This window comes from Sediminibacterium sp. FW305-C-269, from assembly GCF_058231045.1.
Genome location: NZ_JBIQXQ010000002.1, coordinates 634387 through 692057, shown reverse-complemented (window position 1 = coordinate 692057; position 57671 = coordinate 634387). Strand labels below are relative to the sequence as shown.

General features: G+C 46.8%; 50 protein-coding genes, 1 tRNA gene and 1 riboswitch (2 of these 52 only partly in view). Of the genes, 16 read left to right on the top strand and 35 right to left on the bottom strand.

Annotated features, from left to right (window positions below):
- Positions 1 to 254 carry the start of a Gfo/Idh/MocA family protein gene (locus tag ACH3Y6_RS08350; protein ID WP_490835143.1) on the bottom strand. 1150 nt of this gene lie to the left of the window's left edge, so the window shows 254 of its 1404 coding nt (coding positions 1-254); it begins with the start codon at positions 252 to 254; its stop codon lies beyond the left edge, outside the window.
- 5 nt (positions 255 to 259) lie between these two features.
- Positions 260 to 1111, bottom strand: coding sequence for a ThuA domain-containing protein (locus ACH3Y6_RS08345; protein ID WP_490835142.1), 852 nt, complete (start codon positions 1109 to 1111; stop codon positions 260 to 262).
- A gap of 552 nt (positions 1112 to 1663) precedes the next feature.
- Here ACH3Y6_RS08345 and ACH3Y6_RS08340 point away from each other — a divergent pair.
- The 4 genes from ACH3Y6_RS08340 (at position 1664) to ACH3Y6_RS08325 (ending at position 9212) form a co-directional block, all read left to right on the top strand.
- Positions 1664 to 4897, top strand: coding sequence for a SusC/RagA family TonB-linked outer membrane protein (locus ACH3Y6_RS08340; RefSeq protein WP_490835141.1), 3234 nt, complete (start codon positions 1664 to 1666; stop codon positions 4895 to 4897).
- Positions 4898 to 4919: 22 nt separating this feature from the next.
- Positions 4920 to 6755, top strand: coding sequence for a RagB/SusD family nutrient uptake outer membrane protein (locus ACH3Y6_RS08335; RefSeq protein WP_490835140.1), 1836 nt, complete (start codon positions 4920 to 4922; stop codon positions 6753 to 6755).
- An 83-nt stretch (positions 6756 to 6838) separates the two neighbouring features.
- The gene (locus ACH3Y6_RS08330; RefSeq protein ID WP_490835139.1) at positions 6839 to 8032 is read left to right on the top strand and encodes a glucuronyl hydrolase; all 1194 of its coding nucleotides are present in this window, start codon (positions 6839 to 6841) and stop codon (positions 8030 to 8032) included.
- Between the two features lie 169 nt (positions 8033 to 8201).
- Entirely contained in the window at positions 8202 to 9212 is a 1011-nt protein-coding gene (locus tag ACH3Y6_RS08325; RefSeq protein WP_490835138.1) for a LacI family DNA-binding transcriptional regulator, read from the top strand.
- 1 nt (position 9213) lies between these two features.
- Here the strand turns inward: ACH3Y6_RS08325 and ACH3Y6_RS08320 are convergent, their stop codons facing one another.
- The 8 genes from ACH3Y6_RS08320 to rhaT all read right to left on the bottom strand — a co-directional run bounded on the left by ACH3Y6_RS08320 (position 9214) and on the right by rhaT (position 19422).
- On the bottom strand, positions 9214 to 10629 hold the full coding sequence (locus tag ACH3Y6_RS08320) for a glycoside hydrolase family 30 protein (RefSeq protein WP_490835137.1): 1416 nt from the start codon (positions 10627 to 10629) through the stop codon (positions 9214 to 9216).
- Positions 10630 to 10658: 29 nt separating this feature from the next.
- Positions 10659 to 12050, bottom strand: a complete 1392-nt coding sequence (locus ACH3Y6_RS08315) for a Gfo/Idh/MocA family protein (protein WP_490835136.1) — start codon at positions 12048 to 12050, stop codon at positions 10659 to 10661.
- 87 nt (positions 12051 to 12137) lie between these two features.
- Complete coding sequence (locus tag ACH3Y6_RS08310; RefSeq protein WP_490835135.1) at positions 12138 to 13004, bottom strand: hypothetical protein; 867 nt, start codon at positions 13002 to 13004, stop codon at positions 12138 to 12140.
- A 117-nt stretch (positions 13005 to 13121) separates the two neighbouring features.
- Entirely contained in the window at positions 13122 to 14483 is a 1362-nt protein-coding gene (locus ACH3Y6_RS08305; protein WP_490835134.1) for an FGGY-family carbohydrate kinase, read from the bottom strand.
- Between the two features lie 30 nt (positions 14484 to 14513).
- Positions 14514 to 15788 (bottom strand): sugar isomerase, encoded by a 1275-nt coding sequence (locus ACH3Y6_RS08300; RefSeq protein ID WP_490835133.1) that lies wholly within the window; start codon positions 15786 to 15788, stop codon positions 14514 to 14516.
- A gap of 21 nt (positions 15789 to 15809) precedes the next feature.
- Complete coding sequence (gene rhaM / locus ACH3Y6_RS08295) at positions 15810 to 16124, bottom strand: L-rhamnose mutarotase (protein WP_490835132.1); 315 nt, start codon at positions 16122 to 16124, stop codon at positions 15810 to 15812.
- 65 nt (positions 16125 to 16189) lie between these two features.
- Entirely contained in the window at positions 16190 to 18307 is a 2118-nt protein-coding gene (locus tag ACH3Y6_RS08290) for a bifunctional aldolase/short-chain dehydrogenase (RefSeq protein WP_490835131.1), read from the bottom strand.
- Between the two features lie 29 nt (positions 18308 to 18336).
- Positions 18337 to 19422, bottom strand: coding sequence for an L-rhamnose/proton symporter RhaT (rhaT, locus tag ACH3Y6_RS08285; protein WP_490835130.1), 1086 nt, complete (start codon positions 19420 to 19422; stop codon positions 18337 to 18339).
- Between the two features lie 87 nt (positions 19423 to 19509).
- Between rhaT and ACH3Y6_RS08280 the strand changes: the two genes are divergently transcribed.
- Positions 19510 to 20628: a GntR family transcriptional regulator gene (locus ACH3Y6_RS08280; protein ID WP_490835129.1), complete on the top strand. Its 1119-nt coding sequence runs from the start codon at positions 19510 to 19512 to the stop codon at positions 20626 to 20628.
- A 113-nt stretch (positions 20629 to 20741) separates the two neighbouring features.
- Here ACH3Y6_RS08280 and ACH3Y6_RS08275 read toward each other — a convergent pair whose 3' ends face one another.
- On the bottom strand, positions 20742 to 20972 hold the full coding sequence (locus ACH3Y6_RS08275; RefSeq protein WP_490835128.1) for a hypothetical protein: 231 nt from the start codon (positions 20970 to 20972) through the stop codon (positions 20742 to 20744).
- A gap of 91 nt (positions 20973 to 21063) precedes the next feature.
- On the bottom strand, positions 21064 to 22650 hold the full coding sequence (locus ACH3Y6_RS08270; RefSeq protein WP_490835127.1) for a S41 family peptidase: 1587 nt from the start codon (positions 22648 to 22650) through the stop codon (positions 21064 to 21066).
- A 182-nt stretch (positions 22651 to 22832) separates the two neighbouring features.
- Here ACH3Y6_RS08270 and ACH3Y6_RS08265 point away from each other — a divergent pair, with 182 nt between their 5' ends.
- From ACH3Y6_RS08265 to ACH3Y6_RS08255, 3 genes are read left to right on the top strand one after another with little or no spacing between them, the layout of a single operon-like run.
- On the top strand, positions 22833 to 23672 hold the full coding sequence (locus ACH3Y6_RS08265; protein ID WP_490835126.1) for an N-acetylglucosamine kinase: 840 nt from the start codon (positions 22833 to 22835) through the stop codon (positions 23670 to 23672).
- A gap of 9 nt (positions 23673 to 23681) precedes the next feature.
- On the top strand, positions 23682 to 24506 hold the full coding sequence (murQ, locus tag ACH3Y6_RS08260; protein WP_490835125.1) for an N-acetylmuramic acid 6-phosphate etherase: 825 nt from the start codon (positions 23682 to 23684) through the stop codon (positions 24504 to 24506).
- Positions 24507 to 24514: 8 nt separating this feature from the next.
- Positions 24515 to 25081, top strand: coding sequence for a hypothetical protein (locus tag ACH3Y6_RS08255; protein WP_490835124.1), 567 nt, complete (start codon positions 24515 to 24517; stop codon positions 25079 to 25081).
- Between the two features lie 91 nt (positions 25082 to 25172).
- Here ACH3Y6_RS08255 and ACH3Y6_RS08250 read toward each other — a convergent pair whose 3' ends face one another.
- On the bottom strand, positions 25173 to 25778 hold the full coding sequence (locus ACH3Y6_RS08250) for a TMEM175 family protein (RefSeq protein WP_490835123.1): 606 nt from the start codon (positions 25776 to 25778) through the stop codon (positions 25173 to 25175).
- Positions 25779 to 25938: 160 nt separating this feature from the next.
- Here ACH3Y6_RS08250 and ACH3Y6_RS08245 point away from each other — a divergent pair, with 160 nt between their 5' ends.
- Positions 25939 to 26097, top strand: coding sequence for a hypothetical protein (locus tag ACH3Y6_RS08245; protein ID WP_490835122.1), 159 nt, complete (start codon positions 25939 to 25941; stop codon positions 26095 to 26097).
- A 102-nt stretch (positions 26098 to 26199) separates the two neighbouring features.
- Here the strand turns inward: ACH3Y6_RS08245 and ACH3Y6_RS08240 are convergent, their stop codons facing one another.
- The 3 genes from ACH3Y6_RS08240 to ACH3Y6_RS08230 form a co-directional block, all read right to left on the bottom strand.
- Positions 26200 to 26727 (bottom strand): ORF6N domain-containing protein, encoded by a 528-nt coding sequence (locus tag ACH3Y6_RS08240; RefSeq protein ID WP_490835121.1) that lies wholly within the window; start codon positions 26725 to 26727, stop codon positions 26200 to 26202.
- 73 nt (positions 26728 to 26800) lie between these two features.
- On the bottom strand, positions 26801 to 28477 hold the full coding sequence (gene hutU, locus ACH3Y6_RS08235; protein ID WP_490835120.1) for a urocanate hydratase: 1677 nt from the start codon (positions 28475 to 28477) through the stop codon (positions 26801 to 26803).
- An 88-nt stretch (positions 28478 to 28565) separates the two neighbouring features.
- Complete coding sequence (locus ACH3Y6_RS08230) at positions 28566 to 28877, bottom strand: tetratricopeptide repeat protein (protein ID WP_490835119.1); 312 nt, start codon at positions 28875 to 28877, stop codon at positions 28566 to 28568.
- A 168-nt stretch (positions 28878 to 29045) separates the two neighbouring features.
- Between ACH3Y6_RS08230 and ACH3Y6_RS08225 the strand changes: the two genes are divergently transcribed.
- On the top strand, positions 29046 to 29789 hold the full coding sequence (locus tag ACH3Y6_RS08225) for an electron transfer flavoprotein subunit beta/FixA family protein (protein ID WP_490835118.1): 744 nt from the start codon (positions 29046 to 29048) through the stop codon (positions 29787 to 29789).
- A gap of 132 nt (positions 29790 to 29921) precedes the next feature.
- Positions 29922 to 30887 carry an electron transfer flavoprotein subunit alpha/FixB family protein gene (locus ACH3Y6_RS08220; RefSeq protein WP_490835117.1) on the top strand — a complete coding sequence of 322 codons (966 nt, stop codon included), beginning with the start codon at positions 29922 to 29924 and terminating at the stop codon, positions 30885 to 30887.
- Between the two features lie 125 nt (positions 30888 to 31012).
- Here the strand turns inward: ACH3Y6_RS08220 and ACH3Y6_RS08215 are convergent, their stop codons facing one another.
- Together ACH3Y6_RS08215 and ACH3Y6_RS08210 are read right to left on the bottom strand one after the other, a co-directional pair.
- A complete protein-coding gene (locus ACH3Y6_RS08215) occupies positions 31013 to 31345 on the bottom strand; it encodes a cupin domain-containing protein (RefSeq protein WP_490835116.1) in 333 nt (110 codons plus the stop codon).
- Positions 31346 to 31433: 88 nt separating this feature from the next.
- Entirely contained in the window at positions 31434 to 32003 is a 570-nt protein-coding gene (locus tag ACH3Y6_RS08210; protein ID WP_490835115.1) for a YceI family protein, read from the bottom strand.
- Positions 32004 to 32130: 127 nt separating this feature from the next.
- On the opposite strand from ACH3Y6_RS08210, the gene sucC reads away from it, so the two are divergent.
- Positions 32131 to 33342 carry an ADP-forming succinate--CoA ligase subunit beta gene (gene sucC, locus ACH3Y6_RS08205; RefSeq protein ID WP_490835114.1) on the top strand — a complete coding sequence of 404 codons (1212 nt, stop codon included), beginning with the start codon at positions 32131 to 32133 and terminating at the stop codon, positions 33340 to 33342.
- A 53-nt stretch (positions 33343 to 33395) separates the two neighbouring features.
- On the opposite strand, the gene ACH3Y6_RS08200 is transcribed toward sucC, so the two are convergent.
- From ACH3Y6_RS08200 to ACH3Y6_RS08175, 6 genes are read right to left on the bottom strand one after another with little or no spacing between them, the layout of a single operon-like run.
- Positions 33396 to 35855 (bottom strand): TonB-dependent receptor, encoded by a 2460-nt coding sequence (locus ACH3Y6_RS08200; protein ID WP_490835113.1) that lies wholly within the window; start codon positions 35853 to 35855, stop codon positions 33396 to 33398.
- Between the two features lie 22 nt (positions 35856 to 35877).
- On the bottom strand, positions 35878 to 36270 hold the full coding sequence (locus ACH3Y6_RS08195; protein ID WP_490835112.1) for a Dabb family protein: 393 nt from the start codon (positions 36268 to 36270) through the stop codon (positions 35878 to 35880).
- A gap of 46 nt (positions 36271 to 36316) precedes the next feature.
- On the bottom strand, positions 36317 to 36949 hold the full coding sequence (locus ACH3Y6_RS08190) for a SprT-like domain-containing protein (protein ID WP_490835111.1): 633 nt from the start codon (positions 36947 to 36949) through the stop codon (positions 36317 to 36319).
- Entirely contained in the window at positions 36949 to 37338 is a 390-nt protein-coding gene (locus ACH3Y6_RS08185; RefSeq protein WP_490835110.1) for a hypothetical protein, read from the bottom strand. The genes ACH3Y6_RS08190 and ACH3Y6_RS08185 overlap by 1 nt, the downstream gene beginning before the upstream one ends.
- A 1-nt stretch (position 37339) precedes the next feature.
- Positions 37340 to 37555: a hypothetical protein gene (locus ACH3Y6_RS08180; RefSeq protein ID WP_490835109.1), complete on the bottom strand. Its 216-nt coding sequence runs from the start codon at positions 37553 to 37555 to the stop codon at positions 37340 to 37342.
- Between the two features lie 9 nt (positions 37556 to 37564).
- Positions 37565 to 37960, bottom strand: coding sequence for a hypothetical protein (locus ACH3Y6_RS08175; protein ID WP_490835108.1), 396 nt, complete (start codon positions 37958 to 37960; stop codon positions 37565 to 37567).
- Positions 37961 to 38044: 84 nt separating this feature from the next.
- On the opposite strand from ACH3Y6_RS08175, the gene porW reads away from it, so the two are divergent.
- Both porW and ACH3Y6_RS08165 read left to right on the top strand, forming a co-directional pair.
- Positions 38045 to 41107 carry a type IX secretion system periplasmic lipoprotein PorW/SprE gene (gene porW / locus ACH3Y6_RS08170; protein ID WP_490835107.1) on the top strand — a complete coding sequence of 1021 codons (3063 nt, stop codon included), beginning with the start codon at positions 38045 to 38047 and terminating at the stop codon, positions 41105 to 41107.
- Positions 41108 to 41181: 74 nt separating this feature from the next.
- Positions 41182 to 43629 carry a transglycosylase domain-containing protein gene (locus ACH3Y6_RS08165; protein WP_490835106.1) on the top strand — a complete coding sequence of 816 codons (2448 nt, stop codon included), beginning with the start codon at positions 41182 to 41184 and terminating at the stop codon, positions 43627 to 43629.
- 12 nt (positions 43630 to 43641) lie between these two features.
- Here the strand turns inward: ACH3Y6_RS08165 and porQ are convergent, their stop codons facing one another.
- From porQ to ACH3Y6_RS08130, 7 genes are all read right to left on the bottom strand, one after another.
- Positions 43642 to 44670, bottom strand: coding sequence for a type IX secretion system protein PorQ (gene porQ, locus ACH3Y6_RS08160; protein WP_490835105.1), 1029 nt, complete (start codon positions 44668 to 44670; stop codon positions 43642 to 43644).
- Between the two features lie 160 nt (positions 44671 to 44830).
- On the bottom strand, positions 44831 to 47239 hold the full coding sequence (gene lon, locus ACH3Y6_RS08155; protein ID WP_490835104.1) for an endopeptidase La: 2409 nt from the start codon (positions 47237 to 47239) through the stop codon (positions 44831 to 44833).
- Positions 47240 to 47432: 193 nt separating this feature from the next.
- Positions 47433 to 47690, bottom strand: a complete 258-nt coding sequence (locus ACH3Y6_RS08150; protein WP_490835103.1) for a hypothetical protein — start codon at positions 47688 to 47690, stop codon at positions 47433 to 47435.
- Positions 47691 to 47697: 7 nt separating this feature from the next.
- Positions 47698 to 49011, bottom strand: coding sequence for a ribosome biogenesis GTPase Der (gene der, locus ACH3Y6_RS08145; protein ID WP_490835102.1), 1314 nt, complete (start codon positions 49009 to 49011; stop codon positions 47698 to 47700).
- A gap of 68 nt (positions 49012 to 49079) precedes the next feature.
- Positions 49080 to 49952, bottom strand: coding sequence for a GTPase Era (gene era / locus ACH3Y6_RS08140; RefSeq protein WP_490835101.1), 873 nt, complete (start codon positions 49950 to 49952; stop codon positions 49080 to 49082).
- A 259-nt stretch (positions 49953 to 50211) separates the two neighbouring features.
- A tRNA-Met gene (locus ACH3Y6_RS08135) sits at positions 50212 to 50283 on the bottom strand.
- Between the two features lie 54 nt (positions 50284 to 50337).
- Positions 50338 to 51069 carry a head GIN domain-containing protein gene (locus ACH3Y6_RS08130; protein WP_490835100.1) on the bottom strand — a complete coding sequence of 244 codons (732 nt, stop codon included), beginning with the start codon at positions 51067 to 51069 and terminating at the stop codon, positions 50338 to 50340.
- A gap of 82 nt (positions 51070 to 51151) precedes the next feature.
- Positions 51152 to 51266: riboswitch (TPP riboswitch) on the top strand.
- Positions 51267 to 51322: 56 nt separating this feature from the next.
- Here ACH3Y6_RS08130 and ACH3Y6_RS08125 point away from each other — a divergent pair.
- Positions 51323 to 53704: a TonB-dependent receptor gene (locus ACH3Y6_RS08125; RefSeq protein WP_490835099.1), complete on the top strand. Its 2382-nt coding sequence runs from the start codon at positions 51323 to 51325 to the stop codon at positions 53702 to 53704.
- A gap of 77 nt (positions 53705 to 53781) precedes the next feature.
- Here the strand turns inward: ACH3Y6_RS08125 and ACH3Y6_RS08120 are convergent, their stop codons facing one another.
- The 4 genes from ACH3Y6_RS08120 to ACH3Y6_RS08105 all read right to left on the bottom strand — a co-directional run bounded on the left by ACH3Y6_RS08120 (position 53782) and on the right by ACH3Y6_RS08105 (position 56655).
- On the bottom strand, positions 53782 to 54090 hold the full coding sequence (locus ACH3Y6_RS08120) for a rhodanese-like domain-containing protein (RefSeq protein WP_490835098.1): 309 nt from the start codon (positions 54088 to 54090) through the stop codon (positions 53782 to 53784).
- Between the two features lie 32 nt (positions 54091 to 54122).
- Positions 54123 to 54950 (bottom strand): PASTA domain-containing protein, encoded by an 828-nt coding sequence (locus ACH3Y6_RS08115; RefSeq protein WP_490835097.1) that lies wholly within the window; start codon positions 54948 to 54950, stop codon positions 54123 to 54125.
- A gap of 92 nt (positions 54951 to 55042) precedes the next feature.
- Positions 55043 to 56023 (bottom strand): D-alanine--D-alanine ligase, encoded by a 981-nt coding sequence (locus ACH3Y6_RS08110; protein WP_490835096.1) that lies wholly within the window; start codon positions 56021 to 56023, stop codon positions 55043 to 55045.
- 284 nt (positions 56024 to 56307) lie between these two features.
- Positions 56308 to 56655, bottom strand: a complete 348-nt coding sequence (locus ACH3Y6_RS08105; RefSeq protein WP_490835095.1) for a 4Fe-4S dicluster domain-containing protein — start codon at positions 56653 to 56655, stop codon at positions 56308 to 56310.
- 60 nt (positions 56656 to 56715) lie between these two features.
- On the opposite strand from ACH3Y6_RS08105, the gene ACH3Y6_RS08100 reads away from it, so the two are divergent.
- On the top strand, positions 56716 to 57671 hold the 5' portion of the coding sequence (locus ACH3Y6_RS08100; protein WP_490835094.1) for an acyl-CoA reductase. The gene runs 49 nt beyond the window's last position; 956 of the gene's 1005 nt are visible here — the first part of the coding sequence; it begins with the start codon at positions 56716 to 56718; its stop codon lies off the right edge, out of view.

Sequence of the window (57671 nt, the reverse complement as noted above, 5' to 3'; positions counted from 1 at the left end):
CGTTTACTGTCTACATCACAGACCGCCATGATCCTGGCATGGTCATATTTCAACGTTTCTGCCATATCATGATCGCGCGAGATCCTTCCCACGCCAATGGCTGCAATGTTCAGTTTATTACTCGGTGCATTTTTCCCGAACACAGAAGCGGGAACAATGGTAGGAAATCCGGTCATGGCTAGAGATGTGGCAACACCGCCTTTAAAAGTTGTTTTGACAAAATCCCTGCGGTTAAATGGTTTCTTCTGTGTCATGTTATTTAGTTTTTTAAAGGGTCATCTTTTGAAATAGCGTATGCTTTGGAATAATCGAGTCCTTTGTATTGTGAAGCAATATACCGGATACCCTGCAGGAGATGATTCCTGTAAACAGGATCCTGGTAGCTTTCCTTGCTATGCCCCAGTGTGGTAACCCAGATATTGCCCCCTTCGAATGACTGGTACCATACGGCCGGATAATAATCAGCAAAAGAACCTTTGTTCTTCACGATCAGGTCTGCCTGATCCGGTTGCAGGGAAGCCAGTTCATGCACCATCAGTACTTTCATTCCGGGATACAACTCCTTGCCGAAATAACATTCATCTTCCCTGTCCCAGACAGCAGGCACCTCTTTCATGGACGGATGTGAGGGATCGATAGTCTTTAAACGGAATTTCTGAAATTTAGCATGCCAGGAGAAAGTTTCACCAAGCATCTGTTTAAACCATCTCCAGTTACGTTCCGTTCCGGTAACAGAATGAACACCCACAAAACCGCCGCCGGCTTCTATATACCTTCTGAATGCCACCCTTTGCTCATCCGTATCAAACACATCATTATTAGTGCTGGTAAAAATAAGCAGGTGGTACTTCTTCAGGTTGCCTTCCGTGAATACAGCAGCATCATCCGAAACCTCCACAGTAAAACCGTTTGCAGCTCCAAGTTCCTTTACACAGGCAACAGCTGAAGAAATATTGTCATGCACATAACCTTTTCCATTCTTAGTATATACCAATACACGGCTGTTTTTCAACTTCCCGTCAGCCGCATGGATCAGCTGAACGGCTGTTATCAGCAAAATACTCAGTAAAATAAAATGGGGCACCCCCCTGAAACAATTTTTCTGATACATACTTTATGGTTTTGAACGATTGATAGATAGAAAGTTAGCCATCGGCTATTCCATTATATTGAATATCTTTTTTATTTTATTGAAAAGGAATCCACATAAAATAAAATGGATTCGTATCCCATACCGGCCACTACTATAATTTTTCCGTGCAGCAATAGTATTATTCAGTCCTGAAATAATAAGAACATCTATCCTTTTTTTACGACAAAAAAGCTGCTTCAGAATATATTCTAATATCCATAAAACCTTTTGTATCAAAGGGTTTTCAGCAATTGCCGAATTAGGCTTCCGTAATACATACAGATATAATGGCGAGGCCTGCATAAACAATCGTTCAACATTTTATAGACGAATAAATTTACTGTTAACTGAAGCGGAAGATTCGCTATTTCTACGAAAACCTTTTCGTAGAAATAGTCTCAGAAAATGATTCCGAAAAGACGACGCTTCGAAAACTATTTTAATTTAACATAGTATTAATGGTTGCAAAAAACGGGATCGATTGCCCGGCATATCGTTACTACGTATTCATCAAAACCAACACTTGCTATTATGAAGAAACAACTGAATGCTCTCCGAGCAGTTCTATCAGCGCGCATACGCTTATTGGTATGCTTACTGATTTTACTGGGATCCTTCTCAGTAACGGCAAATGCCGGGAAAGCAGGTAACACAACTGCTGCCCTTACACCACCTCCTACAAATGTTTCCGGAAAAGTGACCGATGCAAAAAATGCTCCCTTAGAGGGCGTGAGTGTTACGATTAAAGGAACCAGGCGCGGAGCTACTACCAATGCACAGGGAACTTTTACACTGAACAACGTTCCCGAGAATGCAACACTTGTGTTCAGTTACACTGGCTTCAGTACAAAAGAAGTAGCAGTGAAAGGGAACAATACAATCAATGTATCCCTTGCTGAACAGGTATCAGGGCTGAACGATGTAGTGGTAGTGGGCTATGGTACCCGTACCAAAAAGGACCTGACAGGATCTGTTGTACAGGTAAAAGCCACACAGTTCGAAAATGAAAATCCCCGTTCTGTACAGGATCTTTTGCGGGGAAATGCCCCCGGACTGGATGTGGGATTTGATGCCAGTACCAAAGGGGCCAATTCCAGTTTACAGGTAAGGGGAAAGGGTACACTGACAGCCAGTTCCGATCCACTGATCGTACTGGATGGTGTGATCTACCCTGGAACTTTGGCGGATGTTAACCCGAATGACATTGCCACGATTGATATCCTGAAAGATGCCAGCTCTGCCGCAGTATTTGGTGCCAGATCTGCCAATGGCGTCATTTTGATCTCAACCAAAAGAGGAAAGATCGGCAAACCGGTGATTTCTGTAAATAGCAACATAGGCATGAACAAACTGGTTAACCAGCCTCATCTGCTGAACGGAGAAGAATTTTTACAATTCCGTGCCGCAGCCGAATGGGCCAAAACCAATTTCGATTCTACCTCTAAACCCGGAATAAAATATAAGTTCACCGACCCCACCAAATTACCTGCAGATTTTACAGTGGCACAATGGCTGGCACTGGATGGTTCAACCGGTTTGAACCCGATGGATGTATGGTTGTCGCGCAACGAATTCAAACCCATTGAACAGGCCAATATCAAAGCAGGTAAACCACTCGACTGGGAAAGCCTTATTTATAACCGGAAAGCTTTACAACACGACCATACGGTAAGTATTGCACAGCGAAGAGAAGATTATAATTATTATTTTTCGTTAGGCTATCTTACCAATGAAGGTTTAACTGTGGGCGATACATATAAGACCTTCCGTACACGTTTTAATCTGGAAGCAAAAGTTGCTGAGTTCTTAACCGCTGGTATCAATTTTCAATATTCGAACCGGGATGAAAGTAGCGTTCCCGTTAGGTTTGGTGATATTGCATCCAGTACTCCCTGGGGATCTTTTTATCAGGCCGATGGTGTAACCATCAGGCAGAGTGCCAATGACGATCCTGGCTCAAATACACATCCGTTTCTTGACCAGGCCTACATTAAGCGACTATATAAATACGATGATTTCTTTGCCTCCTTTTTTGCCAAAGGAAAATTACCTTGGGGTTTTTCTTACCAGGTAAACTTTTCGCCGAGGTACGACGTTTTACGGGAGTACCAGCATACATCAGCTTTAAAACCCGATGTTGCGGCCAGAAAAGGTATTGCGAACCGCAGAAACCAGACTATTTATTCCTGGCAGCTGGATAATATTATCCGTTGGAACAAACAATTTGGCAAACACAATGTAGAAGCCACTTTCCTGTTCAACGCCGAAAAATTCCAATCATGGAACACCAATATTCAGGTAGAAAATTTTGCACCCAACGATAACCTTGGATTCAATGCCATTCAATCAGGAACCTTACCTCCTATCGTTTCAAGCGATGACCAGTATGAAACAGGTGATGCGTTGATGGGCCGTATTAACTACAATTACAACCAACGTTATTTTTTAACAGTGACTGCCAGACGTGACGGATACTCCGCCTTTGGTCAACAAAACCCCAGGGCCACTTTTCCTTCTGCAGCCCTTTCCTGGGTACTTAGCGAAGAACGTTTCATGAAGCGTTTTGAGAGATGGCTGGATTATGCAAAACTCAGGTTATCCTACGGAGAAAACGGAAACAGGCAGATTGGCCGTTACGCAGCGCTGTCTAACCTGACTTCAGGCACCTACAATTTTGTGACTTCAGGTGGAACGGTTTATAACACTTCTTATATCTCTGCCACTAACCTATCAAACCCTAACCTGAAATGGGAAAGAAACAGTTCTTTCAATTTTGGATTGGACTATTCTATTCTGAATGGAAAAGTTAGCGGATCCATAGATCTGTACAAACGTACCACCAAAGACCTGCTGGTGAACCGCTCACTGCCAACGGTTACCGGTTTCAGTTCTGTGCTGGCTAATCTGGGTGAAGTACAAAATACAGGTATCGAGTTCACTGTTAACACTGTGAACATGCAAAAGAAGAATTTTACCTGGAATACCAGCTTTTCTATCTGGACAAACAAAAACAAGATCATTCATCTCTACGGTGCAACACCTGACTACGATGCAAGCGGCAAGGAGATTGGCAGATCAGAAAAAGACGATATAAACAACGGCTGGTACATAGGCCACTCCATCACAGATGTATATGATTACCCAACGATGGGAGTTTGGCAGACAGCTGATGCAGCGCTGGCAAAATCATATGGTTTCACTCCTGGTGATTTCAGGCTGGTGGATGGGAACGGTGATGGCAAATACAGTATTGCCGACAAACAGTTTGTGGGTAATACCGCTCCTAAATTTTCCTGGAATATGAGAAACGAATTCAAGATCTACAAGAACTTCGATTTCTCTTTTACCCTGTACGCAAAAATGGGCCAGATAACCCGGTTTAACGAAGCCACCAACGGTGAAAGGAACCAGGGACTGGTATTCTACGATCGTGTAAACTTCTACGAAACACCTTACTGGACCCCTTCAAACCCTTCCAACGAATGGGGTAAGCTGTACGGTCAAAGAGGCGGTGGCATTACCTGGAATCACTATAAAAAATCGTCCTTTATCAGGTTAAGCAATATTAGCCTGGCTTATACGATTCCATCGGCCATTACCAGGAAATGGAAAATAGATGCATGCAAAGTGTATGTAAACATTGTCAATGCAGGCGTATTTTCTAAATGGGATTATTTTGATCCGGAATACCATGGTTCAAACGGAACCACCAACATCTCTCCAACACCAATGACTTATAATTTTGGTTTAAACCTGACATTATAAGATAACGCATAAAAAAAAGTACATGAAAAATCTACATAAAACACTAAGACTGTCAGCTATTATCGCTGTAGCTACCATGCTCTTAGCGGGTTGTAAAAAGAGCTGGCTGGAGCCCAAACCCTTATCCATTTATTCGCCAGAAAATACGCTGATTGATGCTGTCGGATTTAATGCCGCATTAAACGGCTGCGCCAGAAACCTGCGTGATGAATGGTATGGTGATGGAGCACCCATCATCACAGAAACCATTTTTTCGGAAATAGCTGTAGATGGTACGGATGATAAAACCGGCCCTGCACAGAATATGGACCTTCAGATCAAACCGGATGCACAGTTAAATCACGTGGATTTTAACCGGATCGGTTGGTACTGGAACCAGGAATGGATCGGTGTTCGTTTAGCCAACACGATTATATCCAGGTTACCCGCAGCCGCAGCTATCCCGGATGCCACTAAAAACATCATCCTTGGAAAAGCTTATTTCTACAGAGCCTATAACTATTACAGGCTAACCAACCAATTCGGAGATGTGCCTTGTCCTTTGAAAGAACTTACCAGCGCAAAAACAGATTTCGCTTCAGTGAAAAGGGAAGTTATTCTGCAACGAATGAAAACAGATCTGGATTTTGCCGTTCAGTATGTACCCTGGACAGCAGATAAGGGCGACGTGAACAAAGGTGCCGTATATCACCTGCTGGCCAAGATCAACCTCTCTTTAGGTTTATTCGACGAAGCCATTACAGCTGCCAGTGCTGTTATCAACAATGGCACCTATAAATTAATGACCAACCGTTTTGGTGTGGATGCAGCCATCGCCAGCAAAAACGTAACCTGGGATCTCCACCGCCCGGAAAATAAAGCCGCTGCCAACAACACAGAGGTATTATTCCTGGTTACAGAACGGATGGGTGTTCCGAACAATTTCTCCGGCGGTATTCAATCTATGCGGCAGGCTGTACCTGGTATTTCTATTGCCGGTATCCGTACCCCAAATGGAGGTACCGGTGTATCGCCCCTTGCCAATATCGAGATCGATAATATGCAATGGTATGGCCGGGGTATCGGTCGCTGCCGTTCTTCCTCCTACCACTATAATGATATCTGGGATGACGTTAATGATCTCAGGCACGATTCTACATCGGGCAACTGGATGTATATGGAAAACCTTCGATACAGTAACCCCGCTTTGAAAGGTGTGGATCCATATTACGGCCAAAGACTTCGTTTGTACAGCGCCAGCGGAACGCTATTGTGTTCAGACACTTTACGTCAATGGTATCCATGGCCCCATTACAAATTATACATACCGGATACAGAGAACACCCCCATGAGAGGAGGTCACACAGACTGGTACGTAATGCGTTTGGCAGAAACTTACCTGATACGTGCAGAAGCGTATGTCTGGAAAGGACAGAACGATCTGGCTATGGCAGATATCAACACGGTAAGAACCAGAGCTAAATGTGCGCCTTACACTAACGCCGCTAACATCAATATCGGAACCGTATTAGATGAAAGGGCCAGAGAACTGTATTACGAGGAAGGTCGAAAAACTGAGTTAACCCGTATTGCATACCTGTTTGCCAAAACCGGTAAAGCCTATAATGGTAAAACCTACACACTCACCAATTTCTCAACTTCCAATTTCATGATTGACAGGATACTGGAAAAAAATATCTTCTACAAAAAGAACTTTATCACCATTCACCAGGATATGATGAAAATAAGCCCCTACCACGTGTTATGGCCTATTCCGCAGTCAGCCATCGACGGCAACTCGGATGGCCGGATTAACCAGAACATTGGTTATACCGGCGCCGAAAAGAATGTGGCGGCCCTGGACAAAATTCCTGAATAGTAACCCAATCAGTTGTCTAAATAGAATGCCACACTTCAAGGTGTGGCATTCTATTTTAATAAGAACCACTCATCTATCTACTTATGTTCATACACAGAAAAATAAGAATCGTACTGTTACTGGTGAGTCTCTGCGGAGAACTGGCCGCTCAAAAAGCGGTCCTGTTGCCCCTGATCGATTCAGCCCTGAAAAAAGCAGTGTTGCAATACAAATATCTGGGCACCCAGTTAGCTCCGGATGTATTACCCAAAACCTATTACCCACTTACCAAAAAATTTGAGACCAGTGGATCCAGGTGGTGGACCAGCGGATTTTATCCTGGGTCTTTATTATATCTTTATGAATATTCGCACGATACTGCTTTGCTCAAAGAAGAAAAAAGGATAGAAAAAATCATCGAAAAAGAGCAGTTCAACAAAGGCACACACGACCTGGGTTTCATGATGTACTGCAGTTTTGGTAACGCTAACCGCCTGAACCCGTCCAAAGAATATGAAGAGATACTGATGAACAGTGCCCGATCCTTGTCAACACGTTTTAATGCAACAGCCGGCGTGATCAAATCATGGGATCATGGTGCCTGGAAATACCCAGTCATTATCGATAATATGATGAACCTGGAATTGCTGTTCTGGGCCACTAAGTTCAGCGGTGATTCTTCTTTTTACAAGATCGCCGTAACACATGCCAATACTACACTCAAAAATCATTACCGTGCAGACAACAGTTCCTGGCACGTGGTTGATTATGATATTACCGACGGTCACGTAATATCAAAAAAAACACACCAGGGTTATGCAGACAGCTCTGCCTGGGCACGAGGGCAGGCATGGGGGCTTTATGGTTATGTGGTTATGTATAGGTGTACCAGGGACCCCAAATACCTGGTACATGCCCAAAAAATTGCCCGGTTCATTACCACACACCCTTCAATGCCGGAAGATAAGATACCGTACTGGGACTATCATTCCCCGGAAATACCGGCTACCTACAGAGATGCCTCAGCAGCAGCCATCACCGCTTCCGCCCTGTTGGAATTAAGCAAGTACACTACTGCTACCCAAAGCAATGCATATATCAATTTTGCAGAAAAAGTTCTCCGGTCACTTGGTTCACCTACTTATACTGCAGTTTATGGGGAGAACGGAGGTTTTATTCTGAAACACAGTACCGGTCATTTACCCGGAAATTCCGAAGTGGACGTGCCGCTTACATATGCGGATTATTATTATATAGAAGCCCTGCTCAGGTACAAAGCCATGCAACAGAAAAAATAAGGTCTCTTCGAAGAGATTTCACCAGGTGCCGGTTTAGCCGGCACTTGGTTTTTAGTAAAATATTACGCAAATGAAAGGCATTTTTACGAAAACGTTTTCTGCCATTTTCGTAAAATTTGTATATTAGATGGTTGTCTTACTGCAATACACACAACCGATCTAACGCCATATGAGCAGTATTAACCTAAAACGGCTTTCAGAAGAACTGGGGTTATCCATCTCCTCCGTATCGAAAGCATTACGCGATAGTTACGAGATCAGTGCTGAAACAAAGAAACGCGTAATGGAGATGGCCGAAAAGCTGAACTATCAGCCCAATCCCTTTGCCAGCAGCCTGCGCAGAAAAAAGAGCCTTACTGTTGCCGTAGTAATCCCCGAGATCGCCAATAACTATTTTGCCCTTGCCATCAACGGTATACAAACGGTTGCGCAGCAAAAAGGGTACCATGTGCTAACCTACCTGACCCACGAAAATGCCAAAGACCAGGAGTCTACCATCAAGCACCTGCAGGGTGGTCGTGTAGACGGCGTTCTGATCTCTCTTTGCAGCGATACTTCTACAGGGAACCAGCTTTCCGAATTACAGAATGCTGGTTTCCCCGTTGTATTCTTTGACCGTGTTCCGGATGCACCCGGTTGCCCCACTGTTACTACGGATGATTTTGATGGCGGTTTTAAAGCTACCGAACAGCTTATTACTTCTGGCTGTAAAAAAATCGCTTATTTACGGGTGAGCGGTTATTTGTCCACAACGGTGAACCGGATGAATGGCTATCTGGCTGCTTTACAGAAGTATGGAATCCCACAGGATCCTAAAATGATCGTTGAATGCAGTAACGATGATGATGCCAATCAGGAACTGATCAAAAAAGTACTGAAGATGCGGGGCAGGCCGGATGCGATCCTTTCATCAGTAGAGAAACTCGCCATTTCCACGTATTATGCCTGTACCGAGATCAACCTGAAGATCCCGAAAGACCTGAAAGTGATCAGCTTTTCCTGTCTACGTACAGCTTCTCTGTTATCCCCTTCCTTATCCACCATCACCCCTCCGGCATTCGAGATTGGCAAAGAAGCGGCTTCTTTGTTATTCCGGATGATCGAGAAAAAAGTATATGGTAACCGGATTGATAAGATCGTACTCAATAGCAGCCTGATTCAAAGAAACAGCTCACAGTAATCTACCAGGTATAAGTAACGGTTGATCCTGCCGGCACCACTACATTTGCGAACCGGTTGTTACATCGGATCGTAAAACTTCTTGCCTTATCCTGTTTATTCAGTACCACCAGCACATATTTCCCGGCCTGGGTTTTAAAAGCCACATTCGGTAGATCCTCTACCAGGTTTGACGCAATGCGAACAGAACCTGGTCTTGCAAATTTTGCTGCATGTGCAATGATGTAATAAGCGGGATTACGTTTAATCTTATCCTGTGCCTGATCGATTGTAACGGCCCCCAGACAGCTGGTGCAGCCCCCTCTATCAGTAAAGGGCCGGTAGGCCGTATCTGATGCCAGGTTCCACTCGAGAACAGTTTTACACCAGTTACGCGTGGCACCGATCACCAGGTTTTCTATGTGCCAGCTGATATCCGTCTGGTAATTACCCGGAGCTCCTACCCACTGCTCTGTGAAATACAGGTTCTTATCCGGATGCGCATCATGCACAGAAGAGATGGCATCTACGGTTCCCCCATACAGGTGAAACGCCGAACCATCAATGTATTTTTTGGCAACCGCATCGTTCAGGATAGAGATGGGATAATCCGGCCTATCGGCATTGTGGTCATAAATAATGATTTTGGTTTTGATGCCCGCTTTGGCAAAAGCCGGTCCCAGGTGATCCCGCACAAATTCCATCTGATCGGGCGCCAGCATCTGCAGACTGGGATTATTACCCGGATGCAAAGGTTCGTTCTGCACCGTAACGGCATCGATACGTATGCCCTGCTGTTTCATGGCAGTAATGTATTTGATGAAATACTGTGCATACACAGGGTACCATTCTTTCAGCAGGTTGCCACCACGGGTGTCTTTGTTGTTTTTCATCCAAATGGGTGGCGACCAGGGAGAAGCCATGATACGGATCGATGGATTGATCCGAAGGATCTCTTTCAGCACTGGGATCAGGTATTGTTTATCGTAACCCAGGTCAAATTTTTTCAGTTCCGGATCCGTTTCTCCGGCTGGAAGATCATCATAGGAAAAAACTTTTTCGTCCAGATCAGAAGCCCCCAGGCTGATACGCAGGTAACTGGTGCCGATATGTGCCTGATCGGTGGCAAACAATTCTTTCAACAATGCCGCACGCGAGGAGCTTTTCATTTTCATCAGATTCAGGGCACTGCCCCCGGTAAGTGAAAAACCGAAACCATCGATGGATTGATAACGGGTTTTGTCATCCACCATTATCTCCACGTTGCCGGGATTTGCTTTCCCGGAAAAAGTCACTGTTGAAGGTTGTCTTGTAAAAAAAACCTGCTGCGAAGGATTGGTCACCCAACTTTCAAGGATATTGTTTTGTTGAGCCGTAACATCCGTTACCAACAAAGAGGCAGCCAGGATGACCCCTGTTTTTTTAGAAAATAGGAACATGTACACAATTATTTTTAATAGATCAAAGCTTATGCTTTAGAGGACACCACTTTCATGGCAACCGGATCCCAGTGGATAGCCGTATTTTTTTCTACACTGGTGTTACAGAGTATGGCAGGGCCAGCCGCACGTAAACCAAAGGAAGCATCTTCCAGTATCGGTTGGTTGGTACGTATGGCCTCAAAGAAATTGATCATATGATCCAGCCGGCTGTCGTAACCCTTGGGTGCTTCGAATATGATCTCATCACCTTGCTTGGCTTTCTTATCTTCTGCACTGTATTTGGCATTGTATTCTGCCAGCAGGGATTCCTGCATGGCTTTCGGGAAACTCTCCAGCGAATCATAGCCGCCGATACCCGGAGCGACCGGTCTCTTAAAATGTTTGATGCTGATACTGTTCCACTTGACTTCTATCACACCTTCGGTACCGATAAAACGGTTACCGGAACCACCGCCTGCCCCATCGGCCAGGTTCACACGGGTAAAGAACTGGAAGCTGTTATGCTCAGCCGTTTTGGGATAACGCATGATACCCGAAACAATATCGTATGCATCCCTGCCATCTTTCCAGTAATTCAAAGCGCCGGCTGCATAAATGGTATCAGGTCCTTTAGAACCGGTTACGGTATGTAATGCAGTAAAATTATGAACGAAAAGATCGCCCGCCACTCCGGTGCCATACGCTTTGTAATTACGCCAATGGAAAAAACGAACGGGGTCAAACGGCACTTTCGGCGCATCTCCCAGAAACATATCCCAGTCGATGGTTTTCTGACTTGCATCCGAAGGAATGGTGTATTGCCAGGCACCATTAGCCGAATTCCGGTCCGTATACGCTTCTGCATACGCCAGATCGCCAATGACGCCTTGTTTGTAATATTTGGCTGCTTCCAGGAAGAGTAAGGAACTGGCAGACTGGCTACCAACTTCTAATACTTTACCACTGGCTTTCTGAGCGGCCACTACTGCCAGTCCCTCATCCACATGGTGCACCATGGGTTTTTCGCAGTACACATGTTTACCGGCTTTCAGTGCATCAATGGTAATATGATCATGCCAGTGATCGCAGGTGCAGACCAGTACGGCGTCGATATCCTTGCGCGAAAGAATTTCTTTGTAATTACGGGTAACAAAAATATCCTTACCCCATTTTTCACGGGCCCTGTCCAATCTGCCCTGGTATAGGTCACAAACTGACACCAGCTCCACTCCCGGCACTTTCAGCGCCGTTTCCGTATCGTAATGCCCAATAATACCTGCGCCTATCAAAGCAATGCGTACTTTATCGTTGGCGCTCACTTTAACGGAAGATAGTAATTGTTGTACTTTGGTTTGATCTGCCAGAGCAGGCAGGCCGGCTAAAAGTAAGGAACTGGATGTGCCCAGCGTGTGTAAGAATTTTCTACGGGTTGTTGCCATCGTTACAGGATTTTAATAGTAACAATGTACAACAATTCAAATTAGCAACCGCATCACATTAGCAACAGCTATCATATGAACAAAAAATTATTTTGTTTCCAAAGCAGGTTTTGCCAATTGTATCTCTTTCCAGATACGGGTAGGTTTACCCTGTTTGCCTCCTCCTCCGATGCGGGCCAGCGATCCACTGCCAATAGACAGGCCTACACCGCTACTCCTGCCAAAAGAGCCGAAGCCAAAACCGCCTCCAATAGACAATCCGCCACCTCCGCTCCTGGATACTGGCTGATCAGGTAAAGTTTCCAATACAAAACCTACGGCAATCGTAGCCCTACCGGGATTGGTCAGCATCGATTTGTTCAGGAAAGAGGCCAGCGGTATGGCTGCTTCATAAACCAGTGCACCGGCTGTATTCAACCCGATACCCAACTGGATACCTTCGGTATTGGGTTTACCATAATCAAAATTTTCCGGCGTTTTGATTCCATTAAATCCGAACAGAGAATAATCTTCCACCGATCCGATCGCTACCCGTTTGTTTTGCTGCAATTCCGGGCGGGCATTCAACAATTTATCTCCCCGCTGTATCCGGTTACCGGTGGGGAAACTGATACCCGCTGCCCCAGCTTCTTCTTTCACACCATGATGATTGATGTAAAGGGTAAGTCCGCCACGCAGGATCCGTTGTATGGTTGCTTCATTGGCGGTTGCGGCCAGAACATAGAGGTTCTCCCGGTCGTTGGACACTGTGTACGACAATCCCGTTTTCTCATCGGCAAAACTAAAGGGCTGCGTCCAGTCGTTGTCATCGCCATTGGCCTGCAGACTGTCTTTCTGCCATTGACTGTTCTGCACCAGATCCGATTGCTGTGCATTACGCGATGAACCACAGGCAGACAGAACGATCATACCACCCAGCAACAGCGAAGAAAAAAGAAGCGTGTATTTTTTCATAGCCAATACTTTACAGCTTGTATCCGCAAAGGTACAATAAGCAACATCCCCGGTCTCTAAAGTTACGTTAAGAAAAGCAGGCTTCTGCGGGAACAGGTACCATATTATATTCCCTGCTTACCGGGTAATGGTATAGTATTTCAGGTCCACCATATCTCCGGGAACGGGTTGATGATTCCATTCTTCATGAATAGCCAATGCGGCTCCCATGGCTGACGCCTGCGATACGGAAGCTGCATATACTTCCATCCGCGGGAATGCATGTGCCAGCATATGCATATACAAAGGGTTTCGGGCAAAACCACCATCCACAAATATCCGGGAGGGTGCCTGTTTGGATAATACCAGTGAAACGGAAACCTGCTGTTGCTGAATAAGATCGAATATGAGCTGGTGATAGGCTTCTTCCACTGTACGAAATGCAGCAAGATCCCTCACCACAAAAGCTGAGTGCTGCAGACCCGTCATTGTATCCTTTGCAGCCTGTGCAATGTTCAGCTTTTCATATATGGCTGGATTGAATACAAGGGACTGATAAAATTGTTCCTCCACTGCAAAATGAGCCGCAATCCTTTTTACCTCCTGCTCATGTTCGTTGCCTGCAAACACTCTGGAAGCCTTAACAGGCCTGCGGTGGTAGTCCAGGTAACAAAGACAATCCTGCTCCAGTTCTTCTTTGGTCAGAGGTTCACTGTTAAACGGGTTAAGACTGATACACCAGGTTCCGGTCGAGATCAGAATGAATGGCTCCGAAAAAGAGCGCAGGTATGGTACCAATGCTGCGGAGCTATCGTGCATGCCGATTCCTGCTTTCAGCTGTTTACCGTTCATGGCAATGGCAGCATCTGACCTGAGTACGGGTGGAAATTTATTATCAATATGTTCCTCGTATACCCATTCATGGTATTGCTTTTTGGTAAAATCCCATAAAGCCGTATGGCATCCGATACTGGTGATCTCTGCGGCGGGTTTACCGCTAATGAGATAACTGATATATTGCGGCAAGTGTAAGGAATAGGCCACTTTTTCATACCATCCGGGTCGTTGGTGTAATAAGCGGTATATCTGCAGCCCCGAATTCAGATTACCCAGTACCGGGGATGCCGTAGCCAATGAAAAAACTGTTTGACCTCCATATTTTGCATAAAACGCTTTCTGCAGTTCCGGAGGATAAGGATTCAGATAGTTGTACAAAGCACCTATAGGTTCACCTTTCTCATCTATATGAACAAAACTGGCGCCGTATGCGGATACGTTCACGGCACAGATAACGAAATCAGGAAGCAACATGGCTTCTGCCAGCATATCGTATACCCAGCCAGTGAGCGTCTGAATATCGTCGCAGGGATATCCGTCTTCATCGGTGGTCTCTGCAAAATGTACCGAACGCTCGTATACGATCCGGTACCACTCAGAGAAAAGAAAGAATTTTTTATTCGTCTTTCCGATATCGAATATGGCAATTACCGGTATAGGCATGATGATTTCCCCGGATCTTTGTTTTACAAATCAGAGACCGGTAGCCTTATGCTGCTCCCCTCTCTGTTGAATCAGTTTTTCGCGTATTTTCTGTTCACGGAACAGGGCCAATGGCGCAAGTGCCGCGCCTGAGCGGAGCCGGGCTTCTGCCACGATCGGCCTCACATCGGTACGGTATGCCTGCTGTAATATTTCCTGTGCCGTTGCCACATCATTGTTCTCCTGTGCATCCTGCAAAGCTTTGGTATCCACCAATAAAGCTTGTGTATACGCAATCATGATGGCTTCCACACTCTGCAGCAGGTCCTCCAGTGGATCTTTGATATTGTGCGATGCATCGATCATCCACCCCAGGCCCTTGGCATGATCCATGGATCTGGCATCCATTCCTTCTACCAGTTCATTGAAGATGAGAAATAACTGATATGGATCGATACTTCCTACCGTCAGGTCATCATCCCCATATTTACTATCGTTGAAGTGAAAACCACCCAGTTTTTTTTCATTCAGTAACAAAGCAACGATCTGCTGTATGTTGGCATTGGGGAGATGATGGCCCAGATCCACCAATGTATAGGCTTTGTCGCCCAGTTTATTGGCATAGAGCAGGGATTGTCCCCAGTCGCCCACCGTCATCGAGTAAAAATTCGGTTCATAGGCTTTGTATTCTACGAACATTTTCCAGTCGGGCGGTAAAGCGGCATAAATTTCCTGTAAGCCTTCCAGTGTATTTTCGAAAGCCTTCCTGAAATTGAGCTGCCCCGGAAAAGAAGAACCATCGGAAAGCCATACGGTCAATGATTGCGAACCCAGCTCTACCCCATGCCTGATCACTTCCTTATTGTGTTCGATGGCCTGTTGCCGTACAGCCCGGTTCACGTGTTGCAATGAGCCGAATTTATAGCTTAGCTTCTGCCCCGGCTGATCCTGGAAAGTATTGGAGTTCACTGCATCAAAGCGAAGATCATGTGCTGCGGCCAGTTCTTTTATCTTTTGTGCATCCGAAGGTATATCCCAGGGGATATGTAATGATATGGCGCCACTCGAACGGTTCAATGCATGCAGGAGTCCCACATCTGCGATCTTCTCTTCCAGTGTGCCGGGTTCTCCCCCACCACTGAAACGGCCGAATCGGGTACCACCCGTACCCAGGGCCCAGGATGGGATCGCGATCTGGAAATCGATCAGTTTTTGAATAATGGCATCCACTCCTGCCACTTCACCGGCAATAGAAGTGAAACGGCGGGTATGTGCAGGCAGCCTGGCTTCATTGTGCGCAGCAATCGTTTGGGCATTGATCAGCATGATCTGTTGTTTTGAGAGGTATTAAGGTAAGTAAAACACTTCACGCAGCGGGCGTGATACCGGAGAATTATCGGGATGCGTATCCATAATGTCTTTCATGTACGCCCACCATTTCTTCATGACCGGATGAGTAGGCAAAAGGTCCATCTTAGAGGGTTCCGATGCCACCATCACCCCAAAAAGCTCACCCGTAAACTCATCCAGGAAAATAGAATACCCGGCAATACCGGTTTCTTTCAGCAATTGCTGCAATTCAGGCCAGATCTCTTTATGGCGTTTTTCGTATTCCGCTTCACAGCCCTTATGCAGCTGCATTTTAAATGCGATCCTGTTCATGATGGTAATTTTAAAAAGGGTTGACAATTCTACCATCATCAACCCTTCGATTGCTTGTCTAACATCTATCGTACGAATGCCATGGCAATACCACCATCCACATTCAGCACATTACCGGTCGATTTGTTCAGCAGGCCGCCAACAAAGGCAAAACAGGCATTTGCAATATCACTGGGATTGATGATCTCGTTCAGCAAAGTTCTTTTTGCGTAAAAAGCAGGCAGCTCCTCCACTTTCACCCCATAGGCTTTTGCACGGCCCTCGGCCCAGGCGCCTGCCCATATCTTGCTATCGCTGATGACCGCATCAGGATTCACTACGTTCACTCGTATCTTGTCGCCACCCAATTCTGCTGCATTCAACCTGCTCAGGTGCAACTGTGCAGCTTTTGCAGAACCATATCCCGCATTATTGGGACCGCTTACCAGTGCATTCTTACTAACGATATTCAACACATCTCCCCCCATGCCCTGTTTGCGCATGATGGCAACCCCTTCCTGCGTAACGGCGAACTGGCCTTTTACCAGCACATCATACAGCAAGTCCCAATCTTTCTCGGTATGCTCCTCGATCGGTTTTGAGATAGAGAGTCCGGCACAATTCACAATAATGTCCACCCCGCCAAAAGCAAGCGCTGCTGTTGTATAGGCTTTTTCGATGGCTTCGCGATTGGTCACATCCAACAATACGGTAGTGCAGACATCTTTACCGAATTGTTGCAAAAAATATTCTTTGGCAGATGCCAGTCTATCTGCATCGTTATCGTTCACAACGATACAGGCGCCCTCTTCAGCAAATTTTCTGGCGATGGCTTTTCCAATACCACCAGCACTGCCTGTGACCAGTGCTACCCGCCCGGATAAAGCTTTGGGTTTGGGCATACGCTGCAGTTTGGCCTCTTCCAGTAACCAATATTCTATATTAAATGCTTCCTGATGGGGAAGTGACGTGTAACTGGAGATCGCTTCTGCTCCACGCATCACATTAATGGCGTTAATGTAAAATTCCGCAGCCACCCTTGCGGTTTGTTTGTTGGCAGCAAAAGTGAACATGCCCACTCCCGGATAAAGGATGACCACCGGGTTCGCATCGCGCATAGCCGGACTATTGGAGTGCTTGCAGTTGTTATAATATGCCGCATACATGGTTCGGTATGCGTCAAATACCGGAGCCAGTTTTTCTTTTATAGATGCTACATCATCCAAATCCGCATCCGGAGCCAGGGGCAGCACCAACGGACTGATCTTGGTTCGCAGAAAATGGTCGGGACAGGAAGTACCCATCGGTGCCAGCCTGTCAAGATCTTTAGAATTGATGAAGTCGAGCACACGTTCATCATCCGTAAAATGTCCCACCATCCGATTGCCGGAAGAACAGAATCCTCTGAGCACCGGGGCAAGGGCAGCGGCCTGCGCCTTTCTTCTGTCTCCCGGAAGCGACTGCATCTTTGCCCCTCCGAATACGTTCTTGTTTTTTGCTACCGCATCTTCAATATAGGTGGCACAGGCTTCGATCACTTCAAGTGTGTTGACATAACTTTCATACGCGGTATCACCCCAGGTGAACAATCCATGTGAACCCAGCATGATACCACGGATACCCGGATTTTCATCCAGGCAGGCTTTCAACTGCAGACCCAGATCGAAGCCGGGCCGCTGCCAGTCCACCCAGCCAATAGTTCCCTTGAATAACTCTTGTGTGATCCTTTTACCATCTTTCGCCGCAGCAATGGCAATGGCAGCATCCGGATGCAGGTGATCGATATGTTTGAAAGGGAGGAAACCATGCAAAGGCGTATCGATCGAAGGCGCTTTGGATGCAAGATCAAAAATGCAGTGATTGAAAAGCTCCACCATTTCATCTTCCTGTTCAATGCCGCGATATACATTCTTCAAACTGCGTAACCTGTTTACATATAAAGCCGCCAGTCCACTGGCTTTGAGTGTGCCCAGATCGCCACCGCTTCCTTTCACCCACATCACTTCTGTATCCTCACCCGTTAACGGGTCTTTGGCCATGGCTTTACAGGAGGTATTTCCTCCGCCATAGTTCGTCAGGCGCAGATCGGCACCCAGCAGGTTCGATCGATAGATCAATAACGCCACTTCATCTCCGGCCATGGTTGCCGCTTTGGCATCATCCCATAGATAACTTACCTGTTTAAATTCTTTTACTTTGTTCACTGTCTATATCAATTATACTGTTTCAGATATTATTTCGGTAATGAGTTCCCATAACCAACAATCATAACGGATGCCATGATGGTAAGAATACCTATGGTAATGGTTGCCTTTGTTTGTTTACTGACGCCTTTCCACTCTTTCAGCACAATGCCCCACATGTTGGCCACCAGGATGATGAAAGACATATGCAGGATCCAGGAGCTGGCCCCATTTCCCATCTTACTTTCCCCCATGCCGTAAAAAAAGAACTGGAGAAACCAGGTGGTGCCCGCCAGTGCACTGAAAAAGTAGTTCTTGAACAGCGGGGTTTCCTTGTTGGTATAATCACCGAACGACTTGTTCCTTGCGTTCAGGATCATGCTCCATATGAAATTGGTGGTGAGTCCGCCCCAAAGCACTACCACAAAGATCACATTGTTCTGGAAAAGGAAATTGCCTTCGCCCGGATGTGTGGTCTGCCAGGCGGCATTGGCCACATCGGCCATAGGTTTACCCGCTTCTATCCCGAAATTGAAAAAAGCACTGAGTATACCCGAGATAGTGGCGATGACCAGTCCTTTTACCAGGCTGAACTCACTGACCGAGGCTTTCTGCTCTTCTGCACTCAGGTTCTTTTCTTTCATCACACCCGCTTTTCCACAGATGGCGATACCAACTATACAAACCAGCACACCCAGTAACACCCATTGCCCGCCGGCATTATGCAGCATGAAACTGAGCGTCTGCGTTTCCTTTCCTTCCGTGGGAACATAATTGTAATACACAGCGGGAATCAGCGAGCCAAAGGCGGAACAGAAACCCAATATCACCGAATTACCCAGGCTCATGCCCAGGTAACGAACGCCCAATCCGTACATAAGTCCGCCAATACCCCATAACAATCCCATCAGGAAAGTTGTGCCTATGATGTGCGAAGGGGTTTCCCTGATGATATCGGTAAAACCCGGTATGGTGATCCAGGCCGCCAGTGGCGGTACGATCAGCCAGGAAAAGAGTCCTCCGACAATCCAGAAGCTTTCCCAGTTCCATCCCCTGACCTTTTTAAAGGGCATGTAAAAACTGCCCGAGGCAAAACCGCCTATAAAATGGAAAATGACACCCAGTATAATACCCATGTGCAATTGTTTTCGATATGGCTAAGCGATAGTAATTTACTATATCCAAAACTATTATTCTGCACAGTCCTGCCGTCATGTACCGTCATGCCTGCCAGACCTTTGACTTCCGGCAGGGGGTTATTCGCCAATATCCGTATGTTTGAAGAACCTTCGGGGTCAACACCGGTTGCCATGAACAAGAAAAGCGTTTTCCAGCATCTCTCCATCGATTATTACTCGGCCACACCCAAGTACCTGCAGCTGGCACATGCCATTATCAAAGCCATCGGCAATGGGAATATCCGGAAAGACGATATGCTGCCCTCGATCAATGAACTCAGTTTTGAATTTGAAATAGCCAGGGATACGGCAGAAAAGGGTTACAAATATTTAAAAACGATCGGCGTGCTGGGCTCTGTTCCGGGCAAAGGTTATTTTGTAAAAGAAACCAACCTGAAACAGCAACGGAAGATCTTCCTGCTCTTCAACAAGCTTAGCCCGCACAAGAAGATCATTTATGACGCGCTGGTGGCATCATTGGGAGAACTTTCTTCCATTGATTTCTATATCTACAACAACGATTTCGATTTTTTCAAACGGCTGATCCAGAATGCGGATAAGGACTATTCACATTATGTGATCATCCCGCATTTTGTAGAAGGTGGCGAACAGGCGCATGCAGTGATCAATAGTATCCCCAAAGACAAACTGATCCTGATGGACAAGCTGATACCCGGCATCGAAGGCAGTTATGGTGCAGTGTATGAAAATTTCGAGAAAGATATCTACGGCGCGCTGGAGCAGGCTTTGCCACAACTGGGCAAGTACCACACCCTGAAGATCATTGTTCCGTACAACACGTATCACCCGCAGGAGATCTTACAAGGTTTTACCCGCTTCTGCCTGCAATATGCATTCAACTATAAAGTGGTGCATAATATAGCCAATGAACCCATCAAAGAAGGGGAAGCCTACATCAATCTGATGGAGGATGACCTGGTGATACTGATCGAAAAGATACTTTCTACCCATATGAAACTGGGCAAACATGTAGGACTGATCTCTTACAATGAAACACCGCTGAAAAAGATCATTCTTAATGGCATTACCACTATCTCAACTGATTTTCAGATGATGGGAGAAAAAACCGCAGAACTGATACTGAAGCAGTCGGTGCAACACATAGAGATCCCTTTTTACCTCACATTGCGGAATTCCCTGTAAATGAAAAATCCCCTTTTCAGGGGAAATATCAGGAAATAGTCCATCCATTGCAGGCCGGCCCGTAAAAATACCGGCCAACCCGGGTGAACAGATTTGCATAAAAGCCGGAAGAATTATTCTTCGTCTTCTTCTTCCTTTGGCAAAGGGTTCCTGCGTGAGGGAACGATGGTTTCTTCGTCATCGCTCAGGTACACCCAGAAATCATACAGCGCATAAATATCGCCTGGTGTTTTGGGACCGCCATTCTCGTTGTTACGCTCATAAGAACCCAGTAACTCACCGGAATATTTCAATTCCTTCAGTTTTGCCTCAAATGATAATTCCTTGAACTGTTCAATAGTCATATTCCTTGTTGGTTTTGATCGTTTCGTTTTAAAACCGGGCGCAATCTAATAAGAAAAACCACAAATTCAGCAACAGCTTTTTCGCCGATACCTATTTCAGTGTTTCCAAAGCTTTCTGCACGGTTTCATCGCGGCGGTTACTGACTTCAAAATACCCTTCCGAACGCCAGATCTGCCTGGCCATCAATACCTGTATCCGCTTTAATACATCTGCTTTTCCTTTGGTACTCACACGGGAAAGATCAACCGTATCCCTCCGCGCATATCCTGCAAGGCCAGACCATTCCTTTTCACCAGGGACAAACGATTCAGCCAGTTGCGTAGCCGACTTCATTGCATCAAAATAACGCTGGTTTTGCATGTAATACTGGTATACAAAATTTCCGATGGTGCCCTTGTAGTACATTTTCAGCAGCTCGGGTTCCAGATGGGTGGTATCAAAGGGCACAAACACGTCGGGGGTAATACCGCCACCGCCATACACGGTTCTGCCGGCCGGGGTTTTATACGCTTTTCCGCTGGGTTTCGAAGTATCGCCTTTCACCACTTCCCCATTGTGAAAACGCTCCGCCAGCTCCTCTTCGTATTCAGCTTTTCCCTTACTATAGGGTTTCTGGATATTCCTTCCCAGGGGTGAATAATAGCGGGCAATGGTCAACCGCACCGCACTGCCATCGCTTAACTGGAACTGCTGCTGCACCAGTCCCTTGCCAAAAGAACGACGGCCGATGATGGTGGCCCTGTCCCAGTCCTGCAAAGCTCCCGCCAACACTTCACTGGCCGAAGCGGATCCTTCGTCTATCAACACTTCCAGCTTACCCTTTTCAAAAATGCCGTCGCGTTTACAACGGTATTCAAAACGTGGCACGTGCTCCCCAACGGTGTACACGATGAGCTTATCGCCGCTCAGAAACTCGTCTGCAATATCCGTTGCCTCCTTCATCAATCCACCGCCATTGCCCCGCAGGTCCAGGATCATCTGTTTCATGCCCTGTTTCTGCAGTTTTTCGGTGTTCTGCATAAAGGCCTCGTAAGTGCGTTCCGCAAATTTATTGATACGGATATAACCCGTTTCCGGTGCAATCATATAAGCTGCATCTACGGGCGAAACAGGTATCACATCCCTGGTGATGACCACTTCCTTGGTAACGCTGCCCCGTAAAACTTTTACTTTTACCCTGGTATCCATCGGTCCACGGAGCTGTTTACGGATATCATCCGGCTTCAGTTTTCGGCCGGCGATCACAACGGAGTCGTTTACCGTAAGGATCTTATCCCCCACTTTTATACCGGCTTTGTCAGAGGGGCCACCCTCAATGACATGCATCACATGTACCGTATCCTCCAGCATCTGAAATTCTACTCCGATACCCTGAAAATTACCCTGGAGTTCCTCGTTCACTTCTTTCAGGTGATCGGCAGGAATGTAGACTGAATGAGGGTCAAGATGCGACAATAGCTCATTCGCCGCCAGTTGGTTGATACTGTCCACGGATAGTTTATCCACATATTTTCCCTTGATCAGTTCCACCAGCTCCTGCAGGGAGGTTCTGCGGGAAAGGTTAAAAAAACGGTTGCCCAGGCTCTTCTCCCTTAACTGGTAGCCAATTGACATACCGATTACCATTACCAAGGCAAAAAGAACGGGCAGCCATACCTGCAGTTTTTTACTTCCCATATGATCGATTCTTAGGCACTTTTTAGATACAAACACAAATATCCATATTAAAATCTGAATGCCCGCAAAGGTTTGAGATTTAGGATAAATGGTATAAGATATGCCGGATTATCCCCTTAACTATTTGATTGTTGTCGTAATTTCGCAACCAGAACTTTTTAGCTCACTTTCAACACGAGAATATGCCCGTTATATTGATTGCAGACAGTGGCGCTACCAAATGCGAATGGCGGTTGGTACAGGGAGACAAAAACAAGACCATTCTCACCCAGGGCATCAGCCCTTATTTCCTGAATGCCTCTCAGATAACTGCATTACTGAACAAGGAATTGGTTCCCAAACTAAAATCAGCTGTACCCGAACGTATTCATTTTTATGGTACAGGTTTAAGCAATAAAGACAATGCAGCCACCATCAAAAAAGTATTAAAATCGCTGTTCCCTAAAGCAAGCATCGAGGTGCAGACCGATCTGCTGGCAGCAGCCCGGGCGCTTTGCGGCAGATCAAAAGGCATTGCCTGCATACTTGGTACCGGTTCCAACTCCTGTTACTACGATGGGAAAAGAATTGTAAAGAACAGTCCCGGGCTGGGTTATGTACTGGGCGATGAAGGCAGTGGCGCTTACCTTGGCAAGAAAGTGGTACAATATTATCTCTACCATACTTTCGATGAGGAACTGAAAGCCCGTTTTGAGAAACGCTTCCAGGTATCCACCATCGAGATACTTGACCATGTGTACAAACAACCGCTGGCCAACCGTTATCTCGCTTCCTTTGCCATTTTCCTGGCAGAAAACCGGGGCCATTACATGATCGAGAACATCATAGAAGATGGTTTGAACGACTTTTTTTTCACCCATTTATACAAGTACCGCGAAAGCTGGACACTACCTATTCATTTTATTGGCAGTATTGCATTTGGTTTTAGAGATGTATTGAAGGACCTTTGCGACACCTATGAACTGGAACTGGGGAAAGTGATCAAGACCCCGATGCAGGGATTAATAGCGTATCACCGTTAAACTACTGGCATGTCAGACTTTATTAAAGTAACCGAACAATCCTCCACTTACCGTCACCTGGAAAAGATGTCGATACTGGAATTATTACAAAATATCAATACAGAAGACCGCACCGTACCGGAAGCCGTTAACAAAGCCATTCCACAAATAGAGAAACTTACTGCCGCCATCAGCGATAAAATGCTGGCAGGAGGACGGCTGTTTTACATTGGTGCCGGAACCAGTGGACGTCTGGGCATAGTGGATGCCAGTGAATGTCCGCCGACTTTTGGCGTGCCTTACGGACTGGTGATCGGATTGATAGCCGGCGGCGAAAAAGCCATCACCCAGGCAGTGGAATTTGCTGAAGACAGTGTGGATGAAGGCTGGACCGACTTACAGAAACATTTTGTGAGCGATAAAGATGTAGTGGTAGGGCTTGCCGCCAGCGGTACTACACCCTATGTGATCGGTGCACTGAAAGAATGCCGTAAAAGAGGCATTATCACTGGGAGCATAAGCTGTAACCCGAATTCGCCGGTATCGGCAGAGGCCGATTTTCCGGTAGAAGTGGTGGTAGGTCCGGAATTCATCACCGGCAGTACCCGTATGAAAAGCGGCACCGCACAAAAACTGGTATTGAACATGATCTCCAGCACGGTGATGATACAGCTGGGCCGTGTAGAAGATAACAAGATGGTAAACATGCAGCTCAGCAACGTGAAACTGGTTGACCGCGGAGTGAAGATGGTGATGGATGGTTTGCAACTGAACGATTATGAAAAAGCCAAAGATCTCCTGTTAAAACACGGCAGCGTGAAAAAAGCAGTGGAAGCTGCCATGGCTGCCTCTTAGGATAGTGTATGCACGAGATCGAACCTTTTTACAACTGGCGTCACATATATACATCCGAGGAAGATCCCCGTTCGCCTTTCTTTGGCAGAAAATACAGCGAGTTCGAATTCTCTCAAACGGTCTACAACTATTATATCCACCCGCAGTGGGACGATTTTGGCAGCCGTACACTTTACCTCAAGATCATTTACGTTGATTATGAGCTCAATTTTGCCATTATCGAGATGCTGGGCGAATGGAATGATGCCATCGAGAACGATATCATGGAACTGAAAAGGGAAGTGATGGATATGCTTTACCAACAAGGCATCTACAAATACATACTCATCACCGAGAACGTACTCAACTTTCATAGCAGCGATAAAGAATATTACCAGGAATGGTACGAAGAAACCTGCGAACAAAATGGCTGGATCGTTTCATTGAATATGCCGGAAGCCACCCAACAGGATTTCAGGAAAAAGAAGCTGAACTACTATATCGAACTGATGAACCTGCCCGACTGGCGTGTTTACAAACCTTACCACCTGTTCAAGAAGATAGACAACGAACTGAGTCAGCGGCTTGGGGAATAAGTAAAAGATTTCGGTTTAATGGATCTTATTCTGAAAGTGAACAGGCTATAACAACTACCAATCCTTATCTCAGAATCCGTCTGTCCGATAATTATTGCATGCCCTGCTCATCCGGCTTGTGTTCTTCGACCAAGGATAACTCGATTCGTTGATCGGGGATCAGCCAAAGGATGGCTACCGCGGTATACAATAGCAGGCTGATCCAGCCTGCGATAAAAGCCATCGGAACTGAAGCAGCGTATATCAGCATAGAAATTTTTTCCTTTCGTTCAGCTCCTACCGAACTGCCAATGGTAGATTTTTTCCCGTGTAAACTTATCAGACTCCTGGTAAGGATATAATAAGCTACAGCTGCCATTAACAGATCAAACCCAAACAAAGCAGTTGGCAAGGGGGCAAAATGATTTTCCCCCATCCAGCCGGAAGAAAAAGGTAACAATGAAAGCCAGAAAAGCAGGTGATTGTTGGCCCACATGACTTTCCCGTTGATCTTATGTGCAGCATGCAACAGATGGTGGTGGTTGTTCCAGTAAATTCCTACGTATACAAAACTGAGTACATAACTCAGAAATACCGGAACCAGCGGTTTCAGATCTGCCCACCCGATGCCATGCGGTACTTTCATCTCAAGTACCATGATGGTAATGATGATGGCCAGTACACCATCGCTGAAAGCTTCCAGCCTGCCTTTACCCATATATTTGTTTTACTTACACTAATATACAATCTTCCTTATCCCTACAACCCAACACTTACTGTTTGGGGAAAGGTTAGCCCCAACAGTCCATTTCTAATTGTATAATCGCTGAAAACTGACTATCTTACCTGCAGATTTATTTACATAAAATCACAGGTTTATGGCATTACCAGTAAACAATAAAAACGGCGGCAAAGCCGGTAGCAAGGGCCCGAAGAGTGGTCCACAGGGTTCTAAATTCATAGCCAAGCCCAATGCGGCCAAACCGATGGGTGGCGGAAAGAAACCGATCAAAACCGGCGGATCAAGAGGAAGCTGATACCGCCAACAACTCATCCAACTGCCCACAAGCAGTCAACAGGGAATACCGGATGTGAAAACACCCCGTATTCCCTGTGTTATTTGATTTGCAGTCTGAGATTCATTTCACAAACCCGATTCGCTCCCTATCAGCCCAGCTTTTCTGCTCCGAATCAGTATCCAGAAATTTCTCAAAAGCCTCATATAGTAAGGTTATCTGTTCCTGTTGATCACCTACTTTCTTTTGAATATCAGCGACTTGCTTGGCTAAAAAAACTATCGAATACCTGTTCCTGCGAAGCAGGAAAAAACTCCGCATGATCAGGATATTCATCTGAATGGCAGGAGGACTGTTCAACACACTGGATAACATAGCCACTCCCAATTCAGTAAATACCCATGGCTGGTACCTGTCCCCGCCCCTTTTTGAGGTTTCAAATTGAAACCTCAAAGAATAGGTTTCCTCTTTATTCAGGCGAAACATGAAATCAAGGGGAAACCTGTCAATATTCCTTTTGACGGCAAGATTTAATGATTTGGTGGGCACTCCATAGAGCCTGGCCAGGTCACGGTCCAGCATTACCCGTTGTTCCCTGATCTCGTATATGAGATCCTGAATATGCATCAGTGGCTGGGCAGTAGGTAACATCCTGCAAACCTAAATACCCAGACCCAGGTTGCAATACGTATTAATACCTGAAACCCGTTAGAAATACACCCGGTCAGGATAAACGTTCAACAATGGATAGCCCGTTTTTCCGAAGTGTATCCAGCGCTATATCATACCCGGCGTCGGCATGACGAATGACACCCATGCCCGGATCGTTTCTTAATACGCGTGCCAATCTAGCAGCAGCATCTTCGGTTCCATCGGCTACGATCACCATTCCGGCATGAATGCTGTATCCCATGCCTACGCCACCACCATGGTGCAGGCTAACCCAGCTTGCACCGCCTGCGGTATTGACCAGGGCATTTAAAATGGGCCAATCAGCCACTGCGTCGCTGCCATCCAGCATGGCTTCCGTTTCACGGTTAGGAGAGGCAACAGAACCGGTATCCAGGTGGTCGCGACCGATCACGATCGGGGCTTTTACCTTACCGGTTCTCACCAGTTCATTAAAAGCAAGACCTGCTTTTTCCCTTTCGCCCTGGCCCAGCCAACAGATCCGGGCCGGCAATCCCTGGAAAGCGATACGCTCCCTGGCCATTTTCATCCAGCGTTGCAGGCTTTTATTTTCGGGAAACAGGTTCAGGATCACTTCATCCGTAACAGCAATATCCAAAGGATCGCCACTTAAAGCCGCCCAACGGAAGGGGCCTTTCCCTTCGCAGAACAAAGGGCGGATATACGCAGGCACAAAACCCGGAAAATCGAATGCATTTTCCAACCCTCTTTCCTGGGCACGGGCCCGTAAATTATTTCCATAATCAAAAGTGACCGCGCCGCGTTTTTGTAGTTCTAACATCAATTTTACATGAAGTTTCATACTGTCGTAACTCAGGTCAATGTATTTGGCAGGATCCTTTTCACGCAGCATATTGGCCGCTTCATTCGTAAGGGTATGCGGCACATAGCCGATCAATGGGTCATGGGCAGATGTCTGGTCCGTCAACACATCCACCGGTATATTTCTTTCGATCAATCGCTGCAGCAACGTGACTGCGTTACAAAGCACCCCGATGCTCAAAGCTGCTTTCCCGGCTTTTGCCGCAAGGGCGCGGTCAATGGCTTCATCAATATCCAGACATTTGATATCCAGGTATTTCGTTTCCAACCGTTTATCGATCCGCCATTCCTCCACTTCTGCTACCAGGCAAACGCCATCGCACATGGTTACAGATAAAGGTTGGGCACCACCCATCCCTCCCAATCCTGCGGTCACACTGAGGGTTCCCTTCAGCGACCCGCCAAAATGTTTATCGGCCACGGCTGCAAAAGTCTCATAGGTTCCCTGTACAATACCCTGCGAACCAATATAGATCCAGCTTCCCGCCGTCATCTGGCCGTACATCATCAATCCCTTTTTTTCCAACTCGGTAAAATGCTCCCAGGTAGCCCATTTGGGAACCAGTTGCGAATTCGACAACAATACCCTTGGCGCATCCTTATGTGTTTTCAGGATCCCCACCGGTTTACCGCTTTGGATCAACAAAGTTTCGTCGGCTTCAATATCTTTCAGGGCTTTGATGATCAGGTCCAGACTCTCAAAATTCCTCGCTGCTTTACCCCTCCCCCCATACACGATCAGATCATCCGGCCTTTCAGCCACTGCAGGATCCAGGTTATTCAATAACATGCGCAAAGCTGCTTCCTGTATCCAGCCCTTGCAATTCAATTGTGTACCAGTAGGCGTTTTGTACACAACAGGGTCATAGATTCTTGTCGGTTTATTCATGGCAATCGTTTCGTGAGAAAATCAAAATTCAAAAGTCAAAATTCAAAATAGGCTTATTTTTTACTTTTGAATTTTGACTTTTGACTTATCAATACACCAGGTCCTCATAAGCTGCCTGCAATTCGTTGTATGCATGGTTATCACCTGCTTTTTTGGCTTCTGCCATCCCTTTTTCATACCATTGAATCGCCAGGTCGGTTTCCTGCATTTTCTCCAGCAGTTTGGCCAGATGATAATACGAACCGATATAATCCGGGAATTCTGTCAATATGGCTTCAAACAATTCCCTGGCACCCTGGTCATCACCTACTTTCATGTATTCCAGCGCCAATGCATGACGCAGAAAATTGTCCCTGGGATTTGCTGCCAGGAACTCCCTGATCTTAGCGATTCTGTCCATCGGCCAAAGGTAGGAAGAGAGTCCGTAGTTTAGGGTTGCGGAAAGGAATATTGTACCGGTCATCCCAGACCCAAATAATTTCCCGAACAAAACTTTGCCACTCTCAAAACCTTCCTATATTTGCTAATAGTTGTTTATGCAACTAATTAACGGTAAATCTTTTGCGCTATGAAAATTCTTGTGTGTATCAGTAAAACACCGGACACCACTTCCAAGATCGCCTTTACGGACGGTAATAAGAAGTTTGACGAAGCCGGTGTACAGTGGATCATCAACCCCTACGACGAATGGTATTCGCTGGTGCGGGCTATCGAATTAAAAGAAAAAGACGCTGCTGTCACCATTCACCTGGTTACGGTGGGCGGAGCAGATTGCGACCCCATTATCCGGAAAGCGCTGGCGCTGGGTGGCGATGAAGCCATCCGGGTAAATGCCGACAGCACCGACAGTTATTTTATCGCTGCTCAAATAGCAGAAGTAGCCAAAAAAGGCGGTTACGACCTGATCTTCACCGGAAAAGAAGCCATCGACTACAATGGGGCTTCCATTGGCGGCATGGTGGCTGAACTGGTAGATGTCCCTTATGTTTCACTGGCGACCCTGTTTGAACTGAATGGCACCACAGCCACTATCACCCGCGAAATTGAAGGCGGTGAAGAAGTGGCCGAAGTAAGTTTACCCGTTGTGGTCAGCTGCCAGAAAGGTGTGGCAGAACAGCGCATTCCGAATATGCGTGGCATCATGGCGGCCCGCACCAAACCTTTACAGGTACTGGAACCGGTTGCAGCTGATACCCTCACCAGTGTGGTTAATTTTGAACTGCCGCCTGCTAAAGCCGGCGTAAAACTGGTTGATGCAGATAACGTGGCCGAATTGGTAAGATTATTGCACGAAGAAGCCAAAGTGATATAAATGGTACGATGTCTGTAGACCAGCCTATCAACTGTTGCAGCTTTCTTGCGTCGCACACTTGTACAGTTGGTTCTTTCAGCAGCATCAGCGCATTTCAAATCATCACATTTTCAAATTTTCAAATTGTAACACATGTCAGTTTTAATATTTGTTGATCAGACAGAAAACCATATCAAGAAAGCTTCTTACGAAGTGCTTACCTATGGTGCACAAGTAGCCAAACAAATGGGCACCACCGCAGAAGCGCTGGTGCTGGGCACGGTGAACGACGATCTGGCTTCGCTGGGTAAATATGGCATCACCAAAGTGCACCAGGTTGCCAACGAAAGCCTGAACCATGTTGACACACAACTATACGCCAAAGTAATTGCCGAAGCGGTTACGGCCAGCGGAGCCAATGTGCTTATCTCTTCGCATAACCAGACAGGTAAGGCGGTGGCTGCCCGTGTTGCGGCCCGCCTCAAAGCAGGCATTGTAACAGGAGCCTGTGCCCTGCCAGATACCAGTAACGGTTTCGTGGTGCGTAAAACCGTGTTTTCCGGAAAGGCATTTGCCAATATCAGCATCAACTCTCCTGTCAAAATCATTTCACTCAACCCAAATAGTTACCAGACCGTTGCCGGTGAGGGAACTGCGGAAGTAGCGGCGCTGAACGTGGCTGTAGACGTTTCCAAAGTAAAAATTACTGCGGTAAACAAGGTAAGCGGTGAAGTGCCACTGACTGAAGCCGATATCGTGGTAAGCGGTGGCCGTGGTTTAAAAGGGCCCGAGAACTGGGGCGTTCTGCTGGACCTGGCCAAAGAACTGCATGCCGCCACAGCCTGCAGCCGACCCGTAGGCGATGCACACTGGCGCCCGCACCATGAACACGTAGGACAAACCGGTGTACAGGTTGCCCCTAACTTATACATTGCCCTGGGTATCTCAGGCGCCATACAACACCTGGCAGGTGTGAACCGCAGTAAAGTGATCGTTGTGATCAACAAAGATCCTGAAGCGCCTTTCTTTAAAGCTGCCGATTATGGTATCGTTGGCGACCTCTTTGAAGTGGTACCCAAACTCACCGAAGAGATCCGCAAAATGAAAACCGCCTCTTAGGAATGTTGAATAGTGAACAAGGAATTTTGAATGATGAAGTAATAATGATAAAAAATCCCGTTCCTCTGGAACGGGATTTTTTATTTATCATCGCTATAATTACATTCACTCATTCACTCCCCCACTCATTCACTCATTGCCCTATAGTCCTCCCTCACCGGCATGAACACATCCAGCAACTTACAGTCTGTAATGGCCAACCCGGCGTGTTTTACATTGGACGGGATCACGATAACGGATTCCGGACCGAAGCGCAGGGGTTCTCCATTCAGCGTAAGCTGAAATTCGCCTTCCAGCACATGACATACCTGCTCATGCGGGTGCGAATGTTCGGGTAATGCGGCTCCTGCCTTCACATCAAGATAGGAGAAAGTCATATGATCTGTATGAATAAAACGGGCCGAATAACCGGATACGATCTCTTTGGGCACAATAGAAGCAAGTTCAACTTTGGGCATACAATGATTTTAGGCAGCAAGTTACGGTAAGCCGCAAATAAAAACACCAGCCGATGGCCGGTGTTTTCTCTGTATAGTTGTTGCACAATTATTTTGCGAACAGGTGGATAGCCAGTTGCACATCATTGGCTACGTTACCGGCACCATAAGTAATGCCGATCAGGGTTCTGTCGAGGCTCAGGAATGACTGGGCAAAGAAACCTTTGTCATCAGCATTACGGATCTGCGCTTTCAGTTTAACCGGAACGGTCACACCTTTTACAGTGAGGTTACCGCTAACGTCTGCATTGCTGGCATCTGTGTAGTTCACAGCAGTGATCTCATAAGTAGCTTCTGCAAATTTGGCTACATCGAAGAAATCGCCTGACTTCAGGTGACCGGTAAGTCTGTCGCCACCACCCGCATCGGTTACTTTCAGGTTGGCCAGATCAATCACGAACTTACCGCCTTTCAGTTTACCGCCATCAACGGTAACAGAACCACTTTTCAACGGAAAGAAACCGGTATGAAAATCTGATTTCTTGGTACCTACCCAGTCAACACGGCTTTTCTCAGTGTTTACGGTCAGGGTAGCATCTTGTTTAGCACTGATCGGTGCAAAAGAATAAATGCCTGCTAAAAAGGCGATGCCTGCTAAGGCGAGGGTTGCTTTTTTCATGCTGTTGTCGTTTTAATCGAGTTTTTTTTCAGTGTGGCGTAAAAATAGACAAATTAATGTTACAACAATAATAATTATCAGCAAATCTGAATCCCTGTTTCGCTTATCTTCGCAAAAATTTTCCAGCATGAACCTTCACGAATACCAGGCCAAGGAATTACTGAAAAAATACAATGTTCCCGTACAGGAGGGCATTGCCGTAGATACCGTTATGGCCGCAGAAGAGGCTTACCGCCAGATCAAAACCCAGACAGGTAACAATTTCGCCGTAATCAAGGCCCAGATCCACGCCGGTGGCCGTGGAAAAGGTAAGATCGCCGGATCGGAGCAGAGAGGCGTAGCTGTTGGTAAAAGCCTGGAAGACGTAACCAATATCGCCAAGAATATCCTCGGTGGTACCCTGGTAACCATCCAGACCGGTGCAGAAGGCAAAAAAGTGAACAAGATCCTGGTGGCCCAGGATGTATATTATCCCGGCCCCAACCCTGTTAAAGAATTCTACCTCTCGATCCTGCTCGACCGCGCCAAAGGAATGAACGTAGTGATGTACAGTACCGAAGGGGGTATGGATATTGAAGAAGTGGCACATAATACACCTGAGAAAATTTTCAAAGAGTGGGTTCACCCCGGTGGTGGCCTGCAGGGTTTCCAGGCAAGAAAGATCGCTTTTAACCTGGGACTGAGCGGTGAAGCGTTCAAAAATTGCGTCAAATTCGTGACCAACCTGTACAATGCTTATGTAGGACTGGATTGCAGCATGCTGGAGATCAATCCGCTGTTCAAGACCAGCGACGACAAGATCATTGCTGTTGACTGTAAAATGAACATCGACGACAATTCACTGATGCGTCATCCGGACATTGCCGCGCTGCGCGATGTGACAGAAGAAGATCCTACCGAAGTAGAAGCCGGACAATACAACCTGAACTTCGTTAAACTGGACGGAAACGTAGGTTGTATGGTGAACGGTGCCGGTCTGGCCATGGCCACCATGGATATGATCAAACTGAGCGGCGGTGAACCTGCCAACTTCCTGGACGTAGGTGGTTCTGCCAACGCACAGACCGTAGAAGCCGGGTTCCGGATCATCCTGAAAGATCCCAATGTTAAAGCGATCCTGATCAACATCTTTGGTGGTATCGTTCGTTGCGACCGTGTTGCGGCCGGCGTGATCGAAGCTTTCAACAAACTGGGCAATATCAATATCCCGATCATTGTCCGTTTACAGGGAACCAATGCGGTGGAAGCCAAAAAACTGATCGATGAAAGCGGCCTGAAAGTACAATCTGCTATCCAGTTAAGCGAAGCCGCTGAACTGGTGAAAAAAGCAGTTGCCTAACTTTCTTTTCGCTAAACATACAGTAACTCCGGTGGCACTTGCCACCGGAGTTTTTATTTGCGGGATAGGGTCAGTTGTTTCCGGAAACGGGCGCCCATAGCAGTGATCCCAGTTACCGTTACCGTGTAGCTGGTGGCAATATCGGCCGTATAAAAGGAGATAGTGGCTTTACCATCCGCATCTGTCAAACCATCGCCCTGCCAGAAGATCAACGAAGAGCGGGTATCTGGAATGTGGGAGTTCCTGATCTCTTTCAGGGAATAATCTCTCTGTTCAAAAGGTTCGGGAACATGAAATCCTCTTACGACAAGATTACGGATCCCATTCGCCAGGTTATTCTCTGACAGTACCATACGGGTACGGGTATTGACGATGATCACACCGTTTCCACCCCGGACCCCATAAATGGCTGCTTCCGGCCCTATCAATACTTCCATGAATTCAACCGATGAAGGGTCGATGCGATTCAACGCCAATAACACCGGGCTGGGTTCTGAACCCGGCAGCTTGTCAGAAGTATCGGAAGGGATCGGAACACCATCAACAATCAACAGCGGTTCTGTAGCAGCGCCAATGGCAAAGGAATTACCACCGGTCACGGTTACATAACCGTTTCGTAAATGAATGCCTGGTACACGGAAGATCACATTACCCAGACTATTTCCTCCCAACTTAGCAAATACTTCCGGTGGTATGATCCTGGAAAAAAGGCTCTGTCTTTTTTTTACGTCGTAACCAGGGTCTTTTTTAACCAGCCCCGTTACAGTAACATCCGTAAGCCATTCTTTTCCCCGATTTTGTATTACTGTATCCGAACGAGACTGAAGGATCATTGCTTTCCGAACCGTTTCAATCTCTTCTTTTACCAACCGATGTTTGAGCTTTTCCGGGGTAGACACCACAGGAAATACCAGGTTTGCCTCCATCACTATTTTTGACGGGAACAACCGTCCCGACAGATCGGTCACCTGCAGGTTAAACCGCGTCTGGTCATCATACGCCGTAAATGGAAAACAAAATTTTCCCTCTGCATCGGTGGTATCTGATGTGAATACCTTGGCTTTCATATCACTGAATAAGGTGACTATCTTTTGGGGTACAGGCCTGTTGCGTGCATCCCATACCGTACCGGAGATGAATAAACTGCTGTCTTCCTTATTGAGAACAGTGTCTTTGGGTGTTTCGAGAAGATCAAACCGGTACCGGTTTTTCTCTGTGAGCAGCTGCAGTTCCCATTCTTCCGGTGTCAATTCTTCTCCTGGCAGGAACATGGATCCCACACTACGATCCATGCCCTTGGGTTTCAGAAAACTGTTCGTCAGAGCCTGTGCACTATCGTTCACCGCTACCAGGTAAGAAGCTACCTGCGGTCGGTTATCCAGGTCATTCACCTGTAGCGTGATTGTTACTTTTTCTCTAGTTGCATACCGGTTTTTATCAGCGGTCAGTTGCACCTGGCTTGTATTCGGTCTTATGTAAACGGAACGTTCACTTAACAGGTTTCTGTTTTCATCAAACAATACAAAATGGGCCACATTTCCCGGGAACCGATATTCGGGTATCACCAGTTCATAAGATCCTTTTCCTACCCCGGAAAAACAAAGACTATCGCCTGAGATGCCCAGCACATAAGTAAGCTTGTCTTTCCGGAAAATCGAGTCTTCCAGTAAAACACGGAGTTTACGGATACCATTATGATCGATAACGGCCAGTTGTGCACCAAACAGATTCACCGGAGGAACTGTGTAACGCAGTTCCGGTAACCCTGGTCGCTGCAAGTGCAGTTGGTAGCGTCGCCATGTCCAGCAGAAAAATCGGAACTTACCCAGTCCCCTGTTATCTGTCTGCCAGATGGCTGCTATCGAGTCCCTGTCATCTTTCACCAGACCTTTTACTGACACCGGATTTCCTGTTAGATCGGTCGTTTTTATGGCCAGTACCGTATTAGCCCCTCCTACCATGGTTCCCCCCTCCGGAAAAAATTGAACCAGCACAGAATCGCCTGAACCAACCCTCAGTGACGATTGACTTTGACCTGTTTCGGGATGTTTATCCGGCAATAAGGAATTGATCACATACAATACCTGCACCGCCATGGGCTGTTCCCGATCATGCAGACTTAGTTTGGTATAGGCCCGCAACCAGTAATGCCCCGAACCGATAGTATCGGGTAATACAAAACTGCCGTCGGTCGCAAAATCGGCTGCATTCAATAAGAAACGGTTACGTATACTGTCGCGCTCGTCTACCAGGTCTACATACAGTATATTACTGAGCCGGGAGGGTTTGTCGGAAACAGAATGGGTCACAAATGCCTTAAAATGCACCCGCTCTCCCAAGCGGTATACCAGTCTGCTGGTCTGCAGAAAAATCTTCTCACCCGAAAAATTACGCAGGGAACGAATGTATTGTCCTGCGAGTGAGTCAAGCTGCTGCAAGACATTATGCTGTGCTCCTGCCGGGATGAACAGGAACAATGCAATACCAACAACAATGACTTTAGAGAATCGCATGGTCAAAAACTGTTGTCTTTACCTACTGGTGCTGCCAGTAATCTACAACAGTCACCTTATCAATATGTGGTCCGGCAATATCGGTGAAGGCTTTGTGTGCGGGATGCACCAGATATGCATCGCGGTCCTTCGCTGAATAGAAACTCAGCAGGAAACAATGCGTAAGTCCCTGGTTCAGTTTTTCAGGGCTGTTGTTAACACCAAACTCAAAAGCTTTGATAAGGCTGATCTTGCCAGGCAGTTCCCGAAAAGCCTGTTCTATCTTCTTCACATCGGCTTGGGTGGACTGGTCTTTGAATTTGAACAATACCACATGACGCAATATGGCTTTTTCATTTTTGGTGGAAGCTGGCTGTGCCATAAGGGATGGAACAGAAGCGAAGAGGATACAGGTCAGCAAAACGATCTTTTTCATAAGGGTTTGTTTGTTTAAATCTACAACAATCTGCCCTTACCTGGTGTCACCGGGGTTCCTGCAGCAATTTTACTTCACTAACGGCACTGAACGTGTACCGATGCCCGGTCTTCACTTCCACGCATTCAAAGCGTTTCCGGCGAACCGGTCCCTTACGGAAAATCCGGCCATTGGTGGTCTGGAACAATGCCCCTTCGGGAACATCGATCACATGTAAGACACCTTCTTTTTTTACCGGGTTGTATTTGCGTAGTACCAGCAGCAGTTCTGTTTCGCCATTAGCTGTGGCAGAAGGATTGATAAGGGATCTTTCCAAGGCTTTTTCAATATCGGGCGGGAATATTTTCTGCTGTACAAAATCGGCCAGCAAACGGCTGTAATTGGCCTTCCACTCCTTACCATGCGGTTCCACCCGTGTTTTGTGCAGCTCATAGGTAAGCAGGTGTGCCAGTTCATGCAACAACGTGATAAGAAACTCATATTTGTTCAGGTCACCGTTTACGCTGATACGGTGGTTGCTGCCCCAACCGGCATGCCGGTAATCGCCCAGTACAGACTTGCGTTGTTTGCTGATGGTGAGATGCACTTTGTAATGATGGATATAAGCTACCACCTGGTCAAAACTACCTTCCGGCAAAAAGGCCGACAGGGCCTGCATGGGATGTTCGGATACAGACATTATGCTTTGGGCTTCATCCGTAAAGCAATACGAACTTCCAGGAATGTGTATACAAAATAGAGGCCCATTCCCACAAAAATGGCATTCGTGTTCTTATGAATCCCAGCCGCAAGCAGGTAGATCAATGTGATGGTGGCCAGTCCCATCAGTTTTACAAATGAGCCCAGCATTACCCCGAATATCATGGAAGTGGGTCTGGTGCCGGCAAGGCTCCTGCGTTGAAGCGACAGGTTGATCAATGCAAAAACAAACAGGAAAAAGTTAGCTCCGAGCACCACTTCCCAACTGATCTTCCAGGTGTCCAGCTGGTCTTTCAGCAGGAAACAGGCACCACCGATCAACAGGAACACCAATAAAAAAGGTACATACCAGAATTTCATCGCTTTCATATCATGGTTTCTTAAACAAATCCCTGACCAGTTTGATCAGCATTGCTATGAGAAAAAATAAAGGTAATACCCAAACAAACACCGGGCTCTGAAAATGGACTTTTTTATCGAGCCAGTTACCGCCATAGAGGGCCAGCAGCATCACTATCATCCACTGTGTGGCCAAACCGGCATATTGCATCAATGAATCGTTGGAAGAGGATTTCTTGGCAGCCATAACCAGCGGTTAATCGGTGGAAGCCTCAGCTCCCGGTAGGGCAACCGGGATCGTATCCAGCTGTGCAGGTGAATTACCCGACAGTACTTTTTTCACTCCATCCAGGTATTGTTCTTTGTATTTCAAGGCCTGCTCCAGCGAATCGGTACGAATCTTCAGCACCTGCAAAGCCGTCCTGCTTTCGCGCGTTCCATAACCGGGAATATAATATTTGATCGGCGAAAAAGCGATCAGTGCAATGGTAAGCCCCACCAGCAACACGAAAATAGTGCTGAGGCCGATGTATACACTCAAACGGGTCAGTCGGAAAGTCACCACTTCCTCATAGGTATCATCATTCATCACCACCAGCCGATAACTGTTACGGAGGCGCTTCAGGGTATTATTGATCTCTGGATTGTTCATTTCGTAAAATCCGGTTAAAGGTAACAATCAATCTGCTTTTCACCGCCCACAATTGAGAAATAACTGTATTTTTAAACACATTTTATGTACCTGACCCAGTTAAAAACATACGAACGGATATCGGTGTGGTTGGTGGCCTCCTGTCTGACCCTGTTCTCCTTACTGCTGAGCATCCCCGGCCATAGCCAGCCAGGATTTTCTTTTGAGATAAAAAAGCCGAAAATATACGAAAGCCGTACCCTTCCCTCAGAAAAAAGCGGCAACAAGAAATTCACAGTTCCCCGGCGTTTCTATAACAACCTGGTAAGCCGTTTCAACTATTATTTCAACGCAAATCATAAGTTGAATGAGGCACTGGAGACTGCCAAAGCCAGTCACCAGGACGACTACGCTCAATTGCTTTCCTTTTACAATTACAGTCTCGACGAGACTGCCAGGCAACAGATTGATTCCATCATCTACAAATGTACGGCCGGTATCCTGCTGCACGACCTGCGCAGCGACTGGGTGGACAAGCTATACCTGCTGATGGGGAAAGCCTACCTGTACCGGAAAGATTTCGACTCGGCCACACATGTGTTCCAATATATCAACTACGCCTTTTCTCCCAAAGACAACGGATACGATATCCCAATCGGCAGTAATGCCAGCAATACCAACGGGGTATTCACCATTGCCACACGTGAAAGTAAAAGTACCTGGAAAAAGATCGCCAGCTTCCCACCCAGCAGAAATGAAAGTTTTATCTGGCAGGTACGCACCTATATTGAGCAGGACCAGCTGGCCGAGGCTGCCGGTTTACTGGAACTGATACGCACCGATCCAAATTTCCCTGAAAGACTGAAAGCAGATTTCCACGAGATGATGGCCTATCTGTTATACAAACAGGAGAATTACGAAAAGGCTGCAGACCATTTACTGCAGGCGCTTGATAATGCAAGCAGCAAACAGGAAAAGGCACGTTGGGAATACCTGGCCGGTCAGTTATACCAGCTGGCCCGTAAAGAGACCAAAGCTATCCAGCTTTTTGAGAGAGCCATACAACATACAGTTGACCCTTTACTGGAAGTCTACGGCAGGATGAATATCGTAGCCATGGCCGCAGCCACAAGAGAGAACGCCATTCAGCAAAACCTGGATGAACTGCTGAAAATGGCAAAACGCGACAGGTACGAAAACAACCGCGACATCATTTATTTCGCAGCCGCACAACTGGAACTGAAAAGAAAAAACCATCCGGCAGCAGAAAAATTATTGCTGAACAGCATCCAATACAATACCGGCAACGCCCTACAACGTGAACTCAGTTTCCTGCTGTTGGGTGATATGAATTACCCGATCAAAAAATATGCGGCTTCACACAGGTATTACGACAGTATTCAAAGTTCACTGCTCAAACCAGAAGACAAACAACGCGTGGAAGAGCGGAAACCGGCACTGAAAACCATCAGTCAGAACGATGAGATCATTGAGCGGGAGGACAGTTTACTCAGACTGGCCAACCTGGCGCCTGAAGAGAGGGAATTGTTCCTGAAAAAACTGCTGAAAAAATTACGTAAAGAACGGGGCCTGAAAGACGCAGGTACAGATAATCTTTCTTTTGGCAGCCCGTTTGCTGATCCTGCCGGTCAGCAGGCCGATATCTTTGGCAGCAGCGGATCGGAATTCTATTTCCTGAACAGCTCCTTAAAAGCAAAAGGCCTGGTGGAATTCAGATCCAGATGGGGCAACCGGCCCAACATAGACAACTGGCGCAGGCAGACCGCTGTAAACAGTTCACTCAGCACCGTAACAACATCCGTGACTGCTGAAAAAACCGGGAAAGACAGTGTCCGTAGAACGGCCGATCAGGAACTCAGCCTTTCCGCCCTCAATAAAGACATTCCGCTAACGGCTGAGCAGCAGAGCCGTTCCAACCAGGCGGTAATCAACGCATTACTGTCCAATGCACTTACTTTCCAGAACCAGCTCGAAGATTATTCTTCGGCCGTAGATAGTTACGAAGAACTGCTTCGCCGTTTCCCGGAAAGCGCCGAAGTGGAAAAAGCCCTGTTCAACCTGGCCTATTGTTACCGGAAACTGGGCAAAACAGACAAGGCAGAATCTGCCATGGTCCAGTTAAAAAAAGCTTTCCCGGGAAGTCAGTTGGTAGAACAGATGAATACCGCCCTGCTCAATGCCGATAAAAAAACAGATCCTGCACAGAAACAGTACGAAGGCATTTACAGCATGTTTCTTTCGGGCAGGTTTGAAGAAGCCAGGGAAGCCAAACTGAAAGCCGATAAACAATTCGGCAAGAATTACTGGACACCACAGTTGCTTTATATCGAGTCCATCTATTACATCAAAAGGAAAGAGGACAGTGTGGCTATTAACCGCCTGGAGAATATAGTGGGTCTGTTCGGCGCTTCACCACTGGCCGAAAAAGCCACCACCATGATAGATGTGCTGAAACGGCGGTCACAGATAGAAGCCTACCTCACCAACCTGAAACTGGACTCAACAGATAACATGGCAACCAGACCCGTTGATCTGAATGCAGCCGCGCCCATCCTGGCCAATATCAACCGCAATAAAGACACGGTAATGGCAGCACCCAAACAGCTCAATGCCGCACCCAAACAACTGGTAGACCTGAGTGATACCAAAACCATTTCTACCGCCGCAGTGATCAAAAAAGACTCTGTGAAACAGGTGTCCCCAAAAGAACTGAAAAAGATCGATTTCGGGAATGCAGTGACCGCAGCGCCTACCCTGAATAAAACCTACAGCTTTAACGCATCCGATACCCAATATGTGGTTTTGATGTTGAATAATGTGGACCCCATTTTTGTATCAGAAAGCCGCAATGCCTTTAACCGGTATAACCAGGATACCTATGCAGAAAAACGGATAGAGGTCTACAACCGGCGCATCAACAACCAGTTCAATTTCCTGATGTTCGGTCCCTTTGCCAATGCAGGGGAAGCCATTAGCTATATCGACCGTACCCGTCCGCTGGCCAAAACCAGGATCATACCCTGGCTAACCACGGATAAGTACCGTTTCAGCATGATCAGCAATGCCAATATGGACCTGTTGATCAGCACCCAGGATATTGAAGGTTATCATACCTTCATGCACCAGGTGTTCCCGGATAAATTTTAACCATACAAATGATACCGGCTCCATAACTCTTATTTAGTTTTACAGCCATAACTTATATACTCATCTTAGCAGCTATGACGAAGTCAGTAAGCATTTTCTGGAAGATTTTTTTTGGCGGGTTTGCCGGTGTTATCCTTTTCCTTCTCATGCTCAACTGGGGCTGGATAGGTGACATGCCTTCCATCGACGATATTGAAAACCCTACTGCTTCACAGGCCAGCCAGGTGTTTGCCGATGATGGCACCCCAATGGGAAAATATTATATCGAGGACCGTGTGAATGTGCTGACACGTGACATCAGCAAACATGTGGTGAATGCGCTGGTGGCCACGGAAGACAAACGGTTTTATGAACACAGCGGTATCGACGGTTTTTCGCTGATGCGGGCTTTCCTGTACCTGGGTAGCGAAGGCGGCGCCAGCACCATTACCATGCAAACCGCCAAGAACCTTTTTACCGAGAACTGGAGTACCAAGAATTTCCTGTTGCGCAGCATCCAGAAGTTGAAAGAAGTGATCATTGCCATCAAACTCGAAAAGAACTTTACCAAAGAAGAGATCATCACATTATACCTGAATACGGTTGCCTTCGGCGATAATGTGTATGGCATCCGTAACGCATCCAATACTTTTTTCCAGAAAGAACCCGACAGGGTAAGTGTGGAAGAAGCAGCCGTACTGATTGGTATGATCAATGGTCCCGGTATCTATAACCCGAGAACCAATCCCCGCCGGGCCCTGGAAAGAAGGAACCTGGTACTGAACCGGATGGTGACCAAGGGCGACCTTTCCGTGGCGGAGGCCGAGGCCCTGAAAAGGAAACCCATCGACCTGAATTACCACAAATTGAACGAAAATAACGGCCTGGGGCCCTATTTCCGGATGATTCTGGGAGAAGAAATGAAAAAATGGTGCAAGGAGCACAAGAAAAGTAATGGCGACAGTTATAATCTGTACCGCGATGGCTTAAAGATCTATACCACCATCAACCCGCGCATGCAGTTATATGCAGAAGAAGCTGTGGCCAAACACATCAACTACATGCAGAAGCTGCTGAACAGTCAGGAGAACATAAAAAAAGGAACGATCTGGAAAGGATATGAGAACGTGATAGAAGCAGCAGCCAAACAAAGCGACCGCTGGCGCAACCTGAAAAAAGAAGGCATGGATGACGAGGATATCCGCAAAACATTTGACCAGAAAACACCGATGCGGGTATTTGCCTGGAACAATACCCGCGGAAAAGATACCGTGATGACCCCCATTGATTCCATCAAATACCACCGCCAGATGTTACAGGCGAGTTTTATGGTGATGAACCCACTGGATGGACAGATCAAAGCCTGGGTGGGCGGTATCGATTTCAAGACCTTTAAATTCGACCACGCCAATATCAACACCAAACGGCAGGTGGGATCAACCATGAAGCCCCTGTTGTATAGCCTGGCCATTGAAGAAGCCGGTTTTACTCCCAACACCACCGTATACGATCAGCAACAGAGTTTTGGCGGATATGGCATGGTGCCCGCTACTTCCAAAACCTGTACAGGCGCCAGTATGCCCATGGCGCTGGCACTGGCCAAATCAAGAAACTGTGCCACAGCTTATGTACTGAAGCAATTAGACAATAACGGTAATGAAGGGGCCAAAAGACTGATTGATTTCCTGCGTAAATGTGATTTTACTTCCAGCATACCTGCCTACCCTTCAATCGGAATCGGAGCCTGTGAACTCTCGTTGATAGAAATGATGCAGGGTTACAGCATGTTCCCTGGCCGCGGCTTTAATGCCAAACCCATGTACATCACCCGTATTGAAGACAGGAACGGCAATGTGCTGGCTACATTTACCCCACACCGCAAGGAAGTGATCAGCGATGTGACCGCTTATTCAGTGATCAAAATGATGCAGGGGGTTATGACCAACGGAACCGGCGCCGGTATCTGGGGCTATGATGTTCCGGGCGATATGGAGATTGCCGGCAAAACAGGAACCACCAACGATAACAGCGACGCCTGGTTCATGGGATATACTCCCCAATTCCTGGCGGGTGGCTGGGTGGGCTGCGACGACCGTTTTATCCGTTTCAATACCGAAAGCAAAAACGGTGAGGGCGGACGTGCCGCCATGCCCATCTGGGCCTATTTTATGGCAAAAGCCGCGGCAGACCCTAACTGTGGTATTGATACCAAACTCACTTTTATGAAACCCGAAGGCATTAACGATATCAATATCGATTATTCCAACGGAGGTGTACCTGTACTGGGGGGAGAAGCAGTAGACATGGGCACTGGCAACTCGGGCGATTACGAAGTACCCAAGGATATCAAAGTAGAAGATATCATTCCTGAATCGCAGTTAGAAGGCGGTAAACCACTGGTAAAACCAGCCACCATCCCAACTACGGATCCGAAAGAAAAAGATCCCAAAAAAGCAGGAGAAAAAAAACAAACACCACCAGCCATAACACCTAAAAAGCCTGCGGTATTGATGCCTCCTAAAAAAACAGGAACAGGCAGATAGTTTAGGGCTGTGTTACATGTTGCGTCCGTTCCAGTTAAAATTGAGCGAGAACTGGTGAAAAAGGTGGCTTTGGTAAAAACCAGTAGCATAACGGATATGTATTTTCCGTAAAAAAAATCCGGTACCCATCGTAAAGCCATTCAGTCCGCTGTTTAGCTGATAAGCGTTCAGGTCCTGCCGGCGCTGGAAGTTGAAACCGGCATCCAGTTCCAGTTTCTCATGCAGGAACACCTGCGCGGAGAATACAAGATGCGCGAATATTTTCTGCAGTGTATTTTTTCCGGTATATCCGACCTCTCCTTCCGAAGCCCGGAAACTGGTATCGTTATAATAGCTATTCAGCTGCTGCAAATGATGCGCCGTTACCGAAAATTGAAAAGGTGCATGCTCCAGCCTTTTGGTAATACCCAGTTGCAGGTCGAAAGGCAGCTCCTCCCTGCGGTTACTGCCATCATAGGTTTTCAATTGGGATCCCATATTTTTGGCTACCAGGCTCACCTGTAACCCGTTCAGGGTATCGTAATAACTCAACCCAAAATCAAATGCAAGGCCGGAAGACCGGTACTGACCATAGTTGGAATTGAGGTATTTCATTGTAAGCCCATACCAGAAACGTTCCTTGTACTGCCGGCTGGCCATGACCTGTAGCACGTAATCCACCGGGCGGAAACTACCCATAACGATTCCTGAAGCATCGGTTTGTGCAAGGGTTCCATAATCAAAATAATTGGTCCCCACTGCAATATTGGTACGGGCTTCCGGCAGGTGCCAGGCACTGGTGAGACTGTAATTACGGATACCGGCCAGAAAAGAGTTGAACGATGCACCCGCCTGCTGGTGCATTTTATCGCGGAGCAAAGCAGGATTTTGGAAGGCCATACCCACGTCGTTGCCAATCGTTGAAATATTATACCCACCCAGAGCAGATACCAGGGCGTTATTGGGTTGTAATACAAAATTGAATACGGCATTACCTCCCAGCGTTTGCGCCGGCAGCCATCCTGCAACGACCATTGCCAATAAAAGAAGGTAAAAACGCATCAGCTGAATTGTGTGTAAATCTAAGCCAAGAAGCCTGTATCCTGCAGGCAAAAAAATCCCCCACATAGTGGGGGATTCTATCCTTATAACCGGCACCATGAAGGAGCGCCGGGTCTTTTAACAAATTTTCCGACATTGGGTTGTGTTGATCCAGGCAATTTTATACCAGGGCCAGGTCTATCACCTGCTGCATTGTTTTGACGTAATGGAACTGAACACCTTTGATGAAGCTGCTTTCGATCTCATTTACATCCTTCTCATTCTGCCAGCAAAGGATGATCTCCTTCAGACCTGCCCTTTTTGCGGCCAGGATCTTTTCCTTGATGCCCCCTACCGGTAATACCTGGCCGCGGAGGGTGATCTCACCCGTCATTGCCAGGAAGGGTTTTACCTTTCTGCCGGTAAAGGCAGATGTAAGGGAAGTCAACATGGTAATACCCGCACTCGGTCCATCTTTGGGTACGGCACCTTCCGGTACGTGAATATGGATATTCCGCTTGGAGAAGATCTCCGGATCAACACCCAGTTTTTTAGCATTGGCTTGCAAGTAACTCAGGGCCGTAGTGGCGCTCTCTTTCATCACATTACCCAGGTTACCGGTCAATTTCAGCTCACCTTTTCCTTCACCCAGGATGGTTTCAATAAAGAGAATATCGCCCCCTACATAGGTCCAGGCAAGCCCTACTGCCACACCCGGCATATTGGCTGTTTTGTAGATTTCGTTGCTGTAACGCGATTGCCCCAGAATCTTCTCTACGTCCTGGACGGTAACCGTAGACTTTACCTTATCCTTCATAGCCAGTTCCTTGGCCTGGTAGCGCATGATGCTGGCCAGTTGCCTGTCCAGTTCCCGCACGCCGCTTTCGCGGGTGTATTGTTCGATGATCTTTTCGAGTACTTTATCGCTGATCTTAAAATTCACTTTACCCAATCCATGTGCTTCTTTCTGTTTGGGTAGCAGGTGGCGTTTGGCAATTTCTACCTTCTCTTCCACCGCATAACCACTCAGGTCAATGATCTCGAGCCTGTCGCGCAAAGCGGGTTGTATGTTCTGTAGGTTATTGGCCGTAGCAATGAACAGTACTTTGCTCAGGTCGTATTCCAGCTCCAGGTAATTATCATAAAAGGTATGGTTCTGCTCCGGATCCAGTACTTCCAGCAAAGCTGAAGAAGGATCGCCGCGCATATCACTGCCGATCTTATCGATCTCGTCAAGAATCATTACGGGATTGGACGATTTGCATTTTCGGATATTCTGGATGATCCGGCCCGGCATAGCACCGATATAGGTTTTCCGGTGACCCCGGATCTCGCTTTCATCATGCAGTCCGCCCAGGCTCACCCGAACATACTTACGTCCGATCGCATGTGCAATGGATCGTCCCAATGAGGTTTTACCAATCCCGGGAGGGCCCAGGAAACAAAGGATCGGGCTGCGCATATCCCCTTTCAGTTTCAGCACCGCCAGGTATTCCAGGATACGGCTTTTAATCTTACTCATACCATAATGGTCGGTATCCAGCACTTTTTGGGCATTCTTCAGGTCGTAGTTATCGGCAGTATAATCTTCCCAGGGCAGATCCAGCATCAGGTCAAGATGATTGTACACCACAGAATAATCAGGTGTGGTGGGATGCATCCTTTCCAGTTTCTCGATACCGCTTTTGAACAGGTTCTTCGCAGCTTCGGGCCATTTTTTACCCTCAGCTTTTTTCTTCATTTCATTGATCTCGCGTTCATTGGTATCACCGCCCAGTTCATCCTTGATGCTTTTCAACTGTTGCTGCAGAAAGTAATCTCGCTGTTGCTTGTCGATCTCGGTGCGTGTTTTATTGGTCACTTTATCCTTCAGCTCTGCAAACTGCAGTTCCCGCTGCAGGATAAAGATCAGACGCTCAGCCCGCAGGTGTACATCATTGATCTCGAGCAGCGCCTGTTTTTCTGTAAGGTCACTGTTCAGGTTACTGCTCACAAAATTGATCAGGAAGGCCGGGTTCTCAATATTCTTCAGGATAATGGAAGCTTCGGTAGGCAGGTTGGGCGATAACTGTATGATCTGCGTTGCCAGGTCCTTGATACTGCTGATATAAGCATCAAAATCCTCGTTGGCAGGTACTTCATCATCTGCCAATGCCAGAACAGAAGCCTTGAAATAAGGATCCTCACTGGTCATTTCCAGCAGTTCAAACCTTTTTTTGCCCTGTATGATGATGGTGGTGCCGCCATCCGGCATTTTAATCAGTTTTACGATCCTTGCCACCGTACCGATACTACACAGATCCTTGGGCTCGGGTTCCTCCACATTGGCATCTTTCTGGGCTACCACTCCGATCAGTTTATCCAGCTTATAGGCATCGTTCACAGCTTTGATGCTCTTGTCGCGACCCACCGTAATGGGTAATACCACTCCGGGAAACAGCACAGTGTTGCGCAATGGCAGAATAGGCAAACTGTCAGGGATCACCAGGTTCTTATCCTGCTCAGTCTCATTTTCATGGATCGGTATGATCGGCATGAAATCAGTATCCTCATCTGAACGGAAAAACAATTTTTCTTTCATTTTACTCATGGTTCAAGGGTCAAAATGTCACTCAGCCATTACAGCCTGCAATAATATCTATTGGTGAAAATAAAGTCAATATTGATGCCATTAGCCCCAAACCGGTGATTTTGGCACATCCGGGCAAAAAAAATCCTCCCGGAAACCGGGAGGACCTTCTTGCAAGAAGTAATATTCAGTAACCAAATACTTGAATTACGTATTACTTTTTAGTAGTATCAGCTGCAGCTTTAGTGGTGTCAGCAGCTACGGCAGTAGTGTCCATAGCAGCTTTAGCAGCAGTATCAACAGTAGTAGCGGCGCTATCAGTTGCTGCAGCTTTGTTTTCACCAGAGTTACAAGCAGCCATGAAGCCGGCTACTGCTAAGATTGCGAATACTTTTTTCATTGTACTTGTGTTTTTTGAGTTTTTAATGGCGGCAAAGATAGAGAACGGCTCGAATTCTGCAAATTTTAACACATATTTTTTATTTTTTTCTGAAAAATATCCTGACTGGTACCCCCCGGAAGTTAAATTTCTGTCTCAGCTGGTTTTCCAGGTAGTTTTTATAAGGTGTTTTGATATCATCCGGATAATTCGTAAAAAAGGCGAAGGAGGGCACCACAGTAGGTAGTTGGGTAACATATTTAATTTTTATTGAATTTCCTCTCACTACAGGTGCATGGTAGGCTGCTACGGCTGCCAGCATGGCTTCGTTCAGTTTAGCGGTAGGTACTTTACGCCGGCGGTTCTCATATACTTCCAAAGCCATTTCAATGGCTTTAAAAATGCGGGTCTTTTCCTTCACAGAGATGAACAGGATAGGAACATCATTGAACGGAGCCAGTTTCTGTTTCAGTACTTTTTCATAATCACGGGCGGTATTGGTTTCCTTAGCCACCAGATCCCACTTATTTACCAGTACCACCACCCCTTTACCCTTGCGAACAGCCAGGCTGAAAATACTGATATCCTGGGCGGTAATCCCTTTATCTGCATCCAGTACCAGTAAACACACATCAGCCTCGTCGATGGCTTTGATGGCCCTGATGATGGAATAAAACTCAAGGTCTTCCTTTTCCTTATTCTTTTTGCGGATACCGGCCGTATCGATCAGCATAAACTCTTTCTGGAAGAGGTTATAATGGGTATGAATGCTGTCGCGGGTAGTGCCGGAAATATCGCTCACAATGGTACGTTCCTGGCCAATCAGTGCATTTAGCAGGGAAGATTTTCCCACGTTGGGTTGACCGATGATGGCGAATTTGGGCAAATCGCTTTCTTTTTTAGCCTCTTCCACATCTTCCGCGGTGATGGGTTCAGTGATAGCATCCAGCAATTCACCGGTGCCACTGCCCGAGATGCTGCTGATGAAGAAATTGTTTTCAAAGCCCAATGAATAGAATTCTGTGGCTTCCAGTTCACGGGTTCCGTTATCGACTTTGTTCACCACTACATATACCGGCTTTTTGGTACGGCGCAGCATATCGGCCATGGCATCATCCAGGTCGGTAATGCCGGTAGCCACATCTACCATAAAAATGATAGCATCCGCTTCTTCCAGGGCAATACGCACCTGTTTGCGGATCTCGGTCTCAAAAATATCATCGCTCGCAGGCACAAAACCTCCGGTATCCACCAGATTGAACACTTTCCCATTCCAATCGGCCAGTCCATACTGCCTGTCGCGCGTAACCCCGCTCACATCATCCACAATCGCTTTCCGGTTCTCCAGGAAACGATTGAACAAAGTACTCTTCCCCACATTGGGCCTTCCCACAATTGCTACTGTATAACTCATACTTATTGTATTAAAATCAAAAAATGTATACCCCCATTTGAAATCAATTAGTAATTAATAATTACTAATTATTTATATCCGTATTCCTTCAACTGTTGCTCATTGTCTCTCCATTTCGGCCTCACTTTCACGAACAGTTCCAGGAATACTTTGTGTTGTATGAATGCCTCTATATCCTTTCTGGCCATGGTTCCGATCTGTTTGATCATGCTGCCCCTGTCGCCAATGATGATGGCTTTCTGTGTCTCTCGGTTAACGATGATATCTGCCTGGATCTTTACCAGTGACTCTTTTTCCTTGAATTCATTGACCATAACGGCTGTATGATAAGGGATCTCATCACCAAACAGCTGGTAGATCTTTTCACGGATCAGCTCACCCACAAAGAATTTCATGGGCAGGTCGCTCAGGTCGTCTTCGCTGTAGAACGGCATGCCTTCGGGCAACAGCGCCAGTATGGTATCCAGCAGTTTGTGCAGGTGTATCTTCTGCAGAGCAGAGATCTTAACCAGCTGTTTGCAATAAGATTTACCGGCAAAAAAAGCTTCCGCCAGGGCAATCTTGCCATTGGCCGCTTCATCGATCTTATTCAGCACAACAATCGCAGGCACTTTCAAACGCAGCGATTGGAAAATGGCATCCACTTCTTCCAGGTTCTCATTGGCATCTACCAGCAACAGGGCCAGGTCCGCATCTTCCAGGGCACTTTTTACGGAATCCATCATCCGCTCGTGCAGCTTGTATTTGGGATCGATGATACCGGGCGTATCTGAGAAGATCACCTGGTATTCGCCGGGTTTGTTCAGGAACGCCTTGATACGATGGCGCGTGGTTTGCACCTTGGGCGATACGATGGCCATTTTTTCACCGATCAATGCATTGAGCAGTGTGCTTTTACCCGCATTGGGGCGACCAAATATGTTAACGAATCCTGCTTTCATATGGTATGCACGGGAAAATCCGGTTAGTCCGGGACCCGAAAATTTGTTGATGATAATACCCTGAGAAATGAACGAGACGGCAAATCAGACATTCATGACAACATGAACTTCCTGCCAGTATGGTACCGATGTTACGGTATCTGTCATTCAGTATCCAGAGTAGCCTCCAGCCGAATAAAAAGCCTTTCCTGGCTTTTCATGAACGGGTGTGAACCCGTTGTTAAAATCAAAGGCCTCATGATGAGGCCTTTGATTTTTGTTGCGAGGGAAGGGATCGAACCTCCGACCTTCGGGTTATGAGCCCGACGAGCTACCGCTGCTCTACCTCGCGATTTAGGAGTGCAAAGGTAGGGGTGCGAACAGTAGCTACCAAATAAATATTCAATTAATCATCTGTTCTTTTCTTGATGGCAGCTCCCCCACTGCTGCTGATATCCCTGATCAGGCCGGTTCCCTTATAAAAGATGGTACTGCCGCCACTGGCTACTGCATTGAGCTCCTTATTCACCGTAATGCGGATATTGGATGCACCACTGGCATCCACTTTACAGTTATCGGAAACCAGCTCATACGCTTTGATCGTACAGGCTCCCGAAGCTTCCACCACCAGATCGGCGGTTTTTCCGGAAACCCTGATATTGGAAGCGCCACTGGCACCCAGACGGAGTTTATCTACCGCCACTTCCCCGCTGAAATCGCTGGCTCCCGACATTTCCATTTTCAGTTCGGGCTGGCGTATGGGATCGGTCGCCTTTACATTACAGGCTCCCGAAGCTTCCAGTTTGCACAGTTGCTTATAGGTAACATACGCTTTCATCTTATTATTGCCCCAGACCTTCCAGTTCAGTCCCTTGGCATCAAAATAGATATGCAGGGTACCGGAACGGTTTTCGGTGCGGATACGCGACCGGACCTCATCACTGCTGGCACTTACGGCCACCGCTTCGGTATGGCCCTGGGATATATACAGATCGATGGCTCCGGATACCTCAATGGCGTTGAAACCACTGATATTACGCACTTCGGCATTGGCATCCACAACCAGGTTCTTTTCGTTTTGCGCCCAGGACTGAGACAGGCCGAGCAGCATGTATAAGACGATACAGATTCTCTTCATCGGGGTATTTTTTCTTTGTAACGATGTTGCTCCAATAAAGTTACAGTTGCAGAAGATTTCCCGAATCCTTATTTTTGTGCCGGATCATTCCTCGGGGTGCTGTCAGTTATGTGTGCACGCATAACATGCCGGCTGAGATAATACCCGTTGAACCTGAACAGGGTAATTCCTGCGAAGGGAAGGCGTACACTTCTTTCGTACCTCTCCGTTAGCTATTCCCTGTTCCCATTATTAACTTTTTAAAGCAAAAAACATGAAAAAGTTTTTGGGAACAATGATGTTGGCTTTTATCACCTTCATCAGTGTTGCACAAACCGGTAAACGCCTGGTACAGGGCACCGTAACAGAAAACAATGCGCAAACGCCCGTTGCCGGGGCAACTGTAAGACTGGGCAACCGGCAAACCCTGACCAACGAAAAAGGCCAGTTCGTTTTTGACCGGACCGAAACCGGCCAGTTTGAACTGACCGTTAACAGCCTTGGGTTTTCCGTCTACAGTGAGTTCATCAAAGTGGCTGCTGCCGACCTCAATCTTTCCATTCACCTCACCACTACCAGCCTGTACTTGCAGCCCCTGGAAGTAAAATCGTTAAGGGCTTCAGACAGGGCGCCGTTCGCGAAAGCCAACCTGAGTAAAGAACAGATCAGCCGCAATAACCTGGGACAGGATATCCCGTTCCTGTTAGATCAGACACCTTCTGTTGTGATCAATTCCGACGCGGGCAATGGTGTGGGTTATACCGGCATCCGCATCCGCGGAAGTGATGCTACCCGGGTGAATGTGACCCTGAACGGCATCCCGTACAATGACGCAGAAAGTATGGGCACTTATTTTGTAGACCTGCCCGATTTTGCCTCATCCGTAAATAGCATACAGATTCAGCGGGGAGTAGGTACTTCCTCTAACGGCGCCGGCGCTTTTGGCGGTACCATTAACCTGGCCACCAACGAATACAATGAAAAAGCCTATAGCGAACTGAACAACAGCTTTGGCTCATTCAACACCTGGAAAAATACCCTGAAAGCCGGAACCGGACTGATAGATGGACATTTTACAGTGGATGCACGCCTCAGCCGTATCAGCAGCGACGGTTATATCCAGCGCGCTACGAGCGACCTGAAGTCTTTTTATGTGAGTACCGCCTATCTCACCAAAAAATCATCCCTGCGTCTGAATATTTTTTCAGGTAAAGAAAAAACATACCAGGCCTGGTACGGTGTGGCTGAAAGCTTGCTGAATACCGACCGTACCAATAACCCCGCCGGTACCGAAAAACCAGGAACACCTTACAATAACCAGACCGACAATTACACACAAACCCATTATCAGCTGTTTTTTAATCATTCCATCAACAACAACTGGTCGTTTAATACCGCTGCTTTTTTGACAAGAGGTAAAGGATATTATGAAGAATACAAAGCAGACCAGGCTTTTGCCAATTACGGATTACCCAATGTAGTGACCGGTGGAACCACCATTACCCAGACGGACCTGGTGAGACAACGCTGGTTGGATAACTATTTCTACGGCCAGATCTTCTCACTGCAATACAAAAACAGCAAAGAAGAATTGACCATTGGCGGCGGATGGACCCAATACGATGGCAAACACTATGGTACCCTACCCTGGCTACAGACCGGAACCGTTTCAGCAGATTACCGTTATTACCAATACCCCGCCACCAAAAAGGATTTGAACATCTATACCAAATGGCAACATCAACTGAGTACACACTGGGTTAGTTTTGCCGACCTGCAATATCGTCATGTAACGCACGATATGCAAGGTTTCGAGGGCAATCCGACCCTGTTCGTGAACAGGAGTTTCAACTTCCTGAATCCCAAAGCCGGCATCACCTATACCAACAATGGCTGGCAGGCGTTTTTCAGTTATGCCCTGGCACATAAAGAACCGAACAGGGACGATTTTCAGGCAGGTGTAAAAAGCCAGCCAAAAGCCGAAACCCTGCATGACCTGGAACTGGGTATCGAAAAAAGGAACAGCCGTTTTCATGCTGGCGCCAACGTGTACTACATGTATTACTATAACCAGCTGGTACTGACCGGACAGATCAACGATGTGGGCTCTTATACCCGTATCAATATTCCGCATAGTTACCGTCTGGGAGTAGAATTACAGGCAGGTGCCGTGCTGGCGCCATGGATCAATGTAGCTGCCAACCTCACTATCAGTAAAAATAAGATCGCTTCTTTTGTGGAATACATAGATAACTGGGATACCGGCGATCAAAATGCGGTAGTACACCGCCACACCAATATCTCCTTCTCGCCTGCTGTGGTAGGTGGCGCCACCATTAACCTGATTCCCGTTCGTTCTTTCGAACTCAGTTTGATCAGCAAATATGTAGGCAAACAGTATATGGACAACAGCCAGGCAGAAAACCGTAAACTGAACGCCTATTTTGTACAGAATGTACGCGCTTCTTATACGATCAAAAAGCTGCTGTTCAAGGAATGGAACCTGATTGGGCAGGTGAATAACCTGTTCAACAAGAAGTATGAGCCCAACGGATATACATACAGTTATATCTATAACAACACCTTATCTACCGATAATGGCTATTACCCGATGGCCGGAACGAATTATATGTTAGGGGTGAATATCAAACTCTGAGAACAGATGAAGCATGAACAAGGAACAGATGAATGATGAAGTAATGTCATTCATCGTTCCTTGTTTTTTTGAAATAATTATTTGGTGATTCTTTCCTGCCAGGCCAGCATACCTCCGGTTACGTTCACGAGGTTTCTGAAACCCATGGTTTCAAGGATAAGACAGGCCTGGCCACTACGGTTACCGCTGCGGCAGTATACGTAAACGGTATCTTCTTTCAGGTCATCGATCTCGTCAACCTGCATGGTCTGAACTTTACCTAACGGTAACAATAAACCGCCGATATTAAATTCGGAATGCTCGTGTGGTTCACGAACGTCCACCAGGTGTAAGGATTCACCTGCATCAATTTTTGCTTTCAGCTCTTCAACGGTAATGGTTTGCATGTGTTGGGTATTAAAGGGTTCTATGATGATTGTTAATGAGCGACAGTAGCGGTATCTTTAGACGGCGCTGTGGTTCCGATATACAGGTCGATCACCTGCCCCTGACGCATCTTATTGGGTATCCGTAAACCATCGGTGCCAATCGAATCGGTAAGTACATCCGGCATCTGCCTTACCACAAAGGAACCGGCAGAATCCTTGATAGGCCCCATGGCTACAATGGAACCAATATTAATGCTGAGGGTAGATAGGTAATTACGGGCTTCTTCCAATGTCATTCCCACAATATTCGGAACATCCATTTCTCCGCCGCCCATGCCACTGCCCAGTACAAAACTGATGACAGAACCGATCGGTATACGGGTACCCGGTTTGATGGTGGCACCATTGAACAACTGTTCCAGTACGGCATTACGAGCAATATCGGGTTTGTAACTGATCTCTCCCATTTTCAGTCCCAGGCTCTGCAGGTACATTTCCGCACTTTTTACAGAGAACCCGGCCAGGTTCGGCATTTCCACCTGCGGCGGTATGGTCCGGTTAATGGTCAGGTAAATAGTGCGGCCATGTTTTACCGTTGCATCTGCTTCGGGTGACTGGCGTATGACCGCCTGTTTGGCCACTGTATCAATATAGACCGAATCCTGTATCACCACATCAAACCCACGGTCTTCCAGTATCTTTTGTGCAGCAAGGGCATTCTGACCGGTAACCGAAGGCACTTTCTCATTCCTGCCATAACCTGTCAGCCAGGAGAGCGACGCAAAAAACAACAATACCAGTATCACAATGATACCCAGTCCGGCCAGCATATTCACCCAAAGCGGCTTCGATGTGATGTATTTATGTATGATACCCATATTGGAATTGTGGATTGGGAGAACAGAAATTTTAAGAAAGATAAGGGAATTCCAAAATTTCCGTTCCGGTTAACCGTGACGAAATCTAAAAATTAACGAAATGCCTGTTCGATTACTGCGGAATAAAAATCTTTCAGCGACCAGCCCATGGCCCGCACCTGCTGAGGTATCACACTGGCTTCGCTCTGGCCGGGTACGGTATTTACTTCCAGCATGTAAGGTTGTGAAGTGGCGGTATGATAAATAAAATCGATCCGCACCACCCCACGGCAATTCAGTACTTCGTATACCCGTTTGGCAGCGGTTTCCAACTGGGCTTTCATCCCTTCATCAATGAGGGCCGGCGTGGTTTCCTTACTTTTTCCCTGGTATTTGGCCTCAAAATCAAAGAACTCATTATGGGTCTCGATCTCTGTGATGGGCAACACCATGATCTCTCCTTTGTTTTTGAAAACCCCGATGGTGAATTCGCGGCCGCTGATGAACTCTTCTACCAGTACCTGGTCATCTTCCTGAAAAGCCTTAGCTAAAGCAGGTGCCAGTTCCGTGGCTTCATTCACTTTGCTCATGCCGATACTGCTTCCCCCGTTATTGGGTTTTACAAATACAGGGAGTGTTAACTGTGACAGTATGTCTTCGGGAGCGATGGGTGTATGTTTGAACAGGTGTAAGGATTTTGCCACATGAATACCACCAAAAGCAGCCACAGCAACGGTGTACCGCTTATTGAAGGTCAGTGCAGATGTGGCAGCATCGCAACTGGTGTAAGGCAATTTGAGCATGTCGAAATACCCCTGCAACTTCCCATCCTCACCGGGCGTACCGTGAATACAGAGCAATACAGCATCAAAATGAATGGTGGAACCGTTATCGGTAACAGAAAAATCATCCCGGTTCACTTTGGAACGCTCGCCATTCACAGGCTCATACCACCAGCCTTCGGGATTGATATCGATTCGGTATACATCGAACTTCTCTCTATCTACATGATTACCTACCGTAACAGCACTCTTATAACTGATCTGTGCTTCTCCACTTAATCCGCCTGTCACCAGGGCGATCCTTTTTTTCATATCAGGTTTTTGTGAAACAAATATAGGACGGATGGGGCAATGAGAGAATGAGAGAATGAGTGGATGAGTGAATGATAGAATGGGAATTATGGGAAGGGGAAACAAAAAGGTGAAGAAACGGCCTGTCTCTTCACCTCACGTTGACGGGAAATATCACCCGCCGTTACTGGTTGTTACCGATTGAAGGCAACAATTATTAATACTGCGATTAACAACTCTAAGATACACCAGCCACAAGCTTTTTGCAAGTTTTTGGTGTTAAAGTTTCGCACATGGGATGTGCATTAGATGTGCAATCTGCCTTTCTTTTCAAGCAGCGACTCTACGGTTTCGCGGTACATTTCATCCGGTACACAGCAATCTACCGGGCAAACAGCAGCGCACTGGGGTTCTTCATGAAAGCCCTGGCACTCGGTGCATTTGTTGGGTGTAATGTAATACGTGTCTACGCTGATCGGTGCAAAACGCTGATCAGTTGAAACGACTGTTCCGTCTAACAGGGTGAAATCGCCTTTTACAGTGGTTCCATCAGAGATAGACCATTCAACACCACCTTCATAAATAGCGTTGTTGGGACATTCGGGCTCGCAGGCTCCGCAGTTGATACACTCTTCTGTAATTTTGATAGCCATACAAAATGGGTTTGTTGAGTTAGTGATTCTACATTTGCATATCAAAAATACGGCTGATAAATGATTTTACAAGAACGAATTATATTACTGGACCGTTTGGGCCGGTATCTGCTGGACCCCTCGGAAGAATGGGAGGAAATAAAAGCCCGTGCCTACCTGGAAAACCAGTGGTTCATCCCTGAATTTATTAACCGGGCCACCGAAAATATCGCCCGGCAATTCCTGAACCCGTCATTTTTGCAGAACTGGGCAGCCAGTTACAGGGTGCCTGAAAAACAGGCCAGTCCTAAAAATATCGGCATCGTTATGGCCGGAAACATACCACTGGTGGGCTTTCACGATTTTCTCTGCGTTTTTATAAGTGGTCATGTGGCTACCATCAAAACCTCCTCTAAAGACGAGTTACTGATCAAACACCTGATAAAAAAGCTGTATGAGTGGGATGTGACCATCCAGGATGAAGTTTGTTTTGCGGAAAGACTGACCGGCTGCGATGCCTATATCGCCACCGGAAGTAACAATTCAGGCCGGTATTTTGACTACTATTTCGGTAAATACCCCCATATCATCCGCCGCAACCGCACTTCGGTGGCTGTACTGGACGGCACTGAAACCCCGGCAGAACTGGAAGCACTCTCGGAAGACATACAACTCTATTTTGGCCTGGGATGCCGGAATATTACCCAACTGTTCGTTCCCAAGGACTACGATTTTCTTCCCCTCCTGGATACACTCAGGCATTATGCCCATTTTATGGAATTCCATAAATACAAACATAATTACGATTACCACCTGGCCCTGCTGATCATGGGTAACAAATACTATATGAATAACGATACCGTGGTGATGACAGAGAACAGCTCTCCCTTCTCACCCGTGAGCCAGTTACATTACCAGTTTTACGAAAATACAGCGGAACTTGCCCGCAGTCTGGAAAACAATAACGATATCCAGTGTATCGTAGGCCATGGTTACCTGCCTTTTGGTAAGGCCCAGAGCCCCGGATTAACGGATTA

Excerpts from the sequence above, each read along its gene's own strand:
- porQ (WP_490835105.1), bottom strand. The coding sequence starts at position 44,670 with ATGCGTTTTTACCTTCTTTTATTGGCAATGGTCGTTGCAGGATGGCTG.
- ACH3Y6_RS08305 (WP_490835134.1), bottom strand. The coding sequence starts at position 14,483 with ATGCCTATACCGGTAATTGCCATATTCGATATCGGAAAGACGAATAAA.
- ACH3Y6_RS08130 (WP_490835100.1), bottom strand. The coding sequence starts at position 51,069 with ATGAAGAGAATCTGTATCGTCTTATACATGCTGCTCGGCCTGTCTCAG.
- porW (WP_490835107.1), top strand. The coding sequence starts at position 38,045 with ATGTACCTGACCCAGTTAAAAACATACGAACGGATATCGGTGTGGTTG.
- ACH3Y6_RS08180 (WP_490835109.1), bottom strand. The coding sequence starts at position 37,555 with ATGGCTGCCAAGAAATCCTCTTCCAACGATTCATTGATGCAATATGCC.
- ACH3Y6_RS08125 (WP_490835099.1), top strand. The coding sequence starts at position 51,323 with ATGAAAAAGTTTTTGGGAACAATGATGTTGGCTTTTATCACCTTCATC.
- lon (WP_490835104.1), bottom strand. The coding sequence starts at position 47,239 with ATGAGTAAAATGAAAGAAAAATTGTTTTTCCGTTCAGATGAGGATACT.
- ACH3Y6_RS08310 (WP_490835135.1), bottom strand. The coding sequence starts at position 13,004 with ATGAAAAAATACACGCTTCTTTTTTCTTCGCTGTTGCTGGGTGGTATG.
- der (WP_490835102.1), bottom strand. The coding sequence starts at position 49,011 with ATGAGTTATACAGTAGCAATTGTGGGAAGGCCCAATGTGGGGAAGAGT.
- ACH3Y6_RS08335 (WP_490835140.1), top strand. The coding sequence starts at position 4,920 with ATGAAAAATCTACATAAAACACTAAGACTGTCAGCTATTATCGCTGTA.
- ACH3Y6_RS08120 (WP_490835098.1), bottom strand. The coding sequence starts at position 54,090 with ATGCAAACCATTACCGTTGAAGAGCTGAAAGCAAAAATTGATGCAGGT.
- ACH3Y6_RS08165 (WP_490835106.1), top strand. The coding sequence starts at position 41,182 with ATGACGAAGTCAGTAAGCATTTTCTGGAAGATTTTTTTTGGCGGGTTT.
- ACH3Y6_RS08110 (WP_490835096.1), bottom strand. The coding sequence starts at position 56,023 with ATGAAAAAAAGGATCGCCCTGGTGACAGGCGGATTAAGTGGAGAAGCA.
- ACH3Y6_RS08240 (WP_490835121.1), bottom strand. The coding sequence starts at position 26,727 with ATGTTACCTACTGCCCAGCCACTGATGCATATTCAGGATCTCATATAC.
- ACH3Y6_RS08210 (WP_490835115.1), bottom strand. The coding sequence starts at position 32,003 with ATGAAAAAAGCAACCCTCGCCTTAGCAGGCATCGCCTTTTTAGCAGGC.
- ACH3Y6_RS08195 (WP_490835112.1), bottom strand. The coding sequence starts at position 36,270 with ATGAAAAAGATCGTTTTGCTGACCTGTATCCTCTTCGCTTCTGTTCCA.
- ACH3Y6_RS08345 (WP_490835142.1), bottom strand. The coding sequence starts at position 1,111 with ATGTATCAGAAAAATTGTTTCAGGGGGGTGCCCCATTTTATTTTACTG.
- ACH3Y6_RS08225 (WP_490835118.1), top strand. The coding sequence starts at position 29,046 with ATGAAAATTCTTGTGTGTATCAGTAAAACACCGGACACCACTTCCAAG.
- rhaT (WP_490835130.1), bottom strand. The coding sequence starts at position 19,422 with ATGGGTATTATACTGGGTGTCATTTTCCATTTTATAGGCGGTTTTGCC.
- ACH3Y6_RS08270 (WP_490835127.1), bottom strand. The coding sequence starts at position 22,650 with ATGGGAAGTAAAAAACTGCAGGTATGGCTGCCCGTTCTTTTTGCCTTG.
- ACH3Y6_RS08115 (WP_490835097.1), bottom strand. The coding sequence starts at position 54,950 with ATGGGTATCATACATAAATACATCACATCGAAGCCGCTTTGGGTGAAT.
- ACH3Y6_RS08325 (WP_490835138.1), top strand. The coding sequence starts at position 8,202 with ATGAGCAGTATTAACCTAAAACGGCTTTCAGAAGAACTGGGGTTATCC.
- ACH3Y6_RS08245 (WP_490835122.1), top strand. The coding sequence starts at position 25,939 with ATGGCATTACCAGTAAACAATAAAAACGGCGGCAAAGCCGGTAGCAAG.
- ACH3Y6_RS08340 (WP_490835141.1), top strand. The coding sequence starts at position 1,664 with ATGAAGAAACAACTGAATGCTCTCCGAGCAGTTCTATCAGCGCGCATA.
- ACH3Y6_RS08230 (WP_490835119.1), bottom strand. The coding sequence starts at position 28,877 with ATGGACAGAATCGCTAAGATCAGGGAGTTCCTGGCAGCAAATCCCAGG.
- ACH3Y6_RS08315 (WP_490835136.1), bottom strand. The coding sequence starts at position 12,050 with ATGGCAACAACCCGTAGAAAATTCTTACACACGCTGGGCACATCCAGT.
- ACH3Y6_RS08320 (WP_490835137.1), bottom strand. The coding sequence starts at position 10,629 with ATGTTCCTATTTTCTAAAAAAACAGGGGTCATCCTGGCTGCCTCTTTG.
- ACH3Y6_RS08275 (WP_490835128.1), bottom strand. The coding sequence starts at position 20,972 with ATGACTATTGAACAGTTCAAGGAATTATCATTTGAGGCAAAACTGAAG.
- ACH3Y6_RS08200 (WP_490835113.1), bottom strand. The coding sequence starts at position 35,855 with ATGCGATTCTCTAAAGTCATTGTTGTTGGTATTGCATTGTTCCTGTTC.
- hutU (WP_490835120.1), bottom strand. The coding sequence starts at position 28,477 with ATGAATAAACCGACAAGAATCTATGACCCTGTTGTGTACAAAACGCCT.
- ACH3Y6_RS08105 (WP_490835095.1), bottom strand. The coding sequence starts at position 56,655 with ATGGCTATCAAAATTACAGAAGAGTGTATCAACTGCGGAGCCTGCGAG.
- ACH3Y6_RS08185 (WP_490835110.1), bottom strand. The coding sequence starts at position 37,338 with ATGAAAGCGATGAAATTCTGGTATGTACCTTTTTTATTGGTGTTCCTG.
- ACH3Y6_RS08330 (WP_490835139.1), top strand. The coding sequence starts at position 6,839 with ATGTTCATACACAGAAAAATAAGAATCGTACTGTTACTGGTGAGTCTC.
- ACH3Y6_RS08250 (WP_490835123.1), bottom strand. The coding sequence starts at position 25,778 with ATGGGTAAAGGCAGGCTGGAAGCTTTCAGCGATGGTGTACTGGCCATC.
- ACH3Y6_RS08255 (WP_490835124.1), top strand. The coding sequence starts at position 24,515 with ATGCACGAGATCGAACCTTTTTACAACTGGCGTCACATATATACATCC.
- ACH3Y6_RS08190 (WP_490835111.1), bottom strand. The coding sequence starts at position 36,949 with ATGTCTGTATCCGAACATCCCATGCAGGCCCTGTCGGCCTTTTTGCCG.
- ACH3Y6_RS08220 (WP_490835117.1), top strand. The coding sequence starts at position 29,922 with ATGTCAGTTTTAATATTTGTTGATCAGACAGAAAACCATATCAAGAAA.
- ACH3Y6_RS08215 (WP_490835116.1), bottom strand. The coding sequence starts at position 31,345 with ATGCCCAAAGTTGAACTTGCTTCTATTGTGCCCAAAGAGATCGTATCC.
- ACH3Y6_RS08265 (WP_490835126.1), top strand. The coding sequence starts at position 22,833 with ATGCCCGTTATATTGATTGCAGACAGTGGCGCTACCAAATGCGAATGG.
- ACH3Y6_RS08175 (WP_490835108.1), bottom strand. The coding sequence starts at position 37,960 with ATGAACAATCCAGAGATCAATAATACCCTGAAGCGCCTCCGTAACAGT.
- sucC (WP_490835114.1), top strand. The coding sequence starts at position 32,131 with ATGAACCTTCACGAATACCAGGCCAAGGAATTACTGAAAAAATACAAT.
- ACH3Y6_RS08300 (WP_490835133.1), bottom strand. The coding sequence starts at position 15,788 with ATGCTGATCAATGCCCAAACGATTGCTGCGCACAATGAAGCCAGGCTG.
- rhaM (WP_490835132.1), bottom strand. The coding sequence starts at position 16,124 with ATGAACAGGATCGCATTTAAAATGCAGCTGCATAAGGGCTGTGAAGCG.
- ACH3Y6_RS08280 (WP_490835129.1), top strand. The coding sequence starts at position 19,510 with ATGCCTGCCAGACCTTTGACTTCCGGCAGGGGGTTATTCGCCAATATC.
- murQ (WP_490835125.1), top strand. The coding sequence starts at position 23,682 with ATGTCAGACTTTATTAAAGTAACCGAACAATCCTCCACTTACCGTCAC.
- era (WP_490835101.1), bottom strand. The coding sequence starts at position 49,952 with ATGAAAGCAGGATTCGTTAACATATTTGGTCGCCCCAATGCGGGTAAA.